A 54,769-nucleotide genomic window follows, 5' to 3' on the forward strand; every position below is an offset into this window, starting at 1 on the left:
GACGGAGGAGATCCCGGCCTGACCCGGCCGGATGTCCTCCGTTGCCGACGCCGGAGGTAACGGAGGAGATCCCGGCCTGACCCGGCCGGATGTCCTCCGTTGCCGACGCCGGAGGTAACGGAGGAGATCCCGGCCTGACCCGGCCGGATGTCCTCCGCTGCTGACGCCGAAGGTAACGGAGGAGATCCCGCCCACGCCCGGCCGGATCTCCTCCGTTGCCTGCTTAAAGGCAACCCACGTAGGCAGAACTCCTCCATCACCGACACCGCAGCCAACGGAGGAGTCTCGGCGCGCGGCGAGCGGAAATGTCGGGCAACGGAGGAGATTTCGGCCCGACCCGAGCAGATGTCCTCCGTTGTCGACGCCGGAGGTAACGGAGGAGATCCCGCCCACGCCCGGCCGGATCTCCTCCGTTGCCTGCTTAAGGGCCACCCGCGCAGGCAGATCTCCTCCGTTACCGACGCGTGGCCAACGGAGGAGTTTCGGTGCGCGGCGAGCGGAGATGTCGGGCAACGGAGGAGATTCCGGGGCGAGCCGGGCGGATGTCCTCCGTTGGCGACGCGGAGGTGATACGCGGGTGGGCCTGGGTCAGTGGGTGGGGGTGAGGGTGAGGATGCCGGCCTCGATGCCGTTGATGAGGAGGCGGAAGCTGCGGTCGAGGTCGTCGGGGAGGCCGAAGCCGCCGCCGAGTTCGAGGGTGATGAAGCCGTGGAGGGCGCTGCGCAACATCCGGATGGCGTCGACCGTCGCCTCCTCGGGCAGCCCGAAACCGCGCAGGGCGGCGGCCAGGACGGCGATGGTCTCGGCGGCGCGGGCCGCGAACTCGGCGTCGTCCTCCGACCCCAGGTCGGGCGCGACCTGCGTCGCCGCATACCGGCCGGGGTGGCGGTGCGCGTAGGCGCGGACGGCGTCGGCCGCCGAGTGGAGGGCCTCCGGTCCGGAGCGGCCGATGGTCGCCTCGGCCAGCACGCCCGTCAGCTCGGCGACGCACTCGGTTGCGACCACCCGGCGCAGGTCGTCGAGCGACGCGACGTGCTTGTAGAGGCTCGGCACCGCCACGCCGGCGCGGGAGGCCACGGCGGCGAGGGTCAGCTTGTCGAGGCCGTTCACTCCGCCGGCGTCCACGAGGTCGAGGGCGACGGCGGCGACCGCGGCTCGGGTGAGCCCGGCCCTAGGCACGGGCGTCACCCAGGTCTGCGACCGCGTTCGCGGCGACGTCCGGCGCGTTACGCACGGGCCTCGCCCCATCCGCTCTCCCGCCGCTGCTCCAGGAACCGCAGCGTCGCAGGAACGATCACGTCCGGCCGCTGGGCCTGCGGGTAGTGGCCCGATTCGGGCACCCGGACCACCTCCGCCCCGAGGGACTCGATCCAGTCGGCCTCGGCGGCCGGGTCCTTGTAGTCGGGATCGAGCGCTCCGACGAAGGCGAGGATGGGGGCCTTCACCTCCGGCAGGCGCGGCTCGACGACCGAGTGAGTGAGTTGAAGGGTGAGGTGGCGGAAGGAGCGCAGCCGGCCGGGCTCCTTCATGTTGCGCTTGAGGTCGGCGGTGTGCTCTTTCAGCCACGGCGCGGTGCGGCCCTTGTTGATCGAGCGGTAGTAGCCCGCCCAGAAGGCCGGGCCCCACGGGCCGGTGAACAGCACGCGGTACATCCCGTGGATGGACGCGACGGTGAGGCGGCTCATCGCGGGGTCGCGCAGTAGCGGGCCGTAGAGCACGAGGCCGGCGATCGCGTCGGGACGCTCGGCGGCGGCCCACGCGGCGGCGGCCGCGCCCATCGAGTTGCCGAGCACGACGGCGTTGCCGCCCAGCTCGTCGATCAGCGCGATCAGGTCGCGGGCGGTCGCGATGTCGCCGAACTCGCGGAAGGTGGTGTCCGACTCGCCGTGCGCCCGGAGGTCGGTGACGGCGACGCGGTAGCCGGCCGCCAGCAGCGGGCCGGTCAGCTCGCGGTAGGTGGAACGGAGGTCGCCCATCCCGGGGACGGCGACGACGAGCGGGCCGGAGCCCTCGACGGTGTAGCTGATGCGTCCCTCGGGGCGCTGCAGGTACCGGACCTGCGAAGCGATGGAAGTGTTCATAGCCGTAAAGCTAATACCATTAGCTAACGAGCGCAAGCATTATTGGAAAATCCGTTCAGACGATCTTGCCGACCGACGCCATCGCCGCCTTCACCAGCACCCCGCGACCGCCTTCGAGCTCCTCGCAGACCGTGTGCGAGACCGCCTCCTCCGGCGTCATCCAGGTGATCTCGAGCGCGTCCTGCCGCGGTTCGCAGGTGCCGGTCACCGGAACGACGTAGGCGAGCGAGACCGCGTGCTGCCGCTCGTCGGTGAACGCGGTCACCCCTGGCATCGGGAAGTACTCCGCGACCTGGAACGGCACCGGGCTCGCCGGCAGCAGCGGGAACGCCATCGGCCCGAGGTCCTTCTCGATGTGCCGGAACAGCGCCTCCCGCAGCGTCTCGCCGTACATGACGCGGCCGGAGACGAGCGTGCGGGTGATCTCGCCGACCGCGTTCGCGCGCAGCAGCACGCCGACCTCGGTCACCTGGCCGAGCCCGTCGACCCGCACCGGCACGGCTTCCACGTAGAGCAGCGGCAGCCTCCGGCGGATCTGCTCCAGCTCGATGTCGCTCAGCCAGGCGGGACCGGGCTGGACACTGTCGCCGTCGAGCGGGTCGGGGGTCGGGTCCGGGTCGGGTGTGCGCACGCTCATGCACTGATCCTACGGATGACGCACCGCGCCGCCACCCGGATAGACCGATCTGTGGACTGCGCCGCGATCTGGGGGGATGTGGAGGACAGGCAGTCGTGCCCAGAATGGACCATGCCCTTCGCCGCCCCCGAGCTCCACCTCGACCACGAGGCCGTGCTCTGGTCTGCCGGCGAGGCCGACCGCGTCGGCCGCCCGCGGCTGATCCTCCTGCACGGCTACGGGTCGGACGAGGCGGACCTGTTCGGGATCTCGGCGTACCTGCCGCTGGAGCCGGTGATCGCCTCGCTGCGGGCGCCGATCCCGGAGGGCCCCGGCTTCGCGTGGTTCTCGCGCTTCACCAACATCTCGGTCGACCCGCTCGCCGCCAACGCGGACGCGGCCGCCCGCGCCGTCCTCGACTGGCTGGACGACCAGCCCGACGTGCCGACCGGCCTGCTCGGCTTCTCGCAGGGCGGCGCGCTCGCCCTCCAGCTCCTGCGCCTGGCACCGGAGCGCTTCGACTTCGCTGTGGCGCTGTCCGCCTTCGTCGTGCAGGGCACGGAGGACGGGGACGAGGCTCTCGCCGAGCGCCGGCCGCCGGTGTTCTGGGGCCGCGGCACGCACGACGACGCCATCCCCGCGGCGGGAGTCGCGCGCGCGGGCGCGTGGCTGTCCGCACACACCGACCTCGATGCGCGAATCTACGAGGGCCTCGGCCACGGGATCTCGCCGCTGGAGCTCGGCGACATCTCCTCCTTCATCCGCGCGCACCTGCCGCGCTGACGGCCCGAGGCGGCGCCCCGCGCGGCCTCCCCTTGGCGGTGTCGGTGGCGGGGAGCAGGATGGATGCGATGAGCGACGTGCTCGACCGGTTCTCCCCCGCGACCCGTGAATGGTTCCGCGGGGCCTTCGCCGCGCCCACCGACGCCCAGACCGGAGCGTGGGAGGCCATCTCGCACGGGCGGCACGCGCTGGTCATCGCGCCGACCGGCTCGGGCAAGACGCTGGCCTCGTTCCTCTGGGCGATCGACCGCCTGGCGAGCCAGGAGCGACCTCCGGACGCCCGCCCCGGCACGCGCGTCCTCTACATCTCGCCGCTGAAGGCGCTCGGCGTGGACGTGGAGCGCAACCTCCGTGCGCCGCTGGTCGGCGTCACGCAGACGGCGCGACGGCTCGGCGCCGAGCCTCCGCATGTCTCCGTGGGCGTGCGCTCGGGCGACACCTCGTCGTCCGACCGCCGAGCGCTGGTCGCCTCCCCGCCGGACATCCTGATCACGACGCCCGAGTCGCTCTTCCTCATGCTCACGTCGCAGGCGCGCGAGACGCTGACGACCGTCGAGACCGTGATCGTGGACGAGGTTCACGCCGTCGCGGCCACCAAGCGCGGCGCTCACCTCGCGCTCTCCCTCGAACGGCTGGACGCCCTGCTGGAGAAGCCGGCCCAGCGCATCGGCCTGTCCGCGACCGTACGGCCGCCGGAGGAGGTCGCCCGGTTCCTCGGCGGCAGCTCGCCGGTGGAGATCGTCGCCCCTCCCGCGGGCAAGCGGTTCGACCTCCGCGTGGTCGTGCCGGTCGAGGATATGAGCGAGCTCGGCACCTCCACCTACGCGAGCGACAACGACGACGGCTCCGCACCGCAGGCCGGCTCGATCTGGCCGCATGTGGAGGAGGCGATCGTCGAGCGCGTGCTGGAGCACCGCTCCTCGATCGTGTTCGCGAACTCGCGTCGCCTGGCCGAGCGGCTGACCGCACGGCTCAACGAGCTGTACGAGGAACGGGTGCTCGGCGGCGAGGCAGGCGCAGCGCCCGCCCGCCCGCCGGCGGAGCTGATGGGCGGCTCCGGCCAGACCAAGGGCTCCGCCGTCGCCGACCCGGAGTCGCTCGTCCTCGCCCGCGCGCACCACGGCTCGGTCAGCAAGGAGCAGCGCGCCCTGATCGAGGACGACCTCAAGTCCGGGAGGCTGCGCTGCGTCGTCGCGACCTCCAGCCTGGAGCTCGGCATCGACATGGGCGCGGTGGACCTCGTCGTGCAGGTCGAGGCGCCGCCCTCGGTCGCGAGCGGGCTGCAGCGCGTCGGCCGCGCCGGCCACCAGGTGGGCGAGGTGTCGCGCGGGGTCGTGTTCCCCAAGCACCGCGCCGACCTCATCCACTCGGCGGTCGCCACCGAGCGGATGGTCGGCGGCCTGATCGAGACGATGCGGATCCCGACGAACCCGCTCGACATCCTCGCCCAGCAGACGGTGGCGGCGACTGCGCTCGAGCCGCTCGACGCCGACGACTGGTTCGACACCGTGCGCCGGAGCGCGCCGTTCGCGACGCTGCCGCGCAGTGCGTACGACGCGACGCTCGACCTGCTCGCCGGCCGCTACCCGTCCGACGAGTTCGCCGAGCTGCGGCCGCGCATCGTGTGGGATCGCGACGCCGGCACGCTCACCGGCCGCCCCGGCGCGCAGCGGCTCGCCGTGACCAGCGGCGGCACCATCCCGGACCGCGGGATGTTCGCGGTCTACATGGTGGGCGAGCGCGCCAGCCGGGTGGGCGAGCTGGACGAGGAGATGGTCTACGAGTCGCGCGTCGGCGACGTCTTCGCGCTCGGCTCGACGAGCTGGCGCATCCAGGAGATCACCCACGACCGCGTGCTGGTCTCGCCCGCGTTCGGCGAGCCGGGGCGGCTGCCGTTCTGGAAGGGCGACGGCATCGGCAGGCCCGCGGAGCTGGGCGCGGCGGTCGGCGCATTCGTGCGCGAACTGAGCGCCGCCTCCCCGGCCGACGCCGAGCTGCGCTGCGTGGAGGCCGGGCTCGACGCGTTCGCGACGGCCAACCTGCTGGCGTTCCTGCGCGAGCAGAAGGAGGCCACGGGGCACGTCCCGACCGACCGGACGCTCGTGGTCGAGCGGTTCCGCGACGAGCTGGGCGACTGGCGCGTGGTGCTGCATTCCCCGTACGGCATGCAAGTGCACTCGCCGTGGGCGCTGGCCGTGCAGGCGCGCGTCCGCGAGCGGTACGGGATCGACGCGGGTGCGATGGCGGCGGACGACGGGATCATCGTTCGTATTCCCGACACGGAATCCACGCCTCCCGGCGGCGAGCTGTTCGTGTTCGAGCCGGCCGAGCTGGACGAGCTGGTGACCCTGGAGGTCGGCGGCTCCGCGCTGTTCGCCTCCCGGTTCCGCGAGTGCGCGGCCCGCGCGCTGCTGCTGCCCAAGTACAACCCGGGCAAACGGTCGCCGCTCTGGCAGCAGCGGCAGAAGGCGTCGCAGCTGCTCGACGTCGCGCGCAAGTACCCGAGCTTCCCGATCATCCTGGAGACGGTGCGCGAGTGCCTGCAGGACGTCTACGACCTGCCCGCGCTGGACGAGGTGGCGCAGAGCATCGCCCAGCGCCGCATCACGCTGGTGGAGGCCGCGACCGAGACGGCCTCGCCATTCGCGCGGTCGCTGCTGTTCGGCTACGTCGCGGCGTTCATGTATGAGGGCGACAGCCCGCTCGCGGAACGGCGCGCGGCGGCGCTGTCGCTCGACGCGGGGTTGCTTGCCGAGCTCCTGGGCCGCGCGGAGCTGCGCGAGCTGCTCGACCCGTCGGTGATCGAGCGGGTGGAGCTGCAGCTGCAGCGGCTCGATCCGGAGCGGCGGGTGCGTGGCGAGGAAGGCGTGGCCGACCTGCTGCGGCTGCTCGGGCCGCTGACCGTCGCCCAGGTGGCGGAGCGGTTGCAGGGTGACGAGGTGGAAGCCGACTCGGCTGCGGAAGAAGTCGCCCCTCCCCACGCCACCCTCCCCGCCGCCCTCACACACCTCACCACGCTGGTCGACGCCAAACGCGCCCTCCCGGTCACCATCGCCGGCGAGCAGCGCTTCTCGGCCATCGAGGACGCGAGCCGCCTCCGCGACGCGCTCGGCGTCCCGCTCCCCATCGGCGTGCCCGTCGCCTTCATCGAGCCCGTGGATGACCCGCTCGGCGACCTGGTCAGCCGCTACGCGCGCACGCACGGCCCGTTCGAGGTCGCGGAGGTCGCCTCCCGGTTCGGTCTCGGCCCGGCGATCGTGCACGACGCGCTGCGCCGGCTGTCCCGCGACGGCCGCGTCGTCGAGGGCGAGTTCCGCCCGCACGCGACCGGCTCCGAGTGGTGCGACGCGGAGGTCCTGCGGCGGCTGCGGCGGATGTCGCTCGCGGCGCTCCGCCAGGAGGTCGAGCCGGTCGAGACGGCGACGTTCGCGCGGTTCCTCGGCGACTGGCAGCACATCGGCTCCACCCTGCGCGGCGTGGACGCGGTCGCGTCGGTCATCGAGCAGCTCGCTGGGGCGCGCATCCCGGCCTCCGCGTGGGAGTCGCTGGTGCTGCCGAGCCGCGTCGCGGACTACAGCCCGGCCATGCTGGACGAGCTCACCGCCACCGGCGAGGTGATCTGGGCGGGCGACGGCTCGCTGCCGGGCAACGACGGCTGGATCAGCCTCAACCTCGCCGACTCGGCCCCGCTCACGCTCGCCCCGCCGACCGACCACGATCCCGACGAGCTGCAGCGCGGCGTCCTGGCGGCGCTCGCGCGCGGCGGCGGGTACTTCTTCCGGCAGCTCTCCGACACCCTCGGGGCCGAGCGCGGCGAGGCGATCGAGGACGCCGTGCTGGTTACCGCGCTGTGGGATCTGGTCTGGGCCGGGCTGGTCACCAACGACACCCTCGCTCCGCTGCGCACGCTGACCGGTGGAGGAGGCGGCGCCCACAAGCGGCCGCGGCAGCCCACGCGGTCCCGGATGTACCGCGGCCGGGTCGGCGCCCCGCGCACCTCCGCGATGGTCACCCGGATGGGACCGCCGACCGTCGCCGGCCGCTGGTCGCTGCTCCCCGAGCGCGACCTGGACTCCACGGTCCGCGCGCACGGCCAGGCCGAGACGCTGCTCGACCGGTACGGCGTCGTCACCCGCGGCTCGGTGATGAACGAAGGGACGCCGGGAGGCTTCGCACTGGCTTACAAGGTGCTCAGCGGCTTCGAGGACAGCGGGCGCGCGCGCCGCGGCTACTTCGTGGAGACGCTCGGCGCCGCGCAGTTCGCGAGCGGGCCGACCGTGGACCGGCTGCGCACCTTCGCCCGCGACCACACTCAGCCGCGGCCGTTCGACGCGGTCGCCCTCGCGGCGACCGACCCCGCCAACGCGTACGGCGCGGCGCTGCCGTGGCCGGCCGTCCCCGCCGCGACCGGGGGCGTGGAGGGCGGCACCGGCCATCGGCCCGGGCGCAAGGCGGGCGCGCTGGTCGCCCTGGTGGACGGCGAGCTCACCCTCTACGTGGAGCGCGGAGGCAAGAGCCTGCTCTGCTTCGCCGACCAGGAGGACGACGGCGTGCGCCCCGCGCTCGTGGCGGCCTCCCGCGCACTGGCCGGCCTGGTGACCTCCCGCCGCGTGGACAAGCTCGCCATCGAGACGGTCAACGGTGCGAACGTGCTCGGCAGCGCGCTCGGCACGGCCCTCACCGAGGCGGGGTTCCTGCCCACGCCGCGCGGCCTCCGGCTGCGAGGGTGACAGGTGACGGCCGATGCCTGAGGGCGACACCGTCTACCAGACGGCCGCGCGCCTGCGCCGCGCGCTGCAGGGCCGCCTGCTGACCGAGACCGACTTCCGCGTGCCGCAGTACGCGACCGTCGACCTCAGCGGCCGGCACGTCGACGAGGTGGTCAGCCGCGGCAAGCACCTGCTGATCCGGGTCGGCGACCAGACCATCCACAGCCACCTCAAGATGGAGGGCTCGTGGGAGGTCTACCCGCCCGGTGGGCGGTGGCGGCATCCCGGGTTCCAGGCGCGCGTGGTCCTTCAGACCGCCGAGACGCAGGCGGTCGGCTTCCAGCTGGGCATCCTGGAGGTGGTGCCGCGGTCGCAGGAGGACACCGTCGTCGGCCACCTGGGCCCGGATCTGCTCGGGCCCGACTGGGACGCCGGGGAGGCCCTCCGCCGGCTGGCCGAGCACCCGGACGCCCCGATCGCGGTCGCACTGCTCGACCAGCGGAACCTCGCCGGCATCGGCAACGTCTACGCCAACGAGCTGTGCTTCGTGCGCGGGATGCTGCCGACGCGTCCGGTGCGGGAGGCCGACCTCCCCGCCACCGTCGACCTGGCGCGCCGGATGCTCGTCGCCAACCGCGACCGCACCGTGCGCGTGACGACCGGCGACACCCGCCGCGGCCGCAACACCTGGGTGTACGGCCGCGACGGGAAGCCGTGCCTGCGCTGCGGGACGCTCATCCGCCGCGCGGAGCTCGGGCGCACCGAGCTGGAGCAGCGAGTCACCTACTTCTGCCCGGTCTGCCAGACCTGACCGCTCCCGAGGGGCACGTCGTTGTCACTTTCGGGGCTCAGAAGTGACAACAACGTGCCCCTCGATGGTCTGGGTTAGGCGGCGGCTTCCTCGTCGAGGTCGGCGTCGGCAGCGGCGCGGATGCCGGCGAGCGCGCCCGACCACGACTCGAGCTGGTCGAAGAGCGGCGTCAGGCCGGCCTCCGCCGCGGGCGTCGGCTTCAGCGACCAGTTCTCAAAGTCGTGCTGGAGGCTCAGGCCGACGAACGCGCTGACCGTCGCGACCTGGAGCTGCGAGAGCACGAGCCGCAGGTGCTCGACCGCGCGGGCGCCGCCGAAGACGCCGTAGCTGACGAAGCCGGCCGCCTTGTTGTACCACTCGGCCCCGACGAAATCGATCGCGTTCTTGAGCGCGCCGGAGGTGCTGTGGTTGTACTCGGGCGTCACGAAGAGATAGCCGTCGAACTCCGCGATCTTGGCCGCCCACGCTTTGGTGTGGTCGTTGGCGTACCGGCCCATCGCGGCGGGCATCGGCTCGTCGAGGTGCGGGAGGTTCCACTCGGCGAGGTCGACGAGCTCGTACTCCGCGTCGTCGCGCTGCGCGGCGTGCTCGAGCACCCAGCGGGCGACGGACTCCCCGTTGCGGCCGGGGCGCGTGCTGCCGATGATGATGGCGATCCTGGTCATGTCAGCCTTTCTGATTTTTTGGTGACGTGTCAACATTCTTGCACCGCGGGCGACGTCGCGCCATCCCCGCGCACTGAGCCCGGCGCCTCCGCACACTGTCGCGGGCGCGTGCAAGGATGACGTATGGCGATCGCGCGCACCCGACCCGATCCGCGCAGACTGAGCACTGCCGAAGCGGAGCTGTTCCACGCGTTCTACCTGATGCGGCGCGGTTTCGACCGCGCCCTGGACGCCCAGCTGCAGCGGGACGACGGCATCTCCATCTCCGAGCTCGAGGTGCTCATGGCGCTGGTACGGTCGCCGGGGCGGCGGCTGCGCGTGCGCGACCTGGTCGAGCTGACCGGCTGGGAGAAGAGCCGCGTCTCCCACCAGGTCACCCGCATGGAGGGCCGCGGCCTGGTGGAGCGCGAGGACTGCGCGGAGGACCGCCGCGCCAGCTGGATCCGGCTCAGCGGCGAGGGGCGCCGCGTCGTCGTGCGGGCGCTCCCGAAGCACTCCGCGATGATCCGCCGCATCCTCTTCGACGCCCTCACACCGGAGCAGCAGGACGAGCTGCTCGCGATCTCCACCCGGATGACCGACGCGATGTCACCGGGAGAGGCGTCCTCCACACCGGATGCATGAGGGTTCTCGCAGCGCCGTTCGCCGCTTTGCCGTGAGCATGCTGAGAACTCCTCCCTGATCCGCTGGTCATTCCGCCGGAACACCGCCGGAAACCAGGCTGTTCGCAGGCCGCACCCCCTAGCGTCGTGGTGTGCGACGCCCGAACTATCCCTCAGGTGAGTCCGGCGCCGGCCGGGACGACCGTCCCGAGCCGCCGACCGAGATCTTCGGACGCGTGCCCGCAGCCGACCCGCGCCGGCCGGTGCGGGCGACGCGGCCGGCGTCCGGCGTCCCCTCCGGGCGCAACGGCGGGCGGGCTGCGGGGGCTGCGGGAGCGGGCGCCGCGGCGGGTTCCGGTGCGGGAGCTGCCGGTGCGGGAGCTGCCGGTGCGGGAGGCGCCGGTGCGCCCTTCGACCTGTTCGGACTGTCCGGCTCTCCGGACCCTGGCCGCGCGGACGGCGGCTTCGGCGACGGCTTCGGCGACGGCGGTGACGGTTCCGGCGGTGGAACGGGCGGCGGCAAGCCCCCGAAGAAGAACCGCCGCGCCAAGCGCATCATCGCCTGGACCGCGGCCGGACTGGCCGTGCTCCTCGTGGTGCTCGGCGGCTATGCCGCCTACAGCTACTTCCGCTTCGTCGGCGGTGTGAGCCACGTCGACGTCATCAACAAGACCGGCAACGACGTGGACGGCGCGGACCAGAACATCCTGCTCGTCGGCGACGACCACCGTCCGGACAACGCGACGCAGGCGGAGCTGAACCAGCTCAGCACCACCGCGGACGGCGGCGGCACCAACACGGACACGATGATGATCCTGCACATCCCGGCCAACGGGAAGTCGGCGACCCTCGTCTCCCTCCCCCGCGACTCGTGGGTGAACGTGCCGGGCCATGGGATGAACAAGCTCAACGCGGCGTTCTCGCTCGGCAACGGCGGCAGCGACCCGACCAGCGGCGCCAAGCTGCTCATCCAGACCGTACAGAACCTCACCGGGCTGTCGATCGACCACTACGTGCGCGTCTCCCTGCTCGGCTTCTACACGATCGCGAAGGCCCTCGGGCCGGTGCAGGTGTGCCTCAACAACGCGGTGAACGACCCGTACTCCGGCGCGAACTTCCCCGCGGGCGTCTCGACGCTGGACGCGCAGCAGGCGCTGTCGTTCGTGCGGCAGCGGCACGGTCTCCCGCGCGGCGACCTCGACCGGGTCGTGCGCCAGCAGTACTTCCTGTCGGTGGAGGCGCACAAGTTCCTGTCCGCGGGGACCCTGCTGAACCCGGGCAAGCTCACGAGCGCGCTCGACGCCATCAGCGGATCGCTGGAGACCGACCCCGGGCTGAACTTCCTCCAGCTCGCGGCCCAAATGCAGGGCCTCACCGGCGGCAAGATCCAGTCGGCGACGATCCCGATCTCCGGCACGCCGACCATCACGGTCGACGGCTCCGACCTGTCGATCGTGCAGGTGGACACGGCGGCGATGCCGGCGTTCGTCAAGAGCCTGACGGGCACGCCGTCCGCCTATGACAGCGCGAAGGCGGCCAAGCCGTCCGACACGAAGGTGACTGTGCTCAACGGCGGCAGCATGAACGGCGCGGCGGGCACGGCGACGCAGACGTTCAGCGCGGCGGGGTTCAAGACCGGCACGGCCGGCGACGCGAGCTCGCAGCAGACGACGACCATCCAGTACCCGTCAGGCCAGGAGTCGCAGGCGAAGGCCGTCGCAGCCCTGCTCCCGGGCGCCGCGGTGCAGGAGACCGGCAGCGTCAAGAACGTCACCGTCGTCCTCGGCGAGGACGGCCTGATGCCGACCGCGCCCGGCGCCGCCCCCACCGGCGGCAGCGCTCCCGCCGCCCCGGCCGCCCCGGCCCCCGCGCCCACCCACTCCGGCCCCACCACCAACTACTCCAGCACCGTCTGCATCAACTGACGCCCGCCGCCATCAGTTCCGGAGTTGTGTACGTCCGCGCGCGGCGTGTCGCGTACACAACTCCGGAATTGATGGATGGGGGCTAGTCGAAGAGGCGGCGGAAGACGTTGGTGTCGGCGAGGTCGATGAGTTCGTCGCCTCGGCCGGACATGATCGTGCGGAGGGCGTAGAGGGTGAAGCCTTTGACCTGGGCGGCGGTGACGGCCGGCGGGATGCTCAGCTCCTGGCGGGCGGTCACCACGTCCACCAGGGCGGGGCCGTCGTGCGCGAGCGCCGTGCGGAGGGCGCTCTCCAGTTCGTCCGGCTTCTCGACCCGCTGGCCGTGGATGCCGATGGCTTGGGCTACCCGGGCGAAGTCCGGGTTCTCCAGGCCCGTGCCGTAGTTGACGAAGCCCGCGGCCTTCATCTCGACCTCCACGAAGTTCAGCGACGAGTTGTTGAAGACGACGATCTTGACCGGCAGCTTCATCTGCACCAGGGTCAGCAGCTCGCCCATCAGCATCGCCAGCCCGCCGTCGCCCGCCAGCGCGATCACCTGCCGCCCGGGGAACGCCGCTTGCGCGCCGATCGACTGCGACAGGGCGTTGGCCATACTGCCGTGGTTGAACGAGCCGATCAGCCGGCGCGAGCCGTTCATCCGCAGGTAGCGGGCCGCCCAGACCACGGGCGAGCCGACATCCGGGATGTACACGGCGTCCTCGCTGGAGAGCTCGCTGATCAGCCGCGCGACGTACTGCGGGTGGATGGGCGTGCGGTTGCGGTCGTTGACGGCCAGCTCGTCCAGGCTCTTGCGCGCCTTCAGGTAGTGCGAGCGGGACGCGTCGAGGTGCTTGGTGTCCTTCCGCTCCTCCAGCAGCGGCAGGAGCGCCTCCACGGTGTCCTTCACGCTGCCGACCAGCCCGAGGTCGATCGGCGTGCGCCGGCCGAGGTTCTCGCCACGGATGTCGACCTGGATGATCTTCGCCTTGGACGGGTAGAACTGCTGGTACGGGAAGTCGGTACCGAGCATGAGCAGCGCGTCGCAGGACTCCATCGCCCGGTAGCCGGAGGAGAAGCCGAGTAGACCGGTCATCCCGACGTCGTACGGGTTGTCGTACTCGACGAACTCCTTGCCGCGCATCGCGTGCACGACCGGGGCCCTGAGCGCTCCGGCAATGTCGATGAGCTGCGGGTGGGCGCCCTCGACGCCGGCGCCCGCGAGGATCGTGACCTTCTTGGCGGCGTTCAGGATGTCGGCCGCGGCCTTCAGCTCGCCGTCGGTGGGCCGGGTCACCCGCGGCGAGTACAGGATCGGCGCCGACGGCTTACGGCCGACGCTGTCCGCGAGGAAGATCTCGCCTGGGATGACCACGACCGCGACGCCGCGACGCTCGATCGCCGTGCGCATCGCGATCTCCAGCACGCGGGGCAGCTGCTCCGGCATGCTCACGATCTCGGTGTAGACCGAGGCCTCGCGGAACAGCTCCTGAGGGTGCGTCTCCTGGAAGTAGGTGCTGCCGATCTCGGGCCCGGGGATCTGCGCGGCGATCGCGAGCACGGGGACTCGGCTGCGGTTGGCGTCGAAGAGGCCATTGATGAGGTGCAGGTTGCCGGGGCCGCAGCTTCCGGCGCACACCGCCAGCTCGCCGGTGAGCGCCGCCTCAGCGGCCGCCGCGAACGCCGCGGCCTCCTCGTGCCGCACATGCTCCCAGGTCACGTCGCCTGCGCGTCGGAGCGCGTCTGTGAAGCCGTTGAGCGAGTCGCCGGGGATGCCGTAGACGCGCTTGACGCCCGCGTCCCGGATGATCTCGACGATGGTGTCGGCGACGGTGGTCATGCGGCGTCCTCCTCGGTCGGCGTGGCTGCGACGGGTGATCCGGCTGCGGATAGGATCACGCTACTCCGGGGGTTGCCGTCGCGTCTGGTCCCGTACCCGCCGGATTTATGCATAGCTCCCGGATTTATGCATCAAGCACAAAGGTCGATCGCACTACTGTGTGAGGTCATGGTCACGCAGTCTCGCGCCCTCGCCACCCGCGACGCAATCCTCCGCGGTGCGGCCGAAGTCTTCGGCGCGCGCGGCTACGGGCTGGCCTCCATCTCCGACATCGCGAAGACGGCCGGGCTCACGAAGGGCGCGCTGTACTTCCATTTCGCGTCCAAGGACGAGCTGGCGCTCGCGGTGATCGCCGAGCAGCACCGGCGCACGATGGAGGCCTCCACCGCGATCCTCGCGGAGGGTCGGCCCGCGCTGGAGTCGCTCGTGCTGCTCTGCCGGAGCCTCGGACGGCAGCTCCTGGAGGACCCGGTGGTGCAGGCCGGCATCCGGCTGACCACCGACGTCGGGACGGCCGATCAGGCGATCGTCGAGCCGTACGAGGACTGGTTCCGCGCGATCGAGGAGCTGACCCGCAAAGCGATCGACGAGGGCGACGTCTCGGAGCGCGTGGACCCCGGGATGTTCGCGCACCTGCTGTCGCCCGCGTTCACGGGCGTGCAGCTGGTGTCGGCGACGCTGACCGGGCGGGCGGACCTCCTGCAGCGCATCCGGGAGCTGTGGATCGTGCTGCTGCCGGGGATCGTCGCGGAGGGACGGCTCGACGCGCTGCGGACGCTGCCCGACCTGATCGTGGAGTGAGCCGGCTGAGGGCGTCCGCTCCGGGAACCGCCCGACCGACATCCCCCCAGTGGTCGCCGTTGCGAACTGTACGTCGGTCGGGCGTTTGCCCCCGCACGCCCATATTACATGCATAACCGGTCGATCGGTTTGTTTCGAGGTCCCGTCGCTCCGGGGTTCGCCCGGGCGTGTCGGTTAGACTCGGCCGATGGGGGAGCCGCGCGAGCGGTTCGAGAGAAGCACCACCGGGGAGGTCGCCGATGTCGGCACGGACGAAGCAGAAGAAGCGCGCGACGATGCGCCTCGTCTACATCGATTTCTGGTCCGCGCTGAAGATGTCCTTCCTGATCAGCATCGTGCTGGCGGCGGTGACCGTCGTGCTCACGCTGCTCGGCTGGTCGGTGCTCGACAAGGTCGGGCTGGTCGGCTCGATGGCGACGTTCCTGGAGAGCATCGCCGGCGCGCAGGGCGCCGCCCTCGTCGCCGGGCTGACCTTCGGCAACGTGATGACGTTCACGCTCGTGGTGTGCCTGCTGGAGGTCATCGTCGTGTCCTCGCTCGGGGCGATCTTCGCGGCGCTGTTCAACCTGGCGACCACCGTGGTCGGCGGCTGGAAGGTCACGTTCGGGAGCGATTAGCCCCTGCCGTTGCGGCGCTAACCGGAACGTCACCGTCGGTCGCGAGGCGCTGGAGGCCGCCCACGAGCAGTCCCACCCCGAACGCGAACGCGGCGGCCGAGTCCCCTTCGTCGAGCGGGTCGGCGGCCTCCCCCGTCGCCAGCACGCCGATGCTGTCGAACTGCATCCGCTGCTGCTCGTGGGAGACGTGACCGAGCACGAAGTGCAGGAGCGCCGTGGCGGCGCGGCCGGCGGTCTCGGCGTCGAAGCCTCCCGAGCGGACGGCCGCCTCCAGGCGCTGCTGGGCCGGAGCGGCGCCCAGGCCGAGCGCGGCGGTGCTGGCGACGACCTCCGCACCGTCGCGGTATGCGAGCAGCGCGTCGCGGAGGGCGGCGGACTCGGCGCGCACCCGGTCGGGCCAGGCCCCGTCGGGTGAGGTGACGGCGGCGCGGCCGACGATGCGGTCGGCGAGCTCGGCCAGGAGGGTCTGCTTGTTCGGGAAGTGCCAGTAGAGCGCGCTGGGCTGAACGTCGAGTGCGGCGGCGAGGCGGCGCATGGTGAGGTCGGGGAGGCCGTAGTCGTCGAGGATGCGCAGGGCCGTCTCGGCCACGTCGTCGCGGCTGTGTCTGCGTGCGCTTTCGTTTCCCGTCACGGTTTCACTATAGTGAACGCTGTTCAGGTGAACAGTGTTCAGGTGAAGGAAACCCGATGACCGACTCCCCCCGCACCACCCCCGCTACGCCCGCGACCGCCGCCACTCCCGCGACGGCGGAGAGCGCGGCCTCCCGGCCCCCGGCCGCCCGTCCCGCCCGTCGCGGCCTCGACGCGACCGACATCGCGCGCGTCGCTGTCGTCGCCGCGATCGTCGCCGTCCTCGGCCTCCCCGGCGGCTTCACCGTGTTCGGCGCCGTGCCGATCACCGCGCAGACGCTCGGCGTCATGCTCGCCGGCGCGCTGCTCGGGCCGTGGCTCGGCGCGCTGTCGATGACCGTGCTGCTCGCGCTGGTCGCCGCAGGCCTCCCCCTCCTGGCCGGCGGACGCGGCGGGCTCGGCGTGTTCGTCGGCGCCTCGGCCGGTTACCTCGTGGGCTGGATCGTCGGCGCGGCCGTCATCGGTCTCATCGTCCACGCGGGCAACCGCAAGCCCGTCGTCTGGCGCACGTTCGTCGGCGTCGTGGTGGGCGGCATCGGCGTGGTGTACGCGTTCGGCATCCCGGTGCAGGCCTTCGTCGGGCGGCTGCCGCTCGGCCAGACCGCGTTCCTCAGCCTCGGCTTCCTGCCGGGCGACCTCATCAAGGCGGTGCTCGCGACCGCGATCGTCGCGACGCTGGTCCGCGCGTACCCTCGCGCGTTCCGGCGGACCTGGGCTCCGGCTCGCCGTCGGGACGACGCTCCCGCCGCATGACCCGGATCGTCCCGCTGCGCGACGACGACCCCGCCCTCCTGGAGCTGCTCCGGGAGGCGCGGACGGCCGGCGACGTCCCGCTCGTGGTCGACGGCCGGCGTCCGGCCTCGCACCTGGCCGCGGCCGTGGACGCGGCGTCGCACGCCGACCTGGCGGGCTCGGACGGGTCCGACCGGATCGGCTGGGCGACGCTGACCTCCGGCAGCAGCGGGCCGCCGCGGATCGTCCTGCGCAGCCACGCGTCGTGGGCGTCGTCGTTCGCAGTGGTGGCCGAGGTGCTGGGCGGTCGGGCGGTCGCCCTCCCGGCGCCCGCCTCGTCGTCGCTGACACTGTTCTCGCTCGCGCACGCGCTCGACGGCGGCCCGCGGGCGGTGCTCGACGGCGGCGCGGCCGACTGCTTCCACGGCACGCCCGAGGCGCTGCGCCGGCTGCTGGAGTCGGGCACCGCGTCCGGCATACGCTCCGCGCTGGTCGGCGGCTCGCACCTCGACCCGGAGCTGAGGGCGAGGGCCGCGGCGGAGGGGATGCGCGTGACCGCCTACTACGGAGCGGCGGAGCTGTCCTTCGTGGCCGTCGACCACGGCGACGGGCTCGTGCCGTTGCCCGGAGTCGAGCTGCGCGTGCGCGACGGCGAGCTGTGGGTGCGCTCCCCGTTCGTGGCCCGCAGCTACGCCGGCGCCCCCGGCCCGCTGCGCCGCGACGGCGCCTGGGCGACGGTCGGCGACCGCGCCGAGCTTGTGCACGCGGCGGACGGCGGCGAGCGCGTCCGCCTGCTCGGCCGCGCGGACGGCGCGATCCTCAGCGCGTCCGCCACGATCGTTCCGGACGAGGTGGAGGCCGCGCTGCGCTCTGTGCCCGGCGTGCGCGACGCAATAGTGTTCGGCCTCCCGACCGGCCGCGTCGGCGCGCTCGTCGCTGCGTTCGTGGAGCCGGACGGCAGCCTCCCGCCGCTGGCAACGCTGCGCGCGGCCGCTGCCGAGCGCCTCGCGCCCGCCCACCGTCCCCGCCGCTGGTACGCTGCTGAGCTGCCGCGGACCGCGGCGGGGAAGCCGGCGCGCGCGGAGGCCGTGCGGCGGGTTCTGGAGGGGGAGGTGCGGCCGATTGAACGCTGAGAACCCTGTCATCGTCGCCGCTCGCCGCACCCCCATCGGCACCCGCGGCCGCGCCCTCGCGCGCCTGCGCGTGGAGGAGCTGGCCACCCCTGTCCTCCGCGCCGCCCTGTCCGATGCGGCGAGCGCGACGGGCGCGCCGGTCGAGGTCGCCGACGTCCTGCTCGGCAACTGCATGGGCCCCGGCGGCAACCCGGCGCGCGTGGCGGCCCTCGCCGCCGGGCTGGACCCCGCGATCCCGGGCGGCACCGTCGATCGGCAGTGCGGCAGCGGGCTGGCCGCGATCCTCGACGCCACGGCCGCGATCCGAGCGGGCGACCGGAGGCCGCGGCTCGCCGGTGGCGTGGAGAGCGCCTCCACCGCCCCGGTCCGCTCTGTCGACGGGGTCGCCTACGACCGGGCGCCGTTCGCGCCGGAGGGCTTCCCGGATCCCGACATGGTCCGGGCCGCAGAGGACCTGGCCGCGCACGACGGCATCCCGCGGTCGCGGCTCGACGCGCACGCCGCACGCAGCCACGAGCGGGCGCGCGCCGCGCTCGCCGGCGGGCGGTTCGCGGACGAGCTGGTGCCGCTGGCCGGGCTCGACGGGGACGACGCGATCGGCGCGGCCGAGCGGCTGCTCACCCGGCTGCCCGCGCTCTTCCCCGGCGGCGTGCTCACGGCCGGGACCTCGACCCGGATCGGCGACGGCGCCGCGGCGGTCGTCGTGACCCCGGCCGGCGCGCCCGGGCTCGCGGTGCTGGCGGGCGCGGTCGTCGGCTGCGACCCCGCGCTGCCCGGGATCGGCGCCGCGCCGGCAATCCTCTCCGCGCTCGCGCAGGCTGGCGTCACCTCGCGGCAGGTCACGGCCTTCGAGCTCGTGGAGGCGTTCGCGTCGCAGAGCATCGCGGTGCTGGAGCGCATCGGCGTCGCGGAGGACGACACCCGGGTCTGCGCCGATGGCGGCGCGCTCGCGCTCGGCCACCCGTGGGGCGCGAGCGGGGCGGTGGCCGTGGTGCGGCTGTTCAGCCGGCTCGTGCGCGGCGGGGCGCCGGCGGGGACGCTCGGGGTCGCCGCGGCGTCGGTCGGCGGCGGGCTGGGTGTGGCGGCCGTGTTCGAGGTGGTGCGATGAGCGCCCTCCAGCTCGACGGCATCGGGGTCCGCCTCGGCGACGTCGACGCCCTCCACGACGTCACCCTCGACGCCGACGCCCGCACCATCGCGGTGATCGGCGAGAACGGGTCGGGAAAGTCGACCTTCGCGCGCCTCCTCGGCGGGCTGGTCCCGTCCTCCGCCGGCGAGCTGCGCATCCTCGGGCTCGACCCCGCCCGCCAGGCCGCCGAGCTGCGGCGGCGGATCGCGGTCGTATTCAGCAACCCGGACGCGCAGATCATCATGCCGACCGTCGCGGAGGACGTCGCCTTCTCGCTCCGCGCCGACCGGCTCGGCCGGGAGGCCACGGCGGCGCGCGTCGCCGACGCCCTGGAGCGCTTCGGGCTGACCGAGCTGGCTGAGCGGCCCTCCCACGACCTGTCGGGCGGCCAGAAGCAGCTCCTCGCGCTGTGCGGCGCATTCGTGCGGCGGCCGGAGCTCATGATCGCGGATGAGCCGACGGCCTACCTGGACGCCCGCAACGCCCGCCGCGTCTCCGACCATCTGCTGGAGGACGCCGGACACCGGCTCGTCCTGGTCACCCATGACCTGGCGCTGGCCGCCCGCTGCGACACGGCGGTGCTCTTCGCCGGCGGCACGGTGGCCGCAGTCGGCTCGCCGGGGGATGTGGTGGCGGCGTACGAGCGCTTGCTCGCCGAGGGGAGCCTCCCGTGCTGACCCTCTACCGCCCGGGGACGGGACCGCTGCACCGGATGCCGGCCGGCCCCAAGCTGCTGCTGGTGCTCGCGGCGGTGCTCGCGGTGTCGCTGCTGCCCTCCACCTGGGTCGCGGCCGCGGTCGCCGCGACACTGCCTGTGGTCGCGTACGCCCTCGCGGGCCTCGGCGACGGGGCCCTCGGGATGTGCGAGCTCGCCCGTCAGGTGCTCGCCGTACGCTGGGTGATCCTGATCACCCTCGGCGGCCAGCTCCTCTTCCTCGGCCCGGAGCCCGCGGTCGCGAACACCGCGCGCGTGACGTCCGCGGTGGTGCTCGCCGCGCTGCTGGTCCTGACGACGCGGGTCGCCGACCTCCTGGACGCCGTCGAGCACGGCCTCCGACCGCTCGCGGCCCTGCGGATCGACCCGGAGCGGACGGCGCTGCTGCTGACGGTGACGCTCAGCACGGTGCCGGTGCTCGCGGGGCTGGCGCAGGACGTCAGGGACGCTCAGCGCGCTCGGGGCGCCAGGGCAGGCCTGCGGGCGTTCGCGGTGCCGTTCCTGGTGCTGGCGTTCAAGCACGCGGACGAGCTGGGCGACGCACTGACGGCGCGAGGCGTGCGATGAGCGGCGGCCCGCGCGTGCTCGGCCCCACCGTGGACGACCAGACGCGCTGCATCCACTACCGGACGCCGCTCGACGTGATCGCGATCCGGTTCGCGTGCTGCGGGGAGTTCTACCCGTGCCACGCCTGCCACGCGGAGACCGCCGGGCATCCGGCCCAGCAGTGGCCGGTGGCCGAACGCGGCGAGCGCGCGGTGCTGTGCGGAGTGTGCAAGGGGACGTTGGCGATCGCGGAGTACCTGGAGGCGGACTCGTGCCCGGAGTGCGGGGCGGGGTTCAACCCGGGGTGCAAGCTGCACACGGAGTTGTACTTCCAGGTGTGAGGGGCCGCGCGAGTTATCCACAACTTCGCGTCGAGCCCCGCGAAGGCGCTCGATCGTCGCCCAGAATGATAAATGCCCCGGCGCGGCGACACTTTCGTGTCTCGTCCGGGGCTTACGGATAACAGCGTACCTGAAAGCTCCACCAATGTCACAACCTCACGACTCGATCTGGCGCGGTGGTGTTCCATCGCTGATCGGCGGTCCGCGATTCCAGACGTATCTGTCGGCCACCACCGAGCCCGACGAAGCCGTCCGGCTCTACTCGTGGAACATCGAAGTCTCGGCGAGCCTCTGGGGCGGTTTCCACCTCGCGGAGGTCTGTCTGAGGAATGCGGTGAACGACAGGCTGGTCGACCACTTCGGCGGGCGAGCCTGGTGGGATTCCGCTCAACTCCACCACGCCGACCTCGCCGTCATCCGATCAGCCCATCGACACCTCTCTCGGTCGCGGCTGGGCGAGTTCACGCCGGGTCATATCGTGGCGGAACTCGGATTCGGCTTCTGGATCGGGCTCCTGGGAAATCGCTACCATTCCCGACTCTGGGAAGCGGCGAAGCTCGACAGCGCCTTCCCGCACTACGCCGGTCGTCGGCGAGACCTGCACACGGCACTGGAGCGGCTGCGCAAATTGCGCAACCGCGTAGCCCACCACGAGCCGATCTTCAACAGAGACCTCGCCTACGATCACGAATTGCTGCTGTCGATCCTGGGCTATCTGAGTTCGGACGTCGCGCACTGGTGCCGGACGCATTCACGATTCGACAGCATCCTCCTTCGGAGGGATGCCGTCGTCTCGGGGCTGCGCGTCCCCGCGTTCTGACTACAGCACCACCACGACCTTCCCTCGCGCCCGCCCTGCGCCGAGGTGGTCGATCGCCTCGCCCGTCCGCTCCAGCGGATATGTGGTGTCGATGACCGGGTGGAACGCGCCCTCCTCGTAGAGGCGGGCCAGCTCGAGGAGGTCCTCCTGGCGTTCGCGCGCCATCAGGCCGACCAGGCGCTGGCGGGAGGTCGTGTTCCTCAGGCCGGCCGCCGCGATGCGCTCTGTGCCGCCAAGGATGCTGCCGCCCGCCTCCCCGCCGACGAGGACAAGCGCACCCTCGGGGGCGAGGCTCGCCCGCAGCGCACGCAGCGGGCGGTTGCCCGCGGTGTCGATGATCGCGTCCCAGACCCGGCCGAGACCGAGCGCGTCGGTCGTCGTGTAGTCGATCGCGTCCGCGGCGCCCAGCTCGCGGACGAGCGCGGTCTTCGGACCGCTGCACACTCCCGTCACCTCGGCGCCGCGCGCGACGGCGAGCTGCACGGCGAAGTGGCCGACGCCGCCGGCCGCGCCCAGCACGAGGACCCGGTCGCCCTCCCCCACCTCCGCCGCGGTCAGCGCCTGCACCGCCGTCACCGCCGAGATCGGCACCGCCGCGGCCTCCGCGAAACCGAGGCCGGCAGGGATCGGGACCACCGCGGCACGCGGGGCGCGGACCCGCTCGGCGAGCGCGCCGGCGGCCGAGCCGAACACCGCGTCGCCGGCCTGGAGGTCGTCGACCTCGCCTCCGACGGCCTCCACCACGCCCGCGAAGGCGGCGCCGCGCACCCGCGACGACGGGCGGCGCATCCCGAAGCCCATCAGCCGCATCAGGTAGGGGCGGCCAGTGGTGAGGTGCCAGGTGCCCGCGTCGATGCCGGCCGCCTCGACGCGCACCAGCACGTCGGCGGGCCCGATCGACGGGACGGGGACCTCCTCCACGCGCAGCGCGGCGGTGGTGCCGTAGGCGTCCTGGACGATAGCGCGCATCGTGGTGCTCATGGTTCGCCTCACTCCTCGGGATACTGGAACACGTCGTCGAGCGGGACCCCGAACGCCCGCGCGAGCTGGAAGGCCATCTCCAGGGACGGCGAGTACCGGCCCTGCTCGATGGCGATGATGGTCTGGCGGGTGACGCCCACCCGATCCGCGAGCTCGGCCTGCGTCATCTCGCCCGCGCCGAAGCGGAGGGCTCGGATGCTGTTGGTCACGCGGGTGGGCTTCACCATGCCGGCAGCCCCTTGCGGTAGGCGACCAGAGTGGCGATCGAGCCGACCACCGCAGACAGCACGAAGGCGGCGTAGACGGCGTTCGCGATCCAGAACCAGGGCGCCTCGAACAGCGCCAGCACGAGCGCGGCCAGGGCGCCGATCACCACGAAGGCCGCACCGACGCGTTCGCCGAAGACGTTGAATTCGCGATCGCGCTGGTCGCGCTTGTCGGCCTCCCGCGGGTTCGAGAAGGAGATGGCGAAGCGGGCGAGGATGTTGGCCACGATGGAGCCCACCACGGTCCAGATGAGCAACGGCACGTAGTCGCCCGGGCCGTTCACCGCCAGCAGGATCAGGTAGACGGCGTAGCCCAGGACGGCGACCACCAGGTACGCCCACGCGCTCTTCTCGTCGTAGGACACTGCGCACCTCTCATGTCAAGGATTGTGTACATGGCGAGTGTAAAGCGATGCGGACACAGTGTCAATGATTATTTACATGGCGAAGAGCCGGAGACGAGCGACCGCCGGGCGCAGCGTGCGCGCCCGGCGGTCGTCGTTCGTCAGGACCTACTGCTGGTGTCCCACGGCCTTGCCGTTGGACATCTTCAGGTCGTTCCAGCCGATCACCGCGCCGGCGCTGTCCTGCACCGACAGGGTGTAGTCGCCCTTGGCGAGCGGGTTCGGCACCGTCAGGTGCAGGACGCCATCCGCCGGCACCCGGATCCAGCCGTCCCCGACGGGCTTGCCGGAGATCCAGACCGAGACCCACTGACCGGCGTAGTGCGCGCCTACGGTGAGGTCGATCGGGTCGCCCGCGTGGTAGGCCTTGTCCTTGAAGCCGACCTTGCCCTGGAGGGCCTTGGTGAGCGCGGACTCGGCCGCCGCCTTCGGGTCGGTCGTGGGCTTGCCGTCGGTCGGAGCGGCCTCCACCGTGAGCGGGATGCGCACGGTCGTGCCGGACTCCTTGGCGGTGAGCACCAGGGTGCTCGCGCCGGCGGCCGAGGCCGGGACCGTGAAGGCCACGGTCGCGTTGCCCGCGGCGTCCACCGGCACGCTGCCGATGACCGCCGAGCCGCCCCAGCTCAGCTCCAGCGAGGTGTTCGCCGGGCTGCCCAGGCTGGTCAGGTTCAGCTTCTGCACTCCGAAGCTCACCTGCTGGCCGCGCGTCAGCGTCGTCGTGGGGACGTCCGTGACGGACACGCCACGGCGGGCGAAGCTCGGCGACAGCGGGCTGTGCGCCGAGATGTACCCGATCCAGGCGTCCCGGTCGATGAGACCCGAGTCGCGGGTGTCGGTTCCGGCCGCGAACGCCCGGAAGTTGTCGCCGCCCTGCGCGAGGAACGAGAACGTGCCGATCCGGTACGACTTCGCCGGGTCGATGGCCGAGCCGTTCACGAGGATGCTCGTGATGCGGTCGCCCTCCGGCCGGGTGGCGTCGTACGTGTAGCTGACGTTCTTCGACAGGCCCAGGTCGAGGAACGGCCGGCTCGGCACGGTGCCGTCGGCGTTCCGCTGCCACTGCTGCTCGAGAGCCTGTTTGAACTGCGCTCCGGTGAGGGAGGTCGTCCACAGGTTGTTCACGAACGGCAGCACGGCGTTGGCCTGTGCGTAGCTGACGGATCCGTCGGCGCCGTACAGCAGCTCCGCGCGGAGGCCGCCCGGGTTCACCACGCCGATCTCGGCGCCGCCCAGCTGGGCCGGCGACAGGGTCGACAGCAGCGAGTCGGCCACGAGGTTGCCCAGGGAGGACTCGCTCATCCGGTCGTCGCGGGCGCCGCCGAGGTACGCGGTGGTGATGTCGGAGGTGACGGAGCCGACCTTCTGGTTGCCGATGACCGCCGCGTCGGCGAGCGCCTTGTCGACGATCGTCTTCACCTTCGCGACCCGCGGGTAGGCGGCGACGAGGCTCGCGTCGCTGTCCGCGGTGCGCGCCACGTTGCGGTCGGTGTGGCCGGTGACCTGCTTGCTGTCGCCGTCCACGGTCAGCGTGATCTGGCCGATGTTCTCGCCGTAGCTGCCGGTCTGGACGATCGGACGGGTCGCGCCCGCGACACCGGGGACCGGGCCCTCCCACGCGTACTGCTTGTGGGTGTGGCCGGTGAAGATCGCGGAGACCTTCGCGCTGGTCTTGGTCACGATGTCGGCGAACGCGCCGCCGGCCGCGACCTCCTGGTCGAGCGTCGCACCGTCGGGCGTGCCGAAGCCGGCGCCCTCGTGGTACTCGGCCACGATCACGTCGGCCTCGCCGTTGGCCGGGTCGCCGTCGGTGAGCTGGCCCGCGACGCGGTTCACAGCCTCCACCGGGTCGCCGAAGTCGAGCGTCGAGATGCCGCCGGGCGTGACGAGGGTCGGGGTCTCCTGCGTGACGGCGCCGATGACGGCGACCTTCAGGCCGTTGACGGTGAACACCTGGTACTCCGGGAGCGCCGGAGTCTTCGTGCCCTTCTGGTAGACGTTCGCGCCGAGGTAGCCGAACTTGGCGGCGTCCTTCACGCGACCGGTGAGGTCTGCGAAGCCCTTGTCGAACTCGTGGTTGCCCACGGCGCTCGACTTCAGGTCGAGCGCGTTCAGCACGTCGAGGGTCGGGACGTCGCCGGCCGAGGCCGAGGCGAACAGGGAGGCGCCGATGTTGTCGCCCGCGGAGAGGAAGAGGGTGTTGCCCTCGCCGCCCTCGGCGCGCAGCTTCTCGACGGTCCCGGCGAACTTCACCGTGTTGCTGTCGATCCGACCGTGGAAGTCGTTGATGTTCAGCAGGTTGAGCGTCACCGGAGCGGCTTTCAGGCCCAGGCCGATGACGACCGGGTCGTGGTCGCTGGAGCGGTACGGGCCGGCCTCGTAGAAGTTGGTGACGTTGTAGTTGTAGCGGCTGTACTCCAGGGCCACCGACTCCACGGAGTTGATGTTCCAGACGTCAGCACCTGTGATGGCCGCGTTGGCCGCCGGCGAGGCGAGGACGTGGTCGAGCGAGCCGACCGTTCCGCCGAAGGAGTAGGTCGCCTTCGTGGTGCGCGTGCTGACCTGGTCGATATAGCCGGCGTCGGTGAGGACCTTGATCGGGTCCTCGTTGAGGTAGGCGTTGAAGTCACCGATCAGCAGCAGCTTGTCGGAGCCCAGCGTGGCTTTGCGCTCGTTCGCGAACCCGACGAGGGCGGTGGCCTGCTTGACGCGGGAGGCGTTGGATGCGCCCTGCCCGTCGCCCTGGTCGGCGTCGGCGCCGGTTCCGGAGCCCTTCGACTTGAAGTGGTTCACGATGGCGATGAACGCCGACGAGTCCTGCGCGCCGAACTTCTTGAAGGCCTGGGCGAGCGGCTGGCGGGCGTTCGAGAACGCCGCGTCGTCGAGGATCTTCGACTCGCCGACCGGGGCCGCCACGGCCTTCTTGTAGATGAACGCCGTACGGATGACGTCCTCGGAGGCCGGGAGCTTCGACGGCGAGGGCACGAACGCCCAGACGTCGCTGCCCGCTGCGGCGTTGAGCGCGGAGACCAGGGTCTTCAGCGCGTCGTCACGGTTCAGGCCGAAGCGCGCCGAGTTCTCGATCTCCTCGAGGGAGACGACGTCGGCGGTGAGGGCGTTGATCGCGGCGACGATCTTGTCCTGCTGGCGCTTGAGGCTCGTCGCGTCGGCGGCGCCGCGGGCGTCGCAGCCGGAGTTGACGGTGATCTTGTTGCCGTCGCGGTCGGTGTAGAACGTGCAGCCGGCGAGCTGGTCACCGGTGGTCGGGAAGTAGTTCAGCACGTTGAACGTCGCGAGCCGCAGGTCGCCTCCCACGTTGGCCGGGGCCGCGGTGCGGGTGTTCCCGAAGGCGACGGGCTGGACGGTGGCCGCGTTCGCCGGGGTGAGCTCGGCGGTCGGCTGGAACTTCCAGGCGTCGTTGCGGTAGTCGAGGATGACCGGCGTGGTGAACGTGACCGGGGCGCCGACGCGGACCGGGCTGGTCAGCGACAGGTACGGCAGCGGCTTGGACTTGTTCGCCGAGCTGAGGAAGTTGGTCGAGGCCCCGTCGTCGAGGGTGACGGAACGGGACGTGTTGTCGGCGACGGACGCGGCGTACGCCGGGGTGCCGGGACGGGCGGACTCGGTCGCCTGGATCAGCGGCTTGTCGCCGGCCGCAAGGCCGATCTCGCCGTACTGGTTGGCCGAGTAGACATCGGTAACGGTGAAGGCGCCCTGCGGAGCGAGCAGCATCCCCTCGAGGCTCTCGCGCTGCGCGTCGGTGGTCGGGAGGCCGACGGTCGCGGGGGTCGGCGCGGTGACGGTGCTCTTGTCGAGCTTGTCGACCTTCGTCGCGGTCAGCTCGGTGAGGCCGTTGAACTCGCTGACCGCACCGGTCACCTGCACGTAGTCGCCCACGGAAACGCTAGCGGCGGCGGCGGAGCCGAAGACGAAGAGCGCGTCGGAGGCCGTGTGGGTCGCGAGGTCGATCGCGCCGCCGGTGCCCGGGGTCTGCAGGTAGAAGCCGTTGAAGCCTCCGGTCGGGTAGGCCGCGGTGACGACGCCGACGGTGCTGACCGTTTGGCCGGCCTTCGGGCTGGTGTCACCGGTGCCCTGGATCTCGGCGATGGAGACCGTGCCGGGCGGACCCGGGTCGGTCCCGGTGCCGGGGTCGGTGCCTCCGCCGTCGCCCGGGTTGCCCGGATCGGTGGCCGACGCGGTGTTCTGTGGGGTGATCGTCGCGCTCAGCGAGAGGTCCGCGGCGTTGTCGTCGGTGTCCTTGAAGGACGTGCGGTTGAGAGACTTCACATCCGTGTTGCCGCTCGGGGACGTCGCCGCCTTCGAACCTTCGAAGGTGTTCGAGGAGCCGTAGCCGACCAGGTCGGCGACGCTCGCGTTGCCCGTGACGGAGCCCGCCGGGAGGGTCAGCGCGGTGGCCGACTTGGCCAGGATGAGGGTGCCGGAGGCGCCGGACGGGTTGAGCCCGTTGCTCGCGGCGTCGGGGGTCGGCAGGGCGGCGCCGGCGGTGCCGTTGGAGGCTCCGGCGACCAGGTAGTAGCCCTTGGCGGCGATGGTGCCGCTCAGTGCCACCACGCCGTTCGCCGCGCCGGTGCTGGTCGCGGAGCGGTACTGCACGCTCCAGCCGGTCAGCGCGACGGGCTGGTCGCCCGGGTTGTAGAGCTCGACGAACTTGTTGGCGTAGGCCGCTCCGGCGCTGCCGCCGGACAGGTACGCCTCGTTGATGACGACACCGGTGCCGTCGGTGCTGGCGAAGGCCGGTGTCGCGGCGAGGGAGCCGGCGGCGAGGCCTGCTCCGACGGCCACGGCTGTGGCGGCGCGCCACAGGGTGCGCAGTCTGCTTGACATTTCTCTCCTCGATCGGAAGGGGGGATCTCGTGCGAGTCCGCGGCAACCTTAGGGATAGCGGAGAACGGCGCACTGTCTTGTGAGTGAACGTACAGAGAACTCGGACAGGGGTAGACCGCTCATTTGAGCACTCGTCCGGGGGACGGCCGGCGCCTCCCGCGGCGGGGCCGTCCCGGGTGGGCCATGATGGTGTGCATGCGGATCGACGAGATCGCCCACTTCCGGGCGCTGGCGGCGGAGGGCCACCTGGCCCTGGCCGCCGAGACGCTCGGGGTCTCGCAGTCCACCCTGTCCCGCTCCCTCGCCCGGCTGGAGGCCGAGGCCGGGGTCGAGCTGTTCGACCGCCGCCGCGGGCACCTGGAGCTCAACCAGTACGGCGAGATCCTGCTGGCCCACGCGTCACGCGCGGAGGCGGAGCTCGACACCGCGCGCGCCCGCATCGACGCCCTCCGCGACCCGGCCGCCGGGATCGTCTCCCTCGCCTACGTCTCGTCGTTCGGGAGCTGGCTGCTGCCGCGCGTGGTCAGCGAGTACCGCAGCCTGTTCCCCGACATCCGCTTCGCCCTGCGCGGCGGGACCGCGGACACTGTGCTCGACGCGCTGCGTGAGGGCTCGGCCGACCTGGCCTTCCTCAGCCCCGACCCGCGCGACCCCGACATCGAGTGGGTGCCGCTGACCGCGGAGCGGCTGGTCCTCGGCGTGCCGGCCGGGCATCCGCTCGCCGCGCGCACGGAGGCCACCTTCGCCGACCTGACGGAGGCCGAACTGGTCGCGTTGCGGCCGGGGTCGGGTCTCAGGACGATCGCGGACGCCTACTTCGCGGCGCACGGCGAGGTGCTGTCGCCGGTGATCGAGGTCACCGAGCTGGCCACCCTGCGTGCGCTCGTGCGCGACGGCGTCGGCGTCGCGCTCATCCCCGACACGCCCGCGGAGCCGGGGATCGTGGCTGTGCCGCTCGCCGACGAGGCAGAGCGGGTCATCGGGATCGCCCGCAACCGCACCCGCTCGCAGCCCGCGGCGGCGGAGCAGTTCGCCCGCTTCGTCCGCGAGGAGCTCACCGCCCTCTGACGCGGCGCCACCCCGCCATCGAAGGGCACGTTGTTGTCACTTTCCGCGCACGAAAGTGACAACAACGTGCCCCTCGGCGGGTGGGAGCGGCTCAGGCCGCGGCGCACTCCTTGCCGACGGCCGTGGAGGTGTCGGACAGGGTCGTGAGCTTGGCGGTGAGCACCTTGGTGTCGACCGTGGACGGGTCGGCCTGCACCTTCTTGATGTAGTCCGCGTAGTCCGTGAAGGCGGCCGCGGCGGCGTGGGTCTTGACCTTCACCGCCGGGTTGGTGACGCCCGAGTCCATGCTCGCGAAGGAGGCGGACATCTCGTCCAGGATCTGCTGCGCCTTCGACGGGTCGGACATCGCGGCCGCAGCCTCGCCCTGCTTCGACGCCAGATCCTTCATCGTCTTCATGACGATGGCGCACGCCTGCGCGTGGGTCTGCGCGGCAGCGGTGCTGGTGGCCGTCGGGGTCGGCTTGCTGGCGCGGGCCGGCGTGGACGCGGAGCACCCGCTGAGCGCCGCGACGAGCACGATCGAGGCGGCGGCGACGACAGAGATCTTCTTCATTGGTTCCCCCCAGGAAATGCGGAATCGAGAGTGGTCAGCACGGAGGAACGTATCGCACCGGCGGCCGGCGACCCGCCACATCCCGTCGCGACGCGCGGTGCTGCGCTCAGGAGCCCTTCGCGGCGAGCGCCCCCAGCGCGCTCCACAGCCGGTCGATGTCGGCAGGCAGCTCGTCGAGGCGTCCGCGTTCCGCCGCGATCATGTACGCGCCGAAGAAGCCCTGGACCGCTACCACGGCGACCTCGCGGGGCGTGAGCCCCTGCGGAAGCGATGGCTCCTGTTCCAGGTAGCCGGCGACGACGCCCACCCAGTGGTCGTAGGGGTCGGCGTCCGGCCCTGGCGGAAGGATGGTCTGGGAGAGCGCCATCGCCGCGCGGACCCGCACATCCGAGGCGAACACCGCGCCGACCCTCCTGGTCAGCTCGGCCGCAGCCGCCACGCCGCGCAGACCGCTCGCGTCGACCTCCGAGACGATGGCCGGCCAGTTGCCGTACTTCTCCACGACCAGGGCCTCCGCCAGGTCGAGCTTCGACCGGAAGTGGAAGTACACCGCACCCTTGGTGAGTCCGGTGCGCTCGACGATCCGCTCGAGTCGCGCTCCGGCGTAGCCGTGCTGGTCGAACTCGTCCGCGGCAGCCTCGAGGATGCTGGCGCGGCTGCGCTCGGCGCGCTCCTGACGTGGCATGCGGGGGTCTCGATCCGTTCGATGCGGCGGTCCCCCCAGCGGCCAACTCTAACCCGGCCCGGCCCCCGGACTGGGCACGATGCTCGATTGAGCGGGCGTCGTGTCGCGTCTGTCCCGCCGCGCGGGCGAAGCCGCTGGTGCCGGGAACGGCACACCGTTGCATCCTGTACTCGTAGCCTCACGAGAGGAGGAGCCGATGTCGACACCGCCGCCACCCGCCCCGCCGCCGCATTCGCCGCCGTCCGGCCCCGCCCCGCTCTGGGCGCCGCTCTACGGCGCGAACATGGGCGATGCCATCCGCCGGTTCTTCACCAAGTACGCCGACTTCACCGGACGGGCGAGCCGCAGCGAGTACTGGTGGTTCTTCCTGTTCGACGTGCTCCTGGCGATCGTCTACTGGACGTTCGTCGTCGTGATCGGCCGCCTGAGCGGGAGCCTCGGGATGACCGGCTCCACGCGCGTCGTCGGCCCGCTCTTCTGGGTGCTGCTGGCCGTGTGGATCGTGTGGGTGTTCGCGACATTGGTGCCGCACCTGGCCCTGATCTGGCGCCGCCTGCACGACGCGAACCTGGCCGGGCCGTTGTACTTCATCTCGTTCGCGCCGTTCGGCTGGGTGGTGCAGCTCGTGCTCACCGCGCTGCCGTCGAATCCGGTGGGGGCGCGCTTCGACCGGCCGCGTTAGCGCGTCAGCAGGAGTCCGCGAACAGCCGCCGCGGCCGCTCCGGGTCGGCGTCGTCGAACAGCACGGAGGCGACCTCCCGCGGCGCGCCCAGCGGGTCCTTGCGTCCGGTGGCGACGAACGACCAGTCGGCGTCGCGCTCCGGGTCGTGCTCGATCCAGACCGAGAAGTTCCAGAACCCGCGCAGGGTCTCGCCGAGCAGGCCGGGTCCGTCGACGACGAGGATGCCCTCCGGGGACGCGGTGCGGAACGGCGTCACCACGTCGCTGCGGAGGCCGTCGGGGGTGACGTGCGCCGTCGCGTGGGTGCGCTCGGCCTCCTGGCCGGACGCGCGCAGGGCCTCGGCGAGCGCGTCCGCCGCCGCGGGGAGGTCGGCGCCGGCGACACCTGTGACCGCGATGAACCGTGGCCCGCGCGTGTAGTGCTGGAGGAACTCGGCCGCGAGCCCGTCGAAGAAGGACGCGCGGTCGGTGGTGGTGCTGCCCATGCCGCGAGTATCCCACCGGGATGGGGAGGCTGCCAGCGGGGCGGCCCATCGGCGGGAACGACTCAGTCGCTCGCCGGCGCGACGCCGCGGGTGAAGAACACCCGGTCGTAGCCGTCCGACCGACGGCGCCCGGTCTCGCGGAAGCCGCGGCGCGGGTAGTACGCGACGTTCTCCGTCATCCCCGCGTTCGTGTAGAGCCGCACCTCGCTCGCCCCGGCCGCTCTGGCCTGCTCGTCGGCGAGGTCGAGCAGGCGGGTCCCGAGCCCGGAGCCGCGCTCGCTCCCGGCCACCGCGATGTTCTCGACCTCCACGCAACCCGGGTGCATTGAGCTGACCAGCAGGCCGACCACGCACCCGTCCCTGCGGGCCACGGCCGCCCTCCCGTCGCCGACGATCGCGGCGTAGTCCGCCGTCAGCGGCGCCGGCACGACCCCGAGGCGTGCGACGTACGGATCGTAGGCCTCGTGCACGAGCGCCACGATCGCCGGCACGTCGGCGGCGGTCGCCCGTGCGAACTCGATCCCGTCCATCCGGCAGACCTTACCCTTCACGCAGGTGCGCGGCCTACCCTGGAGGGGTTGCGGTCCTGGTGGGAGGAGAACGACATGGATGCGGGTCAGGGAGACGAGCTGCAGCCGCCCGAGGCGGTGCCGGAGCTTCCCGACGAGCGCGCGATGGGGATGATGAGCGTCTCGCCGCAGCGGGCGGCCGAGCTGGAGTCCCGCGCGCGCGAGTGGATCCGCGACCTGGCCGCCGCCGACCCGGGCAGTGAGGCCTTCCGCCGCAAGATCACCGGCTTCTCCCGCCTCGGCGACACCGAGATGCAGGAGTCGAGCAACGCCTCCCGGCAGCTCCTGAGCCGCCCCGCGACCGCACTGGCGGCGGCGCGCGGCAAGGCGGTGCGGACGGACCCGCAGTACGGCGTCCTGCGCACCCTCCAGGCGCTGCGGGCGACGGTGAGCGACTTCGATCCGCAGCACACCAGCAAGAGCTACCGGATGCTGGCGCGCATGCCCGGCGGCCGCCGCCTCCGGAAGTACGTCGAGCGGTTCGAGTCGGCGCAGAAGCAGCTCGACCAGATCGTGGTCTCGCTCGACCACGGCGAGGAGTGGCTGCGCCGCGACAACGAGGAGATCGAGAACGAGCGCACGGCGCTCTGGAAGACGACGGAACGGCTGAACGAGTACGTCACGCTGGCCGCCGCGCTCGACCGCGCGACCGTGGAGCGCGCCGACGACCTCCGCCTCACCGACCCGGTGCGGGCGGCGACGCTGGAGAAGGAGGCGCTCTTCCCGATCCGCCAGCGCCGGCAAGACCTCACCACCCAGATCGCGGTGTCCGTGCAGGCCTACCTCGCCCTCGACGTGATCAAGAAGAACAACGTCGAGCTGATCAAAGGCGTCGAACGGGCCAAGACCACCACGGTCTCCGCGCTGCGCACCGCCGTGGTCGTGGCGCAGGCCCTGGAGAACCAGCGCCTCGTCATCGACCAGCTCGGCGCCCTCCACCAGAGCACGAACGCCCTGATCGGCCGCACCGGCGAGGTGCTGCGCGACCAGACGGAGCAGATCCAGAAGGAGCAGACCACCTCCGCCGTCGACGCGCAGGTGCTGCAGCGCGCGTTCGACGACGTGTTCGCGACGATGGACGGGATCGACGTGTACCGGGGGCAGGCGATCACGAGCATGTCGCAGACCGTGGACGCGCTGGAGCACCAGGTGGCGCGGTCGCGGAGTTATCTGAAGCGGGCGCGGCCGGAGCGGGGGCGGCCGGAGGCGTAAGGGCCAAGGATTCGATGCCAGACGGTAATGCCGCAATTCCGCAATTCCGCTTTTCCGCAATGCTGTGTTCGTGGGAGAATGGGCGCATGACGTATCACGGCTATGTGGCGATCCAGGGGCGAGGAGTCGTCTCCCTGCCGGCTGAACTGCGCCGCCGCCTCGGGCTGGATGCCGAGGGTGCGCAGATGGAGGTCACCGAACGCGAGGACGGTGTCATCGAGCTGCGCCCGACCGTTCCCGTCCCGGCGGAGCAGGCATGGTTCTGGACCGACCGCTGGCAGCAGCGCGAGCGCGAAGTCGATGCCTACATCGCCGCGGGCGCGGTGACGTCGCACGAATCCACCGACGACTTCCTGTCGGCTCTCGACACGCTCGCCGACAGCTCCACCGGTCCGTCGGCGTCGTGAGGTTTCAGACCACTCCCGCGTTCGATACCGATTTCAAGAGACTCAAGCCGGAGCATCAGCGCGCTTTCCGCGACGTCGTGAAGAACAGCTTCGCGCCCGCCTGCAACGCGTTCGCCCTCAATCCGTCGGGCGGCTGGCCGGCCTCCCTCCGCGTCAAGTCGATGCGGGGCGCGCCAGGGATCTACGAGATGACCTGGTCGTTCGCGTCCCCGGATGGACGCGCGACCTTCGAGCTCGTCACGATCGACGGCGTGCTCTACTGCCGGTGGCGACGAGTCGGCGACCACGGCGTGTACCGCAACCCCTGAGTCTGCCGGGGTCAGTCCAGCCAGGCGAACCCGTAGGGCGCCAGCGTCCCGCCGTCCCAGCCGTCGGCCAGCGCCGCGTGACGTCCCGCGCCGATCTCCACGGTCACCTCCCTGCCGGAGAGGTTGTGCAGGGTGAGGAGGCCGTCCCTCCGCAGGGCCAGCACCGCGGGGTCGCCCCCGTCCACCACCGTCCACCCGCCGGCGTCGGCGTGCGCCTCGCGCCGCACCCGGGCCAGCTCGCGGGCGAGCGTCAGCATCGACCCGTCGTCGCCGTCTTGGGCTCGCGCGTTGACCGTGCGGAAGCTGAATGGGCCGTCCACCTGGGCGCCGAGCGTCAGCGGTGACTCGGCTGCCGCCGTGAAGCCGCCCCACGCGGAGTCGTCCCACTGCATGGTCGTGCGGGCGGCCCCGCGGCCCCTGACCCTCAAGTCGTCGCCCTGGCCGAGCTCCTGCCCGGCCAGCAGCAGCGGGACGCCGGGGAGCGCGTGGAGGAGGCTCAGCGTCATCCGTACCCGCTGGGCGGGCTGGAGTATCGGCGCCCAGCCGCGCCGGATGCCGCGGCCGTAGATCACGGAGTCGTCTCCCACGGCGAACACGTCGAACACCTCCTGACGTTCCTCGTCGCTCAGCAGCGACAGATCGAGCTCGTCGGCGTTGCGGACGAAGTTGAGCCGGGACTCACCCGGGATGCTGCGGTCGAGGCGGCTCAGGGCGTCCGCGATCGGCTGCGCCTGCCCGCGGGCCAGGGCGAGGAAGGTGGCGTTGTTGAGGCTGAAGTCGATGACCGCGTCGAACCGGTCGTTCTCGATCAGCGCCGCCATCGCCTCCGGCGGCTCGCTCGCCTCCGCGATGAGGGCCACGTCCGGGCGGATCTCCCGCAGTCGCGCACGCAACCGGTCGAAGAAGACGGCGTCGTCCACATCCGTGTCCGGCCTGCCCTTGCCCTGCACGAGCAGCAGGGCGGCATCGATCCGGAAGCCGTCCACGCCGACGCCGAGCCAGAACGTCAGCAGCTGGACGATCTCCTCGAAGACGTCGGAGTCGGTGGCGTTGACGTCGGGCTGGAACGAATAGAACTGGTGATGGTAGTAGCGCCCGGCGCGCTCGTCGAAGGTCCAGACCGACTCCTCCTCGCCGGGGAACATCGGATGGTCCCCCGGCTCGGTCGAGTCGTCGTCGCTCCAGACGAAGAACTTTCCCGCGCGGCCGTTCGTATCCTCTCTCGCGGCGAGGAACCACGGGTGATGGTCGGAGGTGTGGTGCGGCACGGCGTCGATCAGCACGCGAATCCCGTGGTCGTGCGCACGGGAGAGGAACGTGCGGAGGTCGTCCAGGTCGCCGAACCGCGGGTCGACGGCGAGGTGGTCGTCGACGTCGTAGCCGTTGTCCCGCCGCTCGCTCGGGTAGAACGGCAGCAGCCAGATCCAGGTGACGCCGAGCGAGGCGAAATGGTCGAGGTGCCCCATCGCCCCGTGGAGGTCTCCGAACCCGTCGCCGTCGCTGTCGGCGAATCGCGAGAGGTCGAGGCCGTAGACGAGCGCACCGGGGTCCGTGGCCCAGCCCGCCGGGTTGTCCGGCAGGCGTTCGTGAGTGCTTGGCATGCCCCACACTTACCCCCGTTTCGCCGTCGAGGGGCACGTAAGTGCCCCTAAAACGGCGTTTTAGGGGCGTTTACGTGCCCTTCGGCGGTCAGGAGACCGGGACGAGGCGGACGATCACCGCTTTGGACACGGGGGTGTTGCTTCCGGTCGCCGCGCTCTGCAGCGGCACCAGCACGTTCGCCTCCGGGTAGTACGCCGCCGCGCAGCCGCGCGCGGTCGGGTACGACACCACCCGGTAGTTCGCCAGCACCCGGTCGACCTCGTCCGGCCACTCGCTGTGGATGTCGACGCGCTGGCCGTCCGTGAGCCCGAGCTCGAGCAGGTCGTCAGGGTTGACGAAGATCACGTCGCGGCCGTTCTTGATGCCGCGGTAGCGGTCGTTGAGGCTGTAGATCGTCGTGTTGAACTGGTCGTGCGAGCGCAGCGTCTGGAGGATCAGCCGGCCCTCCGGGCGCTCCAGCGGCTCCAGTTCGTTGACCGTGATCATCGCCTTGCCCGTCGCCGTGTCGAAGCGGCGCTCGTCGCGCGGGCCGTTCGGGAGGACGAAGCCGCCCTTGCGGCGGACGTCCGCGTTGAAACTCCCGAACCCCGACACGACGCGGCTGATGTGGTCGCGGATGACGTCGTACTCGGCCTCGAAGCCGGCCCAGTCGATCCCGTGCCTGCCGCCGAGCGTCGCCTGCGCGAGGCGGGACACGATCGCCACCTCGGACAACAACCCGGGCGCGACCGGCGGGATCTTGCCGTGCGTCGCGTGCACGGCGCACACGCTGTCCTCCACCGACAGGAACTGCGGGCCGCCGGCCTGGAGGTCCACCTCGGTGCGGCCGAGCGTGGGCAGGATCAGCGCCTCCTCGCCGGTGACGACATGCGAGCGGTTCAGCTTGGTGGAGACCTGCACGGTCAGGCCGGCGCCGCGCATGGCGGCCTCCGCGGCGGCGGTGTCCGAGATCGCGGCGACGAAGTTGCCGCCCATCGCGAAGAACACGTCGATGTCGCCGCGCTGGAGGCCGGCGAGCGTCTGCAGCGCGTCGAAGCCGTGCGCGCGCGGCGGGTCGAAGCCGAACTCGGCCTGGAGGGCGTCCAGGAATTTCGCCGGCATCTGCTCCCAGATGCCCATGGTCCGGTCGCCCTGCACGTTGCTGTGCCCGCGGATCGGGGAGGCACCGGCGCCGGGCTTGCCGATGTTGCCGCGCAGAAGCAGCAGCGTGATCAGCTCCTTGAGCGTCGCGACCGCGTTCTTCTGCTGCGTGAGGCCCATCGCCCAGGTGATGATGACCCGCTCGGAGCGGATGTAGAGGTCGGCGAGGAGGTCGATCTGCTCCAGGGTCAGCCCGGTTGCCTCGAGGACGGTGAAGTCGTCGAGCGTCGCGATGTGCGCGCGGAACTCCTCCAGGCCGAGGGTGTGCTCGGCGAGGAACTCGTGGTCGAGCACGGTTCCTGGAGCGGCGTCCTCGGCCTCCAGCACCCGCTGCGAAACGGCCTGCAACAACGCCATGTCGCCGCCCGACCGGATCTGCAGGAAGTGGTCGGCGATCTGGGTACCTTTGCCGATGATGCCGCGCGGCTTCTGCGGGTTCTTGTAGCGGATCAGCCCGGCCTCTGGCAGCGGGTTGACCGCGACGATGGTGGCGCCGTTGCGCTTGGCCTCCTCCAGCGCGGTCAGCATGCGCGGATGGTTCGTGCCGGGGTTCTGGCCCATCACGACGATGAGGTCGGCCTTGCCGAAGTCGTCGTAGGCGATGGTCGACTTGCCGATGCCGATGGTCTCGCTGAGCGCCGTCCCCGTCGACTCGTGGCACATGTTCGAGCAGTCCGGGAGGTTGTTGGTGCCGAACGCGCGGGCGAACAGCTGGTAGGCGAACGCCGTCTCGTTGGCGGTGCGGCCGCTGGTGTAGAACGCGGCCCGGTCGGGCGAGGAGAGGCCGTTCAGGCGGTCGGCGATCAGGGCGAAGGCCTCGTCCCAGCCGATCGGCTCGTAGTGGTCGGCGCCGGCCGGCTTGTGCACCGGCTCCACGAGGCGGCCCTGCATCCCGAGCCAGTACTCCGACTTGCCGAGCAGACTGGTCAGCGAGTTCTCGGCCCAGAAGCTGGTCGGGACCGTGATCGGGGTGGCCTCCCAGGTGACGGCCTTCGCGCCGTTCTCGCAGAACTCGAGGATGTTGCGGTCGCCCGGGTCGGGCCACGCGCAGCTCATGCAGTCGAAGCCGTTCTTCTGGTTGATGGCCGTCATCAGCTTCGCGGTGCGGGCCGGACCCATGTCGCGGATGGCGGGCTCCATCGAGTGCAGGATGGCCGGCACGCCGACGGCCCACTTCTTGTTGTGGCCGACCTCCAGGTCGGGGTACTCGTCGCCGGGGTTGACGTCGGTCTTCGGCATCAGGCCATCGCTTTCTGCTTGGTCTCCGTGATCCGCTCGCCTCCGGAGTAGACGACCATCGACGACCCCCGAAGGAACCCGACGACGGTGAGGCCGAGCTCCCGGCCCAGGTCGACCGCGAGCGACGACGGCGCCGAGACCGCCGCGAGGATCGGGATGCCGGCCATCGACGCCTTCTGGACCAGCTCGAAGCTCGCCCGGCCCGACACCATCAGCACGGTCCCGCTGAGCGGGAGGCGGTCCTCCTTGAGCGCCCAGCCGACGACCTTGTCGACCGCGTTGTGCCGGCCGACGTCCTCGCGCAGCACGAGCAACGCGCCGGTCGCGGCGTCGAACAGGGCAGCGGCGTGGAGGCCTCCGGTCTTCTCGAACATCGCCTGTCCTTCGCGCAGCCGGTCGGGAAGCGTGGTGAGCAGCTCGTCGGTGATCGCGACCGGGTCGGCGTCGACGGGGTACGCGGAACGGGTGCGCACGGCGTCGATGCTCGCCTTGCCGCACAGGCCGCACGAGCTGGTCATGTAGAAGTTGCGATCGAGGCTCGCGTCCGGCCGCGGGACTCCTGGCGCCAGCGTCACGTCGAGGACGTTGTAGGTGTTCTCGCCGTCGACCGGGCCTCCCGCGCAGTAGCGGATCGCGCTGAGCTGGTCGCCGTGGGAGACGACGCCCTCGGAGACGAGGAAGCCTGCGGCCAGGTCGAAGTCGCTGCCCGGCGTGCGCATGGTGATCGAGAGCGGCGACCCCGTGACCCGGATCTCCAGCGGCTCCTCGACGGCCAGCACGTCCTCGCGGTGGCTGCGCGATTCGCCGACGACGATGCGCGTGATCTGTTTTCGCGATGTCGTGCGACTCATGCTCCAGGCTTACCACGGCGTAGCGTGAGACCCTACCGGAATGCCCGCGGCGGTCATTCGAATACTGCGGGAAGAGGATCGGGAATGGGCATGACGCGCGGCCACGACGGACGGCCGTTCTGGCACGAGGCGCGGGCCATCGCCGCGGCCGCCGGGACCGCGCTCCCGCCTGAGAGCGTGCCGCTGCACGACGCCATCGGGCGGCGGCTGGCTGCCGACCTCGTGTCGCCGATCGACCTCCCGCACTTCGCGTCCGCGGCGATGGACGGCTGGCTGGTCGCCGGCGACGGGCCGTGGAGCCTGGTGGACTCGGACCCCGGCCGCGGCCAGGCCATCCCGATCGTCACGGGAGCTCTCGTGGCGGCCGACGCGTTCGCCGTGCTGCGCAGCGAGAGCGGGGAGGTCGCCGGCGGGGTGCTGCGCTCGATCGTGGCGGGCGAGCCGCGGCCCGGCCACCACATCCGGCACCCCGGCACGGAGGCGCTGGCCGGGGAACGGCTGATCGCCGCGGGCGCACTGCTCAACCCGGCGCACGTCGCCCTCGCGGCGGCGACCGGGGCCGACGACCTCCTCGTGGCGGCTGTCCCCTCGGTTGCTCTCGTCTTCACCGGCGACGAGGTCGTGACCTCCGGTGCGCCCGCGCCAGGGCTCGTGCGCGACAGCTTCGGCGTGCAGCTCCCCGCGCTGATCGGGATGCTCGGCGGGCGGGTGAACGGCACGGCCCGCGTGCCCGATCGGCTGGAGGACACTGTGGCGGCACTGCGCGACGCCGACGCGGCGCTGATCGTGACGACGGGAGGCACCGGGACGTCTTCGGCCGACCACCTCCGCGACGCCCTCCGTGCCCTCGGCGCACGCCTGCTGGTCGACGGCGCGGCGATGCGGCCGGGTGGCCCGACCCGCATCGCGGAGCTCCCGGACGGCCGCCTCGTCGCGGCACTCCCGGGCAACCCGCTCGCCGCGATGCTCTCGGCGATCACCCTCGTGGAGCCGCTGCTCGCGGGGCTCGCGGGGCGGCCTCCCCTGCCGACGCGACCCGCGGGCGACGCCGCGGTCGAGGGCCGGGCGGGGACGACGGTGCTCGTCCCGTACTCCGAGGTCGACGGCCGGGCCGTCGTCGCCCGCTGGCGCGGCGCAGCCATGCTGCGCGGCCTCGCCGCCGCCACCGGCATCCTCATCGTCCCCCCGGACTCCCCCGCCCAGTCCCTCCCCCTCCCCTGGCGAACCAACGAGACGTGACTATTCGCGGAAATCGCGGGTGCGATTTCCACGATTGCTCACGTCTCGGCGGAAAGGGATACGGTGGCAGCGGCCGGAAGGAGAGAGATGGACGAGACCGCGGAGGGCGCAGAGCCCGAATCGACCGAGATCACCTACGACGAACAGCTCTACCCGGCCCGGCCGCGCCGGCTGCGGCCGCGCGCGAACCTGCGCGGCGGCGCGATCCGGCGCACGGTCTCCGACCCGCGCGCGGCGAACGGGCTGAACCCCGCGTACGTACAGTGGCTGGTGCGCCAGTCGATGCTGAAGGACGCCGATGTGCTCAGCCGTCAGGTCTCGGGATCGCCGAGCATGTGGCGCAACCCGTACGCGCGGCCCGATGCGCGCCGCGCGGTGTCGACCTCGGACGTCTGGTTCACCGCGTACCCGATCTCGCTCATCACCCGCAGAGACCAGAGCTTCCTCGCGGCCCTCGCGGACCCGGAGCTGTGGAGCGTGTTCGAGCGGATCGGCATCAACGGCGTGCACACCGGCCCGGTGAAGCGCGCCGGCGGCATCCGCGGCTGGCAGGAGACCCCGAGCGTCGACGGGCACTTCGACCGGATCGGCACCCAGATCGACCCGATCTTCGGCGACGAGGAGACCTTCCAGCGGATGACGGACGTCGCCGAGGAGCACGGCGGCGTCGTCATCGACGACATCGTGCCGGGTCACACCGGCAAGGGCGCCGACTTCCGCCTCGCCGAGATGGCGTACAAGGACTACCCCGGCATCTACCACATGGTCGAGATCCCGCCGGAGGAGTGGCACCTGCTGCCGGAGGTGCCCGAGCACCGCGACTCGGTCAACCTCGACCCCGCGACGGAGGCCTCCCTGGCCGAGCGCGGGTACATCATCGGCGAGCTGCAGCGCGTCATCTTCTACGCCCCCGGCGTCAAGGAGACCAACTGGAGCGTTACCGCTCCGGTCGTCGGCGTCGACGGCGTCACCCGGCGCTGGGTCTACCTGCACTACTTCAAGGAGGGCCAGCCGTCGGTCAACTGGCTCGACCCGACGTTCTCGGGGATGCGGCTGGTGATCGGCGACGCCCTCCACTCGCTCGGCGACCTCGGCACGAGCGCGCTGCGGCTGGACGCGAACGGCTTCCTCGGCGTCGAGAAGAGCGCGGAGGGCCTCCCGGCCTGGTCGGAGGGCCACCCGCTCTCGCACGCGGCCAACCACGTCATCGCGGGCATGGTCCGCAAGGTCGGCGGCTTCACCTTCCAGGAGCTCAACCTGACGGTCGAGGACATCCGTGACACCGGCGCGGTCGGCGCCGACCTGTCCTACGACTTCATCAACCGGCCCGCCTACCACCACGCGCTCGCGACGGGCGACACCGAGTTCCTGCGGCTCACCCTGCGGACCTCGCTGGAGCTGGGAGTGGAGCCGGCGAGCCTGGTGCACGGCCTCCAGAACCACGACGAGCTCACCTACGAGCTGGTGCACTGGGCGACGCTGCACAAGAACGACCTGTACCCGTTCCGGTACGAGGAGATGCCGGGCGGCGAGCTGGCCGAGCTGATCCGGTCGGAGCTTGTCGAGGCGCTGACCGGGCCGGCCGCCGACTACAACCTGGTGTTCACGACGAACGGGATCGCCTGCACCACGGCCTCCCTCATCGCCGCGACGCAGGGCCACACGACGCTCGACTCCATCACGGAGGCGGACGTCCCGGCCATCCGCGACGCGCACCTGCTGCTCGCTGCCTTCAACGCGTGGCAGCCCGGTGTGTTCGCGATGTCCGGCTGGGACCTGCTCGGCTCGCTCACCGTCCCGAGGGAGCAGGTCGCCGACCTGATCGCCGACGGCGACACCCGCTGGATCGAGCGCGGCGCCCACGACCTGCTCGGGGTCGCCCCCGAGGAGGAGCGCTCGGCCTCGGGTATGCCGCGATCCCGGTCGCTGTACGGCACCCTCCCCGAGCAGCTCGCCCGCCCGGACTCGTTCGCGAGCGGGCTCGGGGACCTCCTGCGCATCCGCTCCCGCTACGGCATCGCGACGGCCCGCCAGGTCGACGTGCCCGACGTGGCGCACCCCGGGATGCTGGTGCTCGTGCACGAGCTGGAGTCGCTGGACGAGCAGGGTCTGCCGGTCATGCAGCTCACGGTGCTCAACATGAGCGCGGAGGCCGTGGACGGCACCGTGCGGTCGGACGCGCTGCCGCTCGGCGCGACCGTGATCGACGCGGGCGACGACAGCGAGGTGACGACGGTCGACAACCTGAGCAGCTTCCCGCTGAGCATCGGCCCCTACGGCGTCCGCTTCCTCGTCCTCCGCCGCCCCGACGCCTGACCTCCCCGCGTCGAAGGGTACGTAAACGCCCCTAAAACCGGGTTTTAGGGGCGTTTACGTACCCTTCGATGAGTTAGTATCTGCGTATGGATGCAGATAAGCCGATATGCGGACGTCTCCCCGACAGCCAGTTCGTCGAGCTCGCAGTCGAGGTGTTCGGGATGCTCGCCGACGCCACCCGGGTGCGGATCATCCTGGCCCTCCGCGACGCCGGCGAGCTGTCGGTGAACCACCTCGCTGACATCCTCGACAAGCAGCCGGCGGCCGTCTCCCAGCACCTGGCCAAGCTGCGGCTCGCCCGGATCGTGGCGACGCGCCAGGACGGCCAACGGGTGTTCTACCGGCTGGAGAACGAGCACGCCAGCCGGCTGGTCACCGACGCGATCTTCCAGGCCGAGCACTCGCTCGGCGGGACGCCGCGGCACCACCATGTGGAGGCGTCGGCATGAGCGGAGAGACGCACACCCACCACGAACACGGGCACGAGCACGACAACGGGCACGACCACAGCCATGACCACGAGCACGACCACGAGCACGGCCACGACCACGACCACCACCACCCCACCGGCTTCAAAGGCTTCCTCTACGGCCTGTTCGTCCCGCACTCCCACGACGCCGCCGACTCGATCGACGACGCCCTGGAGGCCAGCACCGAGGGCGTCCGCGCACTGAAGATCAGCCTGTTCGTCCTGCTCGGCACCACGCTGCTGCAGGCGATCGTCGTCGGGTTCAGCGGGTCCGTCGCGCTGCTCGCCGACACCGTCCACAACTTCTCCGACGCGCTGACGGCCGTCCCGCTCTGGGTCGCGTTCGTGCTCGGCCGCCGCATCGCGTCCCGGCGCTACACCTACGGCTACGGCCGCGCGGAGGACCTCGCCGGGCTGTTCATCATCGCCGTCGTCGCGCTGTCCGCGATCGTCGCCGCCTGGCAGTCGATCGACCGGTTCTTCCACCCGCACCCGCTGGAGAACCTCGGCTGGGTGGTCGTCGCCGGCCTCATCGGCTTCGCCGGCAACGAGGCGGTCGCGGTCTACCGCATCAGGGTCGGCCAGCGGATCGGCTCCGCCGCCCTCGTCGCGGACGGCGTCCACGCCCGCATCGACGGCTTCACCTCCCTCGCCGTGGTGATCGGCGCGATCGGCGTCATGCTCGGCTTCCCGCTCGCCGACCCGATCGTCGGCCTCCTCATCTCCGCCGCGATCATCGTGCTGCTGTGGGGCACGGTCCGCAGCATCGGCCGCCGCCTCCTCGACGGCATCGAGCCCGAGCTGGTCGGCCGGCTGGAGCACGCGCTCGAGGACACCCCCGGTGTGACCGCGGTGCCGCGCGTCCAGCTCCGCTGGGTCGGCCACCGGTTGCACGGCAGCGCACGACTGACCGTCGACGCAGCGACCCTCGCCGACGCCCAGCGCATCACCGAGGCCGCCCGGGAGCACGCGACGTCGCACCTCCGCAACCTGGACGAGCTGAGCCTCGAACTCGTCCCCGCGGCCTCGGCGCCCCCGCGATGACGGACGCGCGGCTCGACCACGCGACCCGCCGCCGCCTGACCCGCTTCGGCATCGGGCTGGAGGCGGTCACGCTCGGCTGGAACGTCGTCGGCGTGGTCGTGCTCGCAGTCCTTGCGTACACGAGCGCGTCGGTGGCGCTGCTCGGCTTCGGCCTGGACAGCCTGATCGAGATCTTCGCCAGCGTCGTCGTCATCTGGGAGCTGACCGGCGCCGGCGAGCGCCGCCAGCGCCTCGCCCTGCGGTTGATCGGGGTCGCATTCATGCTGCTGGCCGCCTACCTCCTCGTCCAGGCCGTCGTGGCGCTGATCGCCGACCACCGCGCCGCTCCCACTCCCGGCGGGGTCGGCTGGACGGCCGTGACCGCGCTCGTGATGTTCGCCCTCGCCTTCGGCAAGGCCCGCACCGGCCGCCGGCTCGGCAACCCCGTGCTCATCACGGAAGGTCGGGTGACCCTGGTGGACGGCATCCTGGCGACCGCCGTCCTCGTGGGCATCGTGCTCGACGGACTGTTCGGCTGGTGGTGGGCGGACCCGGTTGCTGGGCTCGTGATCGTGGCCTATGCGGTGCGGGAGGCGGTGGAGATCTTTCGGGGCGGCTAGGAAACCTGAGACACTGGATTTCACGAAAGGAGTTTCCGGAGCCCTTTCCGTGTCGGGAGGGTAGCGTGACAGGGTTCGCGAGGGGCGCACGCGTGTATGTCGACGAGTGCAAAGCCAAGGGCTATTACATCGCCGCAGCGGTCGTGATGCCACACGACGCGGCCGCACTCGACAGGACGATTCGTACGCTCAACCGCCCGGGCCAACGCCGTATCCATTTCACGAAGGAGTCGGACTCCAGCAAACGTAAGCTGATCTCCGAGGTCCTGAGGTTGGAACTGACTGTTGTCGTCTACCAGGTCAGGGGCCAACCCGATCGCGCAGCTCGCCCCCTCTGCATCGACGCGCTCGTGGACGATCTGGTCACCGCTGAGTGCGCGCACCTGATTCTGGAACGCGACGCCTCCCTCGAGAAGGCGGACCGTCAGATGATCGCGGCGGCGCTCGACCGGAACGGCGGGTACGCCCTCCGCTATGAGCACACCGCGCCGAACGACCACGCGCTCCTGTGGATCAGCGACATGGTCGCCTGGTGCTGTTACAAGGGCGGAGAGTGGCACCGTCGCGTGCAGCCGATGATCGCCGACATCAAGACCCTCGCGCCTTAAATGCGCGAGCCTGGCTCGTCGAACCGTCCGGATGACTGCCAGGCTTACTTCGAGCCGCTACTGCAACCCGCTCTGAAATACTAAACCATCAATCTGCTGCTGCGCCACCCCGGGCCCTCCACCTCTTGCCGCACCCCACCCGCCAGCGGTCGAATGACCCCATGAGAGACCACATCGGATCACCCCGGATGGGGATGCACGGCGTGCCGCCCGCGGGTCGCGCGCTCGTCGTCGCGGTCGTCGCCTGGAGCCTCGCCTGGAAGGGCGCTTCGCTCTGGCGCGCCGCACGGAACGGCAGCAAGCCGTGGTTCGTCGCGCTGCTGCTGAGCAACACCCTCGGACTGCTGGACGCCGTCTACCTGTTCGGCGTCGATCGCCGCCACCGTTTGGCACAGCTGGAGGAGGACGTCATCCTCGCCGTCACCGGGGAGCCGGAGCAGGAGGGGCATTCCGATGAGACCTAGACGAGCACGGGGTTAGGCGGCGACGGCCTCCCGCTCCCGCGTCGTGGCCCCCGCGGCCCAGGTGCGGTAGCCGCCGTCGAGGTTCACGACGCCGAACCCGTGCTGCGCCAGGATGCGCGCCGCTGTGTGCCCTCGCTGCCCCACCTGGCAGTGCACCACGACGGGCCCGGCCGGCAGTTCGACGAGCCGGTCGCGGAGCTCGTCGACTGGGATGTTGACCGCGCCGGGGATCGCGCCGGCCGCGTGCTCGCCCGCGCTGCGGACATCCACCAGAGTGGCGCCCGCCGTCAGCGCCGCGTCGAGCTCGTGCCACTGGATGGCGCTGGTCGTGCCGGTGCGGAGGTTGTCGGCCACGTAACCGAGCTGGTTCACCGGGTCCTTCGCTGAGCCGAACTGCGGCGCGTACGCGAGCTCCAGCCGCGCGAGCCCGGAGGCGGTGATGCCGCCTGCCATCGCCACCGCGATGACGTCGATCCGCTTGTCCACGCCCTCCCCTCCGACGACCTGCGCGCCGAGGATCGCGTCGCTGGCCGGGTCGACCAGCAGCTTCATCGACATCGGCTGCGCGCCCGGGTAGTAGGTCGCGTGCGACGTCGGGTGGGTGTGGATGACGCGGTTTTCGCGGCCGGCCGCCACGAGCTGCCGCTCGCTCCAGCCGACCTTCGCTGCGATGGTGTCGAACACCTTCACGATGGCGGTGCCGAGCGCGGGCGTGTTGCGCTCGTCGTGGCCCGCGATCACGTCGGCGACCGAACGGCCGTGCCGGTTGGCCAAGCCGGCCATCGTGACGAGCGCCTCCCGGCCGGACAGCGCGTCGACCTTCTCGACCCCGTCGCCGACGGCATAGATGTGCGGGTCGCTGGTGCGGTTGCGCGCGTCGACCGCGATGCCGCCGGTCGGGCCGAGTGCGACACCGGCGGTCCGCGCCAGATCAACGCTCGGCACGACGCCCGACGCGTCCACGATGAAGCCGGGACGCAGCACGCTCCCGTCGTCGAGGAGGACGACCCCGTCCTCCACCGTGTCGATCGTGACGCCGGTGCGCACGTCGACGCCGTGGCTGCGGAGCTGCGCCTCCAGCGGCGCCACCATCTCCGGGTCGAGCGGGCTCAGGAGGTGCGACCCGCGCTGGACGAGGGTGACCTGGAGGCCGCGCCGCACCAGGTTCTCTACCGCCTCTAGACCGATGAACCCGCCGCCCACGACCACCGCTGACGCCTCGTCGGCCGCGGCGTCCACCAGCCGGCCGATCGCGTCCACGTCCTCCACCGTGCGCAGCGTGTGCGTGGGGATGCCGGAGTGTCCCGCCGCCTCCCGGGCCGAGGCGCCGACCGCGAGGATCAGCTCGTCGTAGCCCTCGGTGGACGTCCCGCCATTCGCGAGGTCGAGCACCGTCACCGTGCGCCGCGCGGCGTCGACGTCGAGCACCTCGTGACCGGTGCGGACGTCGAGGCGGAACCGGGAGGCCAGCGACTGCGGCGTCTGCAGCAGCAGCGACGACCGGTCGCGGATCACCCCGCCGACGTAGTACGGGAGGCCGCAGTTGGCGTAGGAGACGTACGGCCCGCGCTCGAAGACGACGATGTCGCGCGACTCGTCCAGGCGGCGCAGCCGGGTCGCGGCGGACATGCCTCCGGCGACGCCGCCGACGATGATCGTTCTCACTGGGATGGTCCTTCTTCCGTGCGGGGTTTCGGGGCGGATTGTGCATACCCCCGCCGGTATCGTACTATACCTCCGGGGGTATCCCGAATCCCCGAGAGAGGACCCTGCTCATGTGTTATCCCGTCACCTGCTCCACCTGCGGCAAGACGACCTGGAACGGCTGCGGACAGCACGTCGACGACGTACGCAGGAACGTGCCGGCGGCGCAGTGGTGCGACGGCCATGCCGAGCAGCCCACGACCGCGACCGGCGCCGGCTTCCTCGGCCGCCTGTTCGGACGGAGCTGACCGTGGACCGCACTCCTGCCGACGTCAAGCCCGTGCTGAACCGGCTGCGCCGCGCGCAGGGTCAGCTCAACGCAGTGATCGCCGCCGTCGAGAGCGGCGGGAAGTGCCGCGACATCGTGATCCAGCTCGCCGCGGTCTCCAGCGCGCTCGACAAGGCCGGCTTCCAGATCATCGCCACCGCGATGGAGAAGTGCCTGAACGACCCGGACGACACAACCGACCCGATGACCGTCGAGGAGCTCGAGAAGCTCTTCATGACGCTGGCGTAGCCCGGACGGCTCCTCCCGCCCGCCGCGCCACCGCCGCCACCGAGACGGCCGAGGTCGCCAGGCTGATCAGCGCGCCGAGCAGGATCGCCCCGCCCTCCCCCGGAGCCAGCGTGTGCGCCTGGAAGCCGAGCGTCACGGCGGCGACCGGCACCCCGAGCTGGCCGGCCGAGGCGACGGCCTGCGCCCACGGGAGTCCGGCGAACCGCGAGGCCAGGTGCGCCAGCACCGCCCCCACGCCGAGCGCGACGCCGAGCAGGATCATCGCCGGGTGCGCGACGAGCGCCCGCAGATCGAGCGAGGCGCCGAGCCAGACGAAGAAGAGCGGACCGAAGAAGCCCTCCGTCATCCCGAAGAGCTGCCGCGCCAGCCGGTGCGGCTCGCCGACCGCCGACAGCACCAGCCCGAGGGCGAAGCCGGCGATCATGATCGAGAGCTGCGCGAACTGGGCGATCGCCGCGAAGGCGAACAGCACCAGCAGGCTGAGCCGCAGCTCCAGCGCGAACCGGCGGCGCTCCGAGTAGGCGTGCAGCACGCGGCGGTGGTCGGAGCGGACCCAGCGGGTCAGCGCGACCCACAGCCCCACGGCGAGCGCAGCGATGACGAGCACCCCGATCCCGGCGGTCAGCGCCCTCTGCGGCTCGACGACCAGCGGGAGGAGTACCACGCACACGACGTCCGCGACGGCGATCTGCGCCACCAGCTGGGCGGCCGAGCGCTTGTCCACGTTCACGGACTGCAGCATCGGCAGCACGAGCGCCGCCGACGACGAGGCCAGCAGCACCCCGTAGAGCAGGCCGTTGCCGGAGTGCGCCACGGCGGCGAGCACGGCGGCCAGCACCGCGGAGGCCGCGCCGACCAGTCCCGCGCCGAGTGCGCCGCGGGCGAGCGCAGCGCGGACATCCGGGTCGCGCACCGGCACGTTCGAGCCGACCACGACCATCGTCAGCCCGAAGCCGATCGCGGCCAGGAGCTGGAAGTCGTCGTTCGCCGGGTCGACCAGCCGGAACCCGGAGACGCCGATCAGGAGGCCGCCGAGCAGCTCCCCCGCCACCACGGGCACGCGCCAGATCGAGCGCGCGGCCGCCAGCGGGCCGAGCAGGCCGACGGCCACCACCAGCGCCAGGAGAGCGAAGCTCATGCGCACACCGTAGTCGCACCCCGCGGGCGACCGGCGGCGGCACGGGTCACGGCGCGCCGCCCACTCCATAGCCGATCCTTAGGCCGTTCTCAGCCGACGTAAGAATCCACAAAGATTCGACCAGCATCGTTGGAGGCATGACAGAGACCTGGGCCGCGACGACGGCACCCGCACGGCGTCCCCGTGCGCGCCGCGGCGCCGCGACCCGGCACCGGCGCGGCGCGCTCACCGTGCGCATCCTGCTCGGTGCCAGCGTCATCGCCGTGCTCGGGATGTGGTGGTTCAGCGTCCCCGCGAACTTCGCCTCCACGCCCGCCAACGCGATCACCTCGCTCGGCGAGCTGAGCGGCCTGGTCGGCGCGCTGCTGGTCTGCTACCAGGTGCTGCTGATCGCCCGGGTGCCGTGGTTCGAGAACGCGGTCGGACTCGACAAGCTGGTCTCCTGGCACCGGTCGCTCGGCGCATCGGTGATCTTCCTCATCGTCGCGCACGTCGTCTTCATCGTGCTGGGCAGCGAGGTCATCGACAAGAGCACGCCCTGGGACGAGTTCTGGACCGTCTACTACTCGTATCCCGACATGCTCTGGGCGCTCGTCGGGACCATCGCGTTCCTCGCGGTCGGGCTCTCCAGCGCGCGCCTGATCCGGACGAAGCTGTCCTACGAGGTCTGGTACTGGCTGCACCTCACGACCTACGTCGCGATCTTCCTCACCTTCCTCCACCAGCTCAGCGCGGGCGTGCACTTCATCGGCAACCCGGTCAACCGCATCCTCTGGATCGGCCTCTACCTCGGCACCGCCTCCGCCGTGCTGACCTGGCGCTTCATCCTGCCGACGATGGACGCGTGGAAGAGCCGGATGCGCGTCATCGCGGTCGTCCCGGAGGGCCACGGCCTCAACAGCGTCTGGCTCGAAGGGCCGCACGTCGACCGGCTCGGCGTCCGCGCGGGCAACTTCCTGCTGTTCCGCTTCTTCGCCTGGGGCCACCTCGGCACGGCGCACCCGTACTCCGTGTCGGCGGTGCCGGCGAACGGCCGGCTGCGCATCACCGTCGGCACCCTCGGCGACCACTCCAGCCGGCTGACCGCGCTGAAGCCCGGGACGCTCGTCTTCGCCGAGGGCCCCTTCGGGCACTTCACCGCCGACCGCGCCAGCCGGGGCAAGCTGCTCCTGATCGCCGGCGGCGCGGGCATCGGCCCGATCCGGGCGCTCGCGGAGGAGCTCGTCTACCGCGGCGGCCGTCCGGTCGTCCTGTACCGGGTCAGCGCCCCGGAGCAGCTCGCGCTCCTCGGCGAGTTGCAGGCGATGGAGGGCGTCACGGTGATCCCGCTCGTCGGCCGCCGCGCACAGCTGGGCTATGACCCGCTCGGCCCGGGCCACCTCGTGCGGATCATCCCCGACCTCCACAATTGGGAGGCGTTCATCTGCGGGCCGGAAGGCATGGCCGAGCAGGTGGAGTCCTCGCTGCGCGAGCTGCGGATGCCCAAGCGTTTCATCCACCGAGAAGAACTGAGCATGTCATGAACAACAAGTCGTGGCGCGGGACCGTCCTGTTCACCATCATCCTGGTGGTGATGGGCGCCACCGTGGGCCTCAAGCTGTACGGGGTCGGCGAGCAGACCACCGCGCTGTCGTCGGCGCACGCGACCGCGACCACGCCGTCGTCCACGCCGAGCAGCACCCCCAGCGCGACCGCGACCGCCACGCCCTCCGCGTCGGCATCGGCCCCCGCGGCTGCGGCACCCGCGACCAAGACCGTGACCGGAACGGCTGTGGACACCCGCTACGGGCCCGTGCAGGTGAAGGTCACGTTCGTCGGCACGAAGATCACCGCCATCGACGCCATCCAGTACCCGACCGAGAGCGGCCGCGACCAGGAGATCAACTCGCAGGCCATCCCGATGCTGCAGCAGGAGGCGATGGCCTCCCAGTCGGCGAAGATCGACACCATCTCGGGCGCCACCTACACCTCGGAGGGCTACATCCAGTCGCTGCAGTCGGCCATCGACCAGCGATGAGGTTCCTCGAGACGGTCATGGGCATCCCGATGTCGATCGACATCCGGGAGGCCGAGGAGAACGTCGCCGCGGCGGCCGCGGAGCGCGCGTTCCGGGTGCTGCGAGACGCCGACGCGCGCTTCTCCGCGTATCGCCCCGACAGCGAGCTCAGCCGGGTGAACGCCGACGGCGGCGACACCTCCGGGGTGAGCGAGGACTTCGCAGAGGTCGTCGGGCTCGGCTCGGCGATGGCGGAGGCCTCCGGCGGGGCGTTCCGCATCCGGCGGCCGGACGGCACCTGGGACCTCGACGGCGTCGTGAAGGGCTGGGCGGCCGACCACGCGGCGCGCTCGCTCTCGCGGGGCGGCCTCCGGGACTTCTGCCTCAACGCGGGCGGCGACGTCGCGGTCTCCGGCAGCCCGGGCGAGGGCCGGCCGTGGAATGTGGGCGTGCGCTCCCCGCAGAGCCCCGCGGACGTGCTCGCCGTGCTGGAGGTCAGGGACGGCGGCGTGGCGACCTCCGGCGCCTACGAGCGCGGCGCACACATCGTCGACGGCCGCACGGACGGCGCGGCGACAGGGCTGCGCAGCGCGACCGTCGTGGCCGCCGACCTCACGACGGCCGACTTGCTGGCGACGGCCGTGTTCGCGCTCGGCGAGGACGGAATCCGCTGGGCCATCGGCAACGGCGCACGCGGTGTGCTCACCGTCGACGCGGCCGGCCGGCTGCTCGGGCTCGGCGAGCTGGCCTTCGCGGGAGCAGGAGAGCCGCGGTGAGCGGCGACGGGCTCGTGGGCGACCCCTCCTATACTGCGGGCATGAGTGAGCGCCGCCGCGTCCTGGTCGCCGAGGACGACAGCCGTCTCGCCGGGATGCTGGAGACGCTGCTGGTCTCCGACGGCTACGACGTCGAGCTGGCCCGCGACGGGCAGCGCGCACTGCACCTCGGTCTCACCGAGAGCTTCGACGCCGTCGTGCTCGACCGCGGCCTCCCCGCGGTCGACGGGCTCGGCGTGCTGCGCGGCCTCCGCGGCAACGGCGTGACGACGCCGATCCTCATCCTCTCGGCGCTCGGCACCGCCCCCGACCGGGTCGACGGCCTGAACGCGGGCGCGGAGGACTACCTGGCCAAGCCGTTCGACATCGACGAGCTGCTCGCCCGGGTGCGCGCGCTCATCCGCCGGGCGTCGTCGGACGTCCCGACCGTGCGCTTCCCGGGAGGGCAGCTCGATGTCGGCAGCCGCACCGTCACGCTCGGCACCGGCGAGCGCCTGGTGCTCTCGGACCGGGAGGCCGGCCTTCTCGAACTGCTGGCGCGCCGACCCGATCAGGTCTTCTCGCGGGCCGTGCTGCTGGACGAGGTCTTCGCCGACGCGGACGACCCCGGCGTGGTCGACACGTACGTGCACCACCTCCGCAAGAAGTTCGGCCGCACCCTCATCGAGACCGTGCGCGGCGTCGGCTACCGGCTGGGCGGGGTCGGATGAAGGCCGACCTCCGCGAGCTGCGCACGGCGTCCGCCCGGCTGGCCCTGCAGTTCGCGGGCATCATCCTGGCGCTGTTCGTCGTGCTCGGCGGGGTCGTCTACATCGTGGTGTCCACCGGCCAGACGGAGGCCGCCAAGCGGGCGCTGGCGGACGCGTCGCAGGTGGACTCCGTGCACGACGCGCCGCACGACCTCCTGATCACCGTCCTCCTCCCGCAGGGCAGGGATGTCTCCCCCAACCTGCCGCCGGGGCTCCCCGACGAACGCGCGCTGCAGGAGGTCGCCCAGAACGGCGGGTCGATCACCGAGACCGTCGTGGCGGCCGATGGCAAGAGCTACCTGACTCAGACCGACGTGCGGCGCGGCAAGGTGGTGCAGATCTCCTACGGCCTGGCCGAGCAGCAGGAGGAGATGGGCCGCCTGCTGACCGCGCTCGTCATCTCGGGCGTCATCGCGACGGTCGCCGCCGCGCTGGTCGGCCTCCTGCTGGCACGCCGGTCGATGCGCCCGATGTCGGAGGCCCTCGCGCTGCAGCGGCGCTTCGTCGCGGACGCGGGCCACGAGCTCCGCACGCCGCTGACGCTGCTGAGCACGCGCGCCCAGCTCCTGCGGCGGCGCCTCTCCCGCGGTGTCGACGCGACCGCTGACGACGACGTGCGATCCGGGCTGGACGAGATCGTGGACGACAGCCGGGCCCTGACCGAGATCGTGGAGGACCTCCTCACCGCGGCGGACCCCCGGCAGAACGCCGAGCCGGAGCGGGTCGACATCGGCGAGCTCGCCGGGGTGGTCGCCCGTTCGGCCGAAGGGCGCGCGCACGAGCGCGGCATCGTGCTGACCACGACGGCGGCACCGGGTGCGGTCGTCACCGGCGCGCCCGTCTCGCTGCGCCGGATGATCGTCGCGCTGGTCGACAACGCCCTCGACCACGCCGCGTCGCAGGTCGCGGTCGACGTGTCGACGGACCGCGGCGATGTCCTGCTCACGGTCTCCGACGACGGCCCGGGCTTCGGCGACGACCTCCGAGGCAGCGCCTTCGACCGCTTCGCCTCCGCGCGCGCAGAGGGCGCCACGGCAGGCGGCGAGCGGCACTACGGCCTCGGGCTGGCGCTGGTCGCGGAGGTCGTGGACCGGCACGGCGGCCGCGTCACCGCCGCCGACCGCCCGACCGGCGGCGCCCGCGTCACCGTCACCCTCCCCGAAGCCCCGTCGAGGGGCACGTAAACGCCCCTAAAACCGCGTTTTAGGGGCGTTTACGTGCCCCTCGGCGCCTGGATGGTGGGGATTAGGCGTCGGTGAGTTCTGTGGGTTCTACGATCGCGTCGACGAGGGCGCCGTTGCGCCAGACGGTGAGCTCCAGGCGGCGTCCGATCGTGCTCGCGATCATGAGGCGCTGGAGGTCGGCGACGGCGTGGATGCGCATGCGGTCGAGCGAGATGAGCACGTCGCCCGGGCGGACGCCGGCCAGGTCGGCCGGGCTGTCCGTGACCACCGACATCACCTGGATTCCGGTGCGCGGACCGGCCTTGCGGGCGATCTCCGGGCTGAGCGTGATCTCCGCGCCCGCGATGCCGAGCCAGCCCCGGCGGACGCGGCCCTCGCGCATCAGTGTGTCCATGATCTGACGGCTCGTGGCGTTGATCGGGACGGCCAGGCCGAGGCCGAGCCCGGCGACAGCGGTGTTCACTCCGATCATCCGGGCGTTGCTGTCCGCCAGCGCTCCCCCGCTGTTGCCCGGGTTGAGCGCGGCGTCGGTCTGGATCACCTCGTCCACGACGCGGCCGGACCGAGTCGGCAACGACCTCCCGAGCGCGGAGACGATGCCGGCCGTCACGCTCCCCGCGAGGCCCAGCGGGTTGCCGACGGCGACGACGAGCTGTCCCACCTGGAGCCGGGCGGCGTCGCCGAGCTCGACCGGCGCGGGGACGGGCGCGTCGGCCAGCAGCATCGCGAGGTCGGAGAGCGGGTCGCGGCCGATGACGCGCGCCCGCACGCGGGTGCCGTCCTCGAAGGCGAGGTCCACGCTCCCCGCTCCCTCCACGACGTGCGCGCTGGTCAGGACATGACCCTCAGCGGAGATGACGGTGGCGCTGCCGAGCCCGACGCCGCGGGAGGTCCGGGCGGTGACGGCGGCGACCGCCGGGCCGACGACGCGCGCCACGCGCACCACCGCCGTCGAGTAGGCGTCCAGCGCGCCCGCGTCAGCATCCGTCATGAGATGAGTGTGCGCCTCGCGGAGGCCGCAGGGGCCTCCCGTTCGCCGACGGCGGAGGGCGGACCTTTCGGACCGAAAGTCGGCATAAAACAGTGGAAATCGGCACTCCGAGCGATATTTCGCTGCGGATACCGTAGTCGCGCCAACATCTGATCGCATATGATTGCGTCGCCCACCGTCGAAGGAGACTGGATGTGAGCGAGCAGCCCG

General features: G+C 71.7%; 54 protein-coding genes (1 of these 54 running past the window's edge). 34 read left to right on the plus strand and 20 right to left on the minus strand.

What is annotated here, in order from left to right; all coding sequences use genetic code 11:
* Positions 1 to 588: 588 nt before the first annotated feature.
* The 3 genes from ACFRFH_RS02105 to ACFRFH_RS02115 are packed head-to-tail and all read right to left on the minus strand — an operon-like array spanning position 589 to position 2,718.
* Positions 589 to 1,188 (minus strand): TetR-like C-terminal domain-containing protein, encoded by a 600-nt coding sequence (locus ACFRFH_RS02105; protein WP_382461354.1) that lies wholly within the window; start codon positions 1,186 to 1,188, stop codon positions 589 to 591.
* 38 nt (positions 1,189 to 1,226) lie between these two features.
* Positions 1,227 to 2,081: an alpha/beta fold hydrolase gene (locus ACFRFH_RS02110; RefSeq protein ID WP_382461355.1), complete on the minus strand. Its 855-nt coding sequence runs from the start codon at positions 2,079 to 2,081 to the stop codon at positions 1,227 to 1,229.
* Positions 2,082 to 2,136: 55 nt separating this feature from the next.
* Positions 2,137 to 2,718, minus strand: a complete 582-nt coding sequence (locus ACFRFH_RS02115) for an NUDIX hydrolase family protein (protein WP_382461356.1) — start codon at positions 2,716 to 2,718, stop codon at positions 2,137 to 2,139.
* A 111-nt stretch (positions 2,719 to 2,829) separates the two neighbouring features.
* On the opposite strand from ACFRFH_RS02115, the gene ACFRFH_RS02120 reads away from it, so the two are divergent.
* The 3 genes from ACFRFH_RS02120 (at position 2,830) to ACFRFH_RS02130 (ending at position 9,000) form a co-directional block, all read left to right on the plus strand.
* The gene (locus tag ACFRFH_RS02120; protein WP_382461357.1) at positions 2,830 to 3,480 is read left to right on the plus strand and encodes an alpha/beta hydrolase; all 651 of its coding nucleotides are present in this window, start codon (positions 2,830 to 2,832) and stop codon (positions 3,478 to 3,480) included.
* A gap of 68 nt (positions 3,481 to 3,548) precedes the next feature.
* On the plus strand, positions 3,549 to 8,210 hold the full coding sequence (locus ACFRFH_RS02125) for an ATP-dependent helicase (protein ID WP_382461358.1): 4,662 nt from the start codon (positions 3,549 to 3,551) through the stop codon (positions 8,208 to 8,210).
* Between the two features lie 13 nt (positions 8,211 to 8,223).
* A complete protein-coding gene (locus tag ACFRFH_RS02130) occupies positions 8,224 to 9,000 on the plus strand; it encodes a DNA-formamidopyrimidine glycosylase family protein (protein ID WP_382461359.1) in 777 nt (258 codons plus the stop codon).
* A 74-nt stretch (positions 9,001 to 9,074) separates the two neighbouring features.
* Here the strand turns inward: ACFRFH_RS02130 and ACFRFH_RS02135 are convergent, their stop codons facing one another.
* The gene (locus ACFRFH_RS02135) at positions 9,075 to 9,665 is read right to left on the minus strand and encodes an NADPH-dependent FMN reductase (protein WP_382461360.1); all 591 of its coding nucleotides are present in this window, start codon (positions 9,663 to 9,665) and stop codon (positions 9,075 to 9,077) included.
* 123 nt (positions 9,666 to 9,788) lie between these two features.
* On the opposite strand from ACFRFH_RS02135, the gene ACFRFH_RS02140 reads away from it, so the two are divergent.
* Both ACFRFH_RS02140 and ACFRFH_RS02145 read left to right on the plus strand, forming a co-directional pair.
* Positions 9,789 to 10,289 carry a MarR family winged helix-turn-helix transcriptional regulator gene (locus ACFRFH_RS02140; protein WP_382461361.1) on the plus strand — a complete coding sequence of 167 codons (501 nt, stop codon included), beginning with the start codon at positions 9,789 to 9,791 and terminating at the stop codon, positions 10,287 to 10,289.
* Positions 10,290 to 10,419: 130 nt separating this feature from the next.
* On the plus strand, positions 10,420 to 12,192 hold the full coding sequence (locus ACFRFH_RS02145) for an LCP family protein (protein ID WP_382461362.1): 1,773 nt from the start codon (positions 10,420 to 10,422) through the stop codon (positions 12,190 to 12,192).
* Between the two features lie 82 nt (positions 12,193 to 12,274).
* Here the strand turns inward: ACFRFH_RS02145 and poxB are convergent, their stop codons facing one another.
* Positions 12,275 to 14,008 (minus strand): ubiquinone-dependent pyruvate dehydrogenase, encoded by a 1,734-nt coding sequence (gene poxB / locus ACFRFH_RS02150; RefSeq protein ID WP_382461363.1) that lies wholly within the window; start codon positions 14,006 to 14,008, stop codon positions 12,275 to 12,277.
* 168 nt (positions 14,009 to 14,176) lie between these two features.
* On the opposite strand from poxB, the gene ACFRFH_RS02155 reads away from it, so the two are divergent.
* Both ACFRFH_RS02155 and ACFRFH_RS02160 read left to right on the plus strand, forming a co-directional pair.
* Positions 14,177 to 14,809 carry a ScbR family autoregulator-binding transcription factor gene (locus ACFRFH_RS02155; protein WP_382461364.1) on the plus strand — a complete coding sequence of 211 codons (633 nt, stop codon included), beginning with the start codon at positions 14,177 to 14,179 and terminating at the stop codon, positions 14,807 to 14,809.
* 239 nt (positions 14,810 to 15,048) lie between these two features.
* Positions 15,049 to 15,426, plus strand: coding sequence for a DUF3566 domain-containing protein (locus tag ACFRFH_RS02160; protein ID WP_382461365.1), 378 nt, complete (start codon positions 15,049 to 15,051; stop codon positions 15,424 to 15,426).
* Here the strand turns inward: ACFRFH_RS02160 and ACFRFH_RS02165 are convergent.
* Positions 15,407 to 16,057, minus strand: coding sequence for a TetR/AcrR family transcriptional regulator C-terminal domain-containing protein (locus ACFRFH_RS02165; RefSeq protein WP_382461366.1), 651 nt, complete (start codon positions 16,055 to 16,057; stop codon positions 15,407 to 15,409). The genes ACFRFH_RS02160 and ACFRFH_RS02165 overlap by 20 nt on opposite strands.
* Before the next feature lie 56 nt (positions 16,058 to 16,113).
* Between ACFRFH_RS02165 and ACFRFH_RS02170 the strand changes: the two genes are divergently transcribed.
* The 7 genes from ACFRFH_RS02170 (at position 16,114) to ACFRFH_RS02200 (ending at position 21,472) form a co-directional block, all read left to right on the plus strand.
* Positions 16,114 to 16,809 (plus strand): biotin transporter BioY, encoded by a 696-nt coding sequence (locus ACFRFH_RS02170; RefSeq protein WP_382461367.1) that lies wholly within the window; start codon positions 16,114 to 16,116, stop codon positions 16,807 to 16,809.
* The gene (locus ACFRFH_RS02175) at positions 16,806 to 17,921 is read left to right on the plus strand and encodes an AMP-binding protein (RefSeq protein WP_382461368.1); all 1,116 of its coding nucleotides are present in this window, start codon (positions 16,806 to 16,808) and stop codon (positions 17,919 to 17,921) included. The genes ACFRFH_RS02170 and ACFRFH_RS02175 overlap by 4 nt, the downstream gene beginning before the upstream one ends.
* Complete coding sequence (locus ACFRFH_RS02180; protein WP_382461369.1) at positions 17,911 to 19,029, plus strand: thiolase family protein; 1,119 nt, start codon at positions 17,911 to 17,913, stop codon at positions 19,027 to 19,029. The genes ACFRFH_RS02175 and ACFRFH_RS02180 overlap by 11 nt, the downstream gene beginning before the upstream one ends.
* Positions 19,026 to 19,727 carry an energy-coupling factor ABC transporter ATP-binding protein gene (locus tag ACFRFH_RS02185; RefSeq protein ID WP_382461370.1) on the plus strand — a complete coding sequence of 234 codons (702 nt, stop codon included), beginning with the start codon at positions 19,026 to 19,028 and terminating at the stop codon, positions 19,725 to 19,727. Before ACFRFH_RS02180 ends, ACFRFH_RS02185 begins: the two co-directional genes overlap by 4 nt.
* Positions 19,721 to 20,332 carry an energy-coupling factor transporter transmembrane component T gene (locus ACFRFH_RS02190; RefSeq protein ID WP_382461371.1) on the plus strand — a complete coding sequence of 204 codons (612 nt, stop codon included), beginning with the start codon at positions 19,721 to 19,723 and terminating at the stop codon, positions 20,330 to 20,332. Before ACFRFH_RS02185 ends, ACFRFH_RS02190 begins: the two co-directional genes overlap by 7 nt.
* On the plus strand, positions 20,329 to 20,652 hold the full coding sequence (locus ACFRFH_RS02195; protein ID WP_382461372.1) for a CHY zinc finger protein: 324 nt from the start codon (positions 20,329 to 20,331) through the stop codon (positions 20,650 to 20,652). Before ACFRFH_RS02190 ends, ACFRFH_RS02195 begins: the two co-directional genes overlap by 4 nt.
* Positions 20,653 to 20,797: 145 nt before the next feature.
* Entirely contained in the window at positions 20,798 to 21,472 is a 675-nt protein-coding gene (locus tag ACFRFH_RS02200) for a hypothetical protein (RefSeq protein ID WP_382461373.1), read from the plus strand.
* Here the strand turns inward: ACFRFH_RS02200 and ACFRFH_RS02205 are convergent, their stop codons facing one another.
* The 4 genes from ACFRFH_RS02205 to ACFRFH_RS02220 form a co-directional block, all read right to left on the minus strand.
* A complete protein-coding gene (locus ACFRFH_RS02205; RefSeq protein WP_382461374.1) occupies positions 21,473 to 22,453 on the minus strand; it encodes an NAD(P)-dependent alcohol dehydrogenase in 981 nt (326 codons plus the stop codon). It abuts the gene before it with no gap.
* An 8-nt stretch (positions 22,454 to 22,461) separates the two neighbouring features.
* A complete protein-coding gene (locus ACFRFH_RS02210; RefSeq protein ID WP_382461375.1) occupies positions 22,462 to 22,680 on the minus strand; it encodes a helix-turn-helix transcriptional regulator in 219 nt (72 codons plus the stop codon).
* Positions 22,674 to 23,084 (minus strand): hypothetical protein, encoded by a 411-nt coding sequence (locus ACFRFH_RS02215; protein WP_382461376.1) that lies wholly within the window; start codon positions 23,082 to 23,084, stop codon positions 22,674 to 22,676. The genes ACFRFH_RS02210 and ACFRFH_RS02215 overlap by 7 nt, the downstream gene beginning before the upstream one ends.
* Positions 23,085 to 23,231: 147 nt before the next feature.
* Positions 23,232 to 27,965, minus strand: coding sequence for an ExeM/NucH family extracellular endonuclease (locus tag ACFRFH_RS02220; protein ID WP_382461377.1), 4,734 nt, complete (start codon positions 27,963 to 27,965; stop codon positions 23,232 to 23,234).
* A gap of 195 nt (positions 27,966 to 28,160) precedes the next feature.
* On the opposite strand from ACFRFH_RS02220, the gene ACFRFH_RS02225 reads away from it, so the two are divergent.
* Positions 28,161 to 29,033: a LysR family transcriptional regulator gene (locus ACFRFH_RS02225; protein ID WP_382461378.1), complete on the plus strand. Its 873-nt coding sequence runs from the start codon at positions 28,161 to 28,163 to the stop codon at positions 29,031 to 29,033.
* Between the two features lie 91 nt (positions 29,034 to 29,124).
* Here ACFRFH_RS02225 and ACFRFH_RS02230 read toward each other — a convergent pair whose 3' ends face one another.
* A complete protein-coding gene (locus tag ACFRFH_RS02230) occupies positions 29,125 to 29,586 on the minus strand; it encodes a hypothetical protein (protein WP_382461379.1) in 462 nt (153 codons plus the stop codon).
* A gap of 106 nt (positions 29,587 to 29,692) precedes the next feature.
* A complete protein-coding gene (locus ACFRFH_RS02235; protein ID WP_382461380.1) occupies positions 29,693 to 30,271 on the minus strand; it encodes a TetR family transcriptional regulator in 579 nt (192 codons plus the stop codon).
* A gap of 196 nt (positions 30,272 to 30,467) precedes the next feature.
* Here ACFRFH_RS02235 and ACFRFH_RS02240 point away from each other — a divergent pair, with 196 nt between their 5' ends.
* The gene (locus ACFRFH_RS02240; RefSeq protein WP_382461381.1) at positions 30,468 to 30,953 is read left to right on the plus strand and encodes a DUF805 domain-containing protein; all 486 of its coding nucleotides are present in this window, start codon (positions 30,468 to 30,470) and stop codon (positions 30,951 to 30,953) included.
* A gap of 4 nt (positions 30,954 to 30,957) precedes the next feature.
* Here the strand turns inward: ACFRFH_RS02240 and ACFRFH_RS02245 are convergent, their stop codons facing one another.
* Both ACFRFH_RS02245 and ACFRFH_RS02250 read right to left on the minus strand, forming a co-directional pair.
* Complete coding sequence (locus tag ACFRFH_RS02245) at positions 30,958 to 31,437, minus strand: hypothetical protein (protein WP_382461382.1); 480 nt, start codon at positions 31,435 to 31,437, stop codon at positions 30,958 to 30,960.
* 62 nt (positions 31,438 to 31,499) lie between these two features.
* Positions 31,500 to 31,967, minus strand: coding sequence for a GNAT family N-acetyltransferase (locus tag ACFRFH_RS02250; protein WP_382461383.1), 468 nt, complete (start codon positions 31,965 to 31,967; stop codon positions 31,500 to 31,502).
* A gap of 75 nt (positions 31,968 to 32,042) precedes the next feature.
* Here ACFRFH_RS02250 and ACFRFH_RS02255 point away from each other — a divergent pair, with 75 nt between their 5' ends.
* The 3 genes from ACFRFH_RS02255 (at position 32,043) to ACFRFH_RS02265 (ending at position 33,933) form a co-directional block, all read left to right on the plus strand.
* Positions 32,043 to 33,218, plus strand: a complete 1,176-nt coding sequence (locus ACFRFH_RS02255; RefSeq protein WP_382461384.1) for a toxic anion resistance protein — start codon at positions 32,043 to 32,045, stop codon at positions 33,216 to 33,218.
* Positions 33,219 to 33,304: 86 nt separating this feature from the next.
* Positions 33,305 to 33,625: an AbrB/MazE/SpoVT family DNA-binding domain-containing protein gene (locus tag ACFRFH_RS02260; protein ID WP_382461385.1), complete on the plus strand. Its 321-nt coding sequence runs from the start codon at positions 33,305 to 33,307 to the stop codon at positions 33,623 to 33,625.
* Between the two features lie 77 nt (positions 33,626 to 33,702).
* Positions 33,703 to 33,933 carry a hypothetical protein gene (locus tag ACFRFH_RS02265; protein WP_382461386.1) on the plus strand — a complete coding sequence of 77 codons (231 nt, stop codon included), beginning with the start codon at positions 33,703 to 33,705 and terminating at the stop codon, positions 33,931 to 33,933.
* Positions 33,934 to 33,944: 11 nt separating this feature from the next.
* Here ACFRFH_RS02265 and ACFRFH_RS02270 read toward each other — a convergent pair whose 3' ends face one another.
* The 3 genes from ACFRFH_RS02270 to fdhD form a co-directional block, all read right to left on the minus strand.
* The gene (locus tag ACFRFH_RS02270; protein WP_382461387.1) at positions 33,945 to 35,534 is read right to left on the minus strand and encodes an alpha-amylase family glycosyl hydrolase; all 1,590 of its coding nucleotides are present in this window, start codon (positions 35,532 to 35,534) and stop codon (positions 33,945 to 33,947) included.
* A gap of 88 nt (positions 35,535 to 35,622) precedes the next feature.
* On the minus strand, positions 35,623 to 37,914 hold the full coding sequence (locus ACFRFH_RS02275; RefSeq protein WP_382461388.1) for an FdhF/YdeP family oxidoreductase: 2,292 nt from the start codon (positions 37,912 to 37,914) through the stop codon (positions 35,623 to 35,625).
* On the minus strand, positions 37,914 to 38,765 hold the full coding sequence (fdhD, locus tag ACFRFH_RS02280) for a formate dehydrogenase accessory sulfurtransferase FdhD (protein WP_382461389.1): 852 nt from the start codon (positions 38,763 to 38,765) through the stop codon (positions 37,914 to 37,916). The genes ACFRFH_RS02275 and fdhD overlap by 1 nt, the downstream gene beginning before the upstream one ends.
* Before the next feature lie 84 nt (positions 38,766 to 38,849).
* Here fdhD and ACFRFH_RS02285 point away from each other — a divergent pair, with 84 nt between their 5' ends.
* The 7 genes from ACFRFH_RS02285 to ACFRFH_RS02315 all read left to right on the plus strand — a co-directional run bounded on the left by ACFRFH_RS02285 (position 38,850) and on the right by ACFRFH_RS02315 (position 45,504).
* Positions 38,850 to 40,004, plus strand: a complete 1,155-nt coding sequence (locus ACFRFH_RS02285; RefSeq protein WP_382461390.1) for a molybdopterin molybdotransferase MoeA — start codon at positions 38,850 to 38,852, stop codon at positions 40,002 to 40,004.
* An 87-nt stretch (positions 40,005 to 40,091) separates the two neighbouring features.
* Positions 40,092 to 42,320: a maltose alpha-D-glucosyltransferase gene (gene treS / locus ACFRFH_RS02290; protein ID WP_382461391.1), complete on the plus strand. Its 2,229-nt coding sequence runs from the start codon at positions 40,092 to 40,094 to the stop codon at positions 42,318 to 42,320.
* A gap of 86 nt (positions 42,321 to 42,406) precedes the next feature.
* Positions 42,407 to 42,769, plus strand: coding sequence for an ArsR/SmtB family transcription factor (locus ACFRFH_RS02295; RefSeq protein ID WP_382461392.1), 363 nt, complete (start codon positions 42,407 to 42,409; stop codon positions 42,767 to 42,769).
* Positions 42,766 to 43,833 (plus strand): cation diffusion facilitator family transporter, encoded by a 1,068-nt coding sequence (locus tag ACFRFH_RS02300; protein WP_382461393.1) that lies wholly within the window; start codon positions 42,766 to 42,768, stop codon positions 43,831 to 43,833. The genes ACFRFH_RS02295 and ACFRFH_RS02300 overlap by 4 nt, the downstream gene beginning before the upstream one ends.
* Positions 43,830 to 44,432, plus strand: a complete 603-nt coding sequence (locus ACFRFH_RS02305; RefSeq protein WP_382461394.1) for a cation transporter — start codon at positions 43,830 to 43,832, stop codon at positions 44,430 to 44,432. The genes ACFRFH_RS02300 and ACFRFH_RS02305 overlap by 4 nt, the downstream gene beginning before the upstream one ends.
* A gap of 92 nt (positions 44,433 to 44,524) precedes the next feature.
* A complete protein-coding gene (locus tag ACFRFH_RS02310; RefSeq protein WP_382461395.1) occupies positions 44,525 to 45,040 on the plus strand; it encodes a hypothetical protein in 516 nt (171 codons plus the stop codon).
* A 161-nt stretch (positions 45,041 to 45,201) separates the two neighbouring features.
* On the plus strand, positions 45,202 to 45,504 hold the full coding sequence (locus ACFRFH_RS02315) for a DUF5652 family protein (protein WP_382461396.1): 303 nt from the start codon (positions 45,202 to 45,204) through the stop codon (positions 45,502 to 45,504).
* A 12-nt stretch (positions 45,505 to 45,516) separates the two neighbouring features.
* Here ACFRFH_RS02315 and ACFRFH_RS02320 read toward each other — a convergent pair whose 3' ends face one another.
* The gene (locus ACFRFH_RS02320; RefSeq protein WP_382461397.1) at positions 45,517 to 47,169 is read right to left on the minus strand and encodes an FAD-dependent oxidoreductase; all 1,653 of its coding nucleotides are present in this window, start codon (positions 47,167 to 47,169) and stop codon (positions 45,517 to 45,519) included.
* 110 nt (positions 47,170 to 47,279) lie between these two features.
* Between ACFRFH_RS02320 and ACFRFH_RS02325 the strand changes: the two genes are divergently transcribed.
* Positions 47,280 to 47,456, plus strand: coding sequence for a hypothetical protein (locus ACFRFH_RS02325; RefSeq protein ID WP_382461398.1), 177 nt, complete (start codon positions 47,280 to 47,282; stop codon positions 47,454 to 47,456).
* Positions 47,457 to 47,458: 2 nt separating this feature from the next.
* Positions 47,459 to 47,725 carry a metal-sensitive transcriptional regulator gene (locus ACFRFH_RS02330; protein ID WP_382461399.1) on the plus strand — a complete coding sequence of 89 codons (267 nt, stop codon included), beginning with the start codon at positions 47,459 to 47,461 and terminating at the stop codon, positions 47,723 to 47,725.
* On the opposite strand, the gene ACFRFH_RS02335 is transcribed toward ACFRFH_RS02330, so the two are convergent.
* On the minus strand, positions 47,709 to 48,863 hold the full coding sequence (locus ACFRFH_RS02335; RefSeq protein WP_382461400.1) for a cation:proton antiporter: 1,155 nt from the start codon (positions 48,861 to 48,863) through the stop codon (positions 47,709 to 47,711). The genes ACFRFH_RS02330 and ACFRFH_RS02335 overlap by 17 nt on opposite strands.
* Positions 48,864 to 49,000: 137 nt before the next feature.
* Here ACFRFH_RS02335 and ACFRFH_RS02340 point away from each other — a divergent pair, with 137 nt between their 5' ends.
* The 5 genes from ACFRFH_RS02340 to ACFRFH_RS02360 are packed head-to-tail and all read left to right on the plus strand — an operon-like array spanning position 49,001 to position 53,568.
* A complete protein-coding gene (locus tag ACFRFH_RS02340) occupies positions 49,001 to 50,386 on the plus strand; it encodes a ferric reductase-like transmembrane domain-containing protein (RefSeq protein ID WP_382461401.1) in 1,386 nt (461 codons plus the stop codon).
* Entirely contained in the window at positions 50,383 to 50,880 is a 498-nt protein-coding gene (locus ACFRFH_RS02345) for an FMN-binding protein (protein WP_382461402.1), read from the plus strand. The genes ACFRFH_RS02340 and ACFRFH_RS02345 overlap by 4 nt, the downstream gene beginning before the upstream one ends.
* Positions 50,877 to 51,635 (plus strand): FAD:protein FMN transferase, encoded by a 759-nt coding sequence (locus ACFRFH_RS02350; protein ID WP_382461403.1) that lies wholly within the window; start codon positions 50,877 to 50,879, stop codon positions 51,633 to 51,635. Before ACFRFH_RS02345 ends, ACFRFH_RS02350 begins: the two co-directional genes overlap by 4 nt.
* Before the next feature lie 41 nt (positions 51,636 to 51,676).
* Entirely contained in the window at positions 51,677 to 52,345 is a 669-nt protein-coding gene (locus tag ACFRFH_RS02355) for a response regulator transcription factor (protein ID WP_382461404.1), read from the plus strand.
* Entirely contained in the window at positions 52,342 to 53,568 is a 1,227-nt protein-coding gene (locus ACFRFH_RS02360) for a sensor histidine kinase (protein WP_382461405.1), read from the plus strand. The genes ACFRFH_RS02355 and ACFRFH_RS02360 overlap by 4 nt, the downstream gene beginning before the upstream one ends.
* A gap of 61 nt (positions 53,569 to 53,629) precedes the next feature.
* On the opposite strand, the gene ACFRFH_RS02365 is transcribed toward ACFRFH_RS02360, so the two are convergent.
* Positions 53,630 to 54,559 (minus strand): S1C family serine protease, encoded by a 930-nt coding sequence (locus ACFRFH_RS02365; RefSeq protein ID WP_382461406.1) that lies wholly within the window; start codon positions 54,557 to 54,559, stop codon positions 53,630 to 53,632.
* Between the two features lie 194 nt (positions 54,560 to 54,753).
* Here ACFRFH_RS02365 and ACFRFH_RS02370 point away from each other — a divergent pair, with 194 nt between their 5' ends.
* Positions 54,754 to 54,769: the 5' portion of an ABC transporter ATP-binding protein gene (locus ACFRFH_RS02370; RefSeq protein ID WP_382461407.1), read on the plus strand. The gene runs 1,091 nt beyond the window's last position; 16 of the gene's 1,107 nt are visible here — the first part of the coding sequence; its start codon is at positions 54,754 to 54,756; its stop codon lies beyond the right edge, outside the window.

Source organism: Leifsonia sp. NPDC056824 (genome assembly GCF_042789575.1).
GTDB lineage: Bacteria > Actinomycetota > Actinomycetes > Actinomycetales > Microbacteriaceae > Leifsonia.

Bases quoted from the DNA above. Each gene is read 5' to 3' on its own strand.
- ACFRFH_RS02120 (WP_382461357.1), top strand. From the start codon at position 2,830: ATGCCCTTCGCCGCCCCCGAGCTCCACCTCGACCACGAGGCCGTGCTC.
- ACFRFH_RS02155 (WP_382461364.1), top strand. From the start codon at position 14,177: ATGGTCACGCAGTCTCGCGCCCTCGCCACCCGCGACGCAATCCTCCGC.
- ACFRFH_RS02200 (WP_382461373.1), top strand. From the start codon at position 20,798: ATGTCACAACCTCACGACTCGATCTGGCGCGGTGGTGTTCCATCGCTG.
- ACFRFH_RS02140 (WP_382461361.1), top strand. From the start codon at position 9,789: ATGGCGATCGCGCGCACCCGACCCGATCCGCGCAGACTGAGCACTGCC.
- ACFRFH_RS02195 (WP_382461372.1), top strand. From the start codon at position 20,329: ATGAGCGGCGGCCCGCGCGTGCTCGGCCCCACCGTGGACGACCAGACG.
- ACFRFH_RS02170 (WP_382461367.1), top strand. From the start codon at position 16,114: ATGACCGACTCCCCCCGCACCACCCCCGCTACGCCCGCGACCGCCGCC.
- ACFRFH_RS02110 (WP_382461355.1), bottom strand. From the start codon at position 2,081: ATGAACACTTCCATCGCTTCGCAGGTCCGGTACCTGCAGCGCCCCGAG.
- ACFRFH_RS02295 (WP_382461392.1), top strand. From the start codon at position 42,407: ATGGATGCAGATAAGCCGATATGCGGACGTCTCCCCGACAGCCAGTTC.
- ACFRFH_RS02300 (WP_382461393.1), top strand. From the start codon at position 42,766: ATGAGCGGAGAGACGCACACCCACCACGAACACGGGCACGAGCACGAC.
- poxB (WP_382461363.1), bottom strand. From the start codon at position 14,008: ATGACCACCGTCGCCGACACCATCGTCGAGATCATCCGGGACGCGGGC.
- ACFRFH_RS02345 (WP_382461402.1), top strand. From the start codon at position 50,383: ATGAACAACAAGTCGTGGCGCGGGACCGTCCTGTTCACCATCATCCTG.
- ACFRFH_RS02340 (WP_382461401.1), top strand. From the start codon at position 49,001: ATGACAGAGACCTGGGCCGCGACGACGGCACCCGCACGGCGTCCCCGT.
- ACFRFH_RS02365 (WP_382461406.1), bottom strand. From the start codon at position 54,559: ATGACGGATGCTGACGCGGGCGCGCTGGACGCCTACTCGACGGCGGTG.
- ACFRFH_RS02225 (WP_382461378.1), top strand. From the start codon at position 28,161: ATGCGGATCGACGAGATCGCCCACTTCCGGGCGCTGGCGGCGGAGGGC.
- ACFRFH_RS02205 (WP_382461374.1), bottom strand. From the start codon at position 22,453: ATGAGCACCACGATGCGCGCTATCGTCCAGGACGCCTACGGCACCACC.
- ACFRFH_RS02275 (WP_382461388.1), bottom strand. From the start codon at position 37,914: ATGCCGAAGACCGACGTCAACCCCGGCGACGAGTACCCCGACCTGGAG.
- ACFRFH_RS02125 (WP_382461358.1), top strand. From the start codon at position 3,549: ATGAGCGACGTGCTCGACCGGTTCTCCCCCGCGACCCGTGAATGGTTC.
- ACFRFH_RS02130 (WP_382461359.1), top strand. From the start codon at position 8,224: ATGCCTGAGGGCGACACCGTCTACCAGACGGCCGCGCGCCTGCGCCGC.
- ACFRFH_RS02175 (WP_382461368.1), top strand. From the start codon at position 16,806: ATGACCCGGATCGTCCCGCTGCGCGACGACGACCCCGCCCTCCTGGAG.
- ACFRFH_RS02270 (WP_382461387.1), bottom strand. From the start codon at position 35,534: ATGCCAAGCACTCACGAACGCCTGCCGGACAACCCGGCGGGCTGGGCC.
- ACFRFH_RS02260 (WP_382461385.1), top strand. From the start codon at position 33,305: ATGACGTATCACGGCTATGTGGCGATCCAGGGGCGAGGAGTCGTCTCC.
- ACFRFH_RS02115 (WP_382461356.1), bottom strand. From the start codon at position 2,718: ATGAGCGTGCGCACACCCGACCCGGACCCGACCCCCGACCCGCTCGAC.
- ACFRFH_RS02185 (WP_382461370.1), top strand. From the start codon at position 19,026: ATGAGCGCCCTCCAGCTCGACGGCATCGGGGTCCGCCTCGGCGACGTC.
- ACFRFH_RS02220 (WP_382461377.1), bottom strand. From the start codon at position 27,965: ATGTCAAGCAGACTGCGCACCCTGTGGCGCGCCGCCACAGCCGTGGCC.
- ACFRFH_RS02230 (WP_382461379.1), bottom strand. From the start codon at position 29,586: ATGAAGAAGATCTCTGTCGTCGCCGCCGCCTCGATCGTGCTCGTCGCG.
- ACFRFH_RS02325 (WP_382461398.1), top strand. From the start codon at position 47,280: ATGTGTTATCCCGTCACCTGCTCCACCTGCGGCAAGACGACCTGGAAC.
- ACFRFH_RS02285 (WP_382461390.1), top strand. From the start codon at position 38,850: ATGGGCATGACGCGCGGCCACGACGGACGGCCGTTCTGGCACGAGGCG.
- ACFRFH_RS02160 (WP_382461365.1), top strand. From the start codon at position 15,049: ATGTCGGCACGGACGAAGCAGAAGAAGCGCGCGACGATGCGCCTCGTC.
- ACFRFH_RS02335 (WP_382461400.1), bottom strand. From the start codon at position 48,863: ATGAGCTTCGCTCTCCTGGCGCTGGTGGTGGCCGTCGGCCTGCTCGGC.
- ACFRFH_RS02305 (WP_382461394.1), top strand. From the start codon at position 43,830: ATGACGGACGCGCGGCTCGACCACGCGACCCGCCGCCGCCTGACCCGC.
- ACFRFH_RS02135 (WP_382461360.1), bottom strand. From the start codon at position 9,665: ATGACCAGGATCGCCATCATCATCGGCAGCACGCGCCCCGGCCGCAAC.
- ACFRFH_RS02235 (WP_382461380.1), bottom strand. From the start codon at position 30,271: ATGCCACGTCAGGAGCGCGCCGAGCGCAGCCGCGCCAGCATCCTCGAG.
- ACFRFH_RS02355 (WP_382461404.1), top strand. From the start codon at position 51,677: ATGAGTGAGCGCCGCCGCGTCCTGGTCGCCGAGGACGACAGCCGTCTC.
- ACFRFH_RS02250 (WP_382461383.1), bottom strand. From the start codon at position 31,967: ATGGACGGGATCGAGTTCGCACGGGCGACCGCCGCCGACGTGCCGGCG.
- ACFRFH_RS02255 (WP_382461384.1), top strand. From the start codon at position 32,043: ATGGATGCGGGTCAGGGAGACGAGCTGCAGCCGCCCGAGGCGGTGCCG.
- fdhD (WP_382461389.1), bottom strand. From the start codon at position 38,765: ATGAGTCGCACGACATCGCGAAAACAGATCACGCGCATCGTCGTCGGC.
- treS (WP_382461391.1), top strand. From the start codon at position 40,092: ATGGACGAGACCGCGGAGGGCGCAGAGCCCGAATCGACCGAGATCACC.
- ACFRFH_RS02210 (WP_382461375.1), bottom strand. From the start codon at position 22,680: ATGGTGAAGCCCACCCGCGTGACCAACAGCATCCGAGCCCTCCGCTTC.
- ACFRFH_RS02245 (WP_382461382.1), bottom strand. From the start codon at position 31,437: ATGGGCAGCACCACCACCGACCGCGCGTCCTTCTTCGACGGGCTCGCG.
- ACFRFH_RS02350 (WP_382461403.1), top strand. From the start codon at position 50,877: ATGAGGTTCCTCGAGACGGTCATGGGCATCCCGATGTCGATCGACATC.
- ACFRFH_RS02240 (WP_382461381.1), top strand. From the start codon at position 30,468: ATGTCGACACCGCCGCCACCCGCCCCGCCGCCGCATTCGCCGCCGTCC.
- ACFRFH_RS02315 (WP_382461396.1), top strand. From the start codon at position 45,202: ATGAGAGACCACATCGGATCACCCCGGATGGGGATGCACGGCGTGCCG.
- ACFRFH_RS02360 (WP_382461405.1), top strand. From the start codon at position 52,342: ATGAAGGCCGACCTCCGCGAGCTGCGCACGGCGTCCGCCCGGCTGGCC.